A 57,671-nucleotide genomic window follows, 5' to 3' on the forward strand; every position below is an offset into this window, starting at 1 on the left:
AACGTGTATCTGTCAGTCATCAGCATGGAGCCGACGCTTTCATCAGCCTCCATTATGATGCAAATCCAGATACATCGATTACCGGATTCACGACGTATTACACACATTCCCATCAAAGATCGCTGGCTTCCTCAATCAATGATGGACTAGCGTCGACGATTTCACTTCGGAATCGCGGTACACAACCTGCCAATTTTCTAGTGTTGCGGGAAAATCGCCAGAATGCCGTGCTCATCGAATTAGGGTTTTTATCGAATCCTTCCGAGGAGAGGGTTTTGACGACTGAGATGTTCCGGGAACAGGCATCTCACGGGATTTATCAAGGCCTGCTCGAGCATTTCGACGGGAATTAATTACGGACACCATGGAATTTTGTGATTCCATGGTGTTTTTTTGTATTGAATGGATCCTTTGTGAATGATTGAGCCCTTGAGAGAATAATTGAGCCCTATCAAAAAAAAGACGCAACCCGTAGTTTATCTGGGCTGCGTTTTCATTATTTCGATTCGATTATAATCGTAACCGGACCATCGTTGACGAGGCTTACGTCCATCATGGCGCCGAATACGCCGGTTTCCACCTGTAAGCCTTGTTCACGGAGCGCTTTATTGAAGTAATTCCAAATAGGTTCAGCCGCTTCAGGTCTTGCTGCTTCAATGAAACTTGGGCGGCGCCCTTTTCTCACGTCTCCATACAGCGTAAATTGGGAAACGGAAAGGATCTCCCCGTCCACTTCATCGATGGACCGGTTCATCTTTCCTTCTTCATCTTCCCAAAGCCGCAGACCTGCAACCTTCTTTGCAATATAGTCTGCGTCCTGCTCCGTATCGCCATGTGTGATTCCGACGAGGAGAACATATCCTTTCCGGATGGAACCGGTCACTTCGCCATCGACCGTTACGGAAGCATTGCCGGACCTCTGTAACACGACCTTCATGCAAACACCTACTCTCCTGCTTAATGGATCACCCGCTGCACGGAATAGATGTCGCGTATTTGTTTAATGCGGTCGACAATCCGATGCAAGTGGGATATATTCGTAATTTTTATCGTCATGCTGATTTTCGCAAGTTTGTCCCGGTCCGCTTTCCCGCTCACTGCAACAATGGGGGTTTTTGAATCCGCTACCATCATCATCACTTCATTCAGGAGGCCTTGGCGGTCAAATGCAGAAATTTCGATATCCACTTGGAATTCCTTGCGTTCGTTGTTCATATCCACCGCCCACTCCACTTCAATAAGCCGGTCGGTGTCTTCATCGGTGAGGATGTTCGGACAGTCAGCGCGGTGTACGGAGACGCCGCGGCCTTTTGTGATGAAGCCGACAATCTCGTCACCCGGTATTGGATTGCAGCATTTCGACAGGCGGATGAGCAAATTCTCGAGGCCTCTGACGATAACACCCGATTCCGTTGTCCGGACAGGCTGCGGCGTTTTCATATCGAATACGATTTTATCGATCGCTTCCTGCTGATCACGTTCACGGCGGATTTTTTCCGCCAGTCTGTTGACGACTTGCTGTGCGGTGATGCCATTCGATCCTACCGCAGCATACATGTCCTCTTCCGAAGTAAAGCTGAATTTGTCTATCGCCCGCTGAATGTTTTCAGTAGTTAGAACAGCTTTCAGATCGAATTCCTGGAGCCTTATTTCCCGCTCGACAAGTTCAGACCCCTTCGTAATATTCTCTTCCCTCAATTGCTTTTTGAAATATTGACGTATTTTATTCCGCGCCTGTGATGTATTGGCTATTTTCAACCAATCGCGGCTCGGTCCGAATGATTGCTTTGATGTGAGGATTTCGACAATATCGCCTGTGAACAGCTCTGTATCCAACGGGACCATTTTTCCATTCACTTTTGCACCGATCGTCCGATTCCCCACTTCCGAATGGACCCGGTATGCAAAATCGATGGGAACGGAGCCTTGAGGAATTTCAATGACATCCCCGTCAGGCGTGAAAACATACACCATATCCGAAAATAGATCGAACTTCAATGATTCCATGAATTCCTCAGCATTGGAGGACTCATTTTGGAATTCTAGTATTTCGCGGAACCATTTCAGTTTTGAATCAATATTATCGGGTTTTTCCGTAACGGTTTTCCCCTCTTTATACGCCCAATGTGCCGCAACCCCGTACTCTGCAATCCTATGCATTTCCTCCGTCCGGATCTGGACTTCAAGCGGATCGCCGGCTGGTCCGACTACTGTTGTATGAATAGATTGATAAAGGTTCTGTTTAGGCATTGCGATATAATCTTTAAACCTTCCCGGCATCGGTTTCCACAACGTATGGATGATTCCAAGAACCGCATAACAATCCTTGATGCTTTTCACGATGATGCGAATGGCAAGAAGGTCATAGATTTCATTGAATTCCTTGTCTTGCAGGATCATTTTGCGGTAAATGGAATAGAGATGCTTTGGCCGACCATTAATCTCTGCTTCGATATTCATTTCGGCTATTTCCGTCCGTATCGTATCCATCACATTCATTAAATACTTTTCTCGTTCATCCCGTTTTTTCTTCATCATATTGACGATGCGGTAATATTGCTGAGGATTCAAATAACGAAGCGCAGTATCTTCCAGTTCCCACTTAATTGTAGAAATTCCGAGCCGATGTGCAAGCGGTGCGAAAATATCAAGAGTTTCAGCCGCAACTCTCCGCTGCTTTTCCTCCGGTACATGCTTCAAAGTCCGCATATTATGGAGACGGTCAGCGAGCTTGATAAGAATGACTCTGATATCCCTCGCCATCGCAATGAACATTTTGCGGTGGTTCTCTGCCTGTTTTTCCTCATTCGATTTGAATTTCAGCTTTTCCAATTTTGTAACGCCATCAACAAGCATTGCCACTTCTTCACCAAAGACGCGTATAATATCCTGGCGGCTCACATCGGTATCCTCCACGACATCGTGGAGGAAGCCTGCAGCAACTGTGGAAGGATCCATCTGCAATTCCGCTAAAATTCCTGCCACTTGGATTGGGTGGAGTATATATGGCTCACCCGAGCTCCTGAATTGCCCTTCATGAGCAGCCTTCGCTGCCTCATACGCCTTTTTGACGAACGCGACATGCTGTTCATTCATATATGAGGCAACGATTTCAAATATATCCTCTGCCGTCATGTCACGATTTTTCGCCATCATTCTACTCCTTTCGACTAATTCCGCAAAAAATTAAAGATAATTCTATTGTATGTATAAACAGATAAGAATGTAAAGCCCTACGGATAAAAAAACCTCCGCTCATCGCGGAGGGCCTTACATCAATAGGTCATAAGTGCTTGAATTTCATAGCCATTCAGTTTTTCACGGCCGTTCAAATACGACAGCTCGATCAGGAACGCGCATCCTGCGACTACTCCCCCGAGTTTCTCAACAAGTTCAACTGTGGCGCCGACTGTCCCGCCCGTTGCAAGCAGGTCGTCAACAATCAATACACGTTGACCAGGCTTAATGGCATCTTTATGAATTGTCAATGAATCCTTGCCATATTCAAGGTCGTATTCGACCGCTATCGTTTCACGCGGCAACTTCCCGGGTTTCCGGACCGGTGCGAAACCTACTTCCAATGCATACGCGACAGGGCATCCGATGATGAATCCCCTTGCTTCTGGGCCGACGATAATATCCGTACCCACCTGCTTGGCAAACTCGACAATCTGATCGGTCGCATATTTATAAGCTTCCCCGTTATCCATAATTGTCGTTATATCTTTAAAGCTAATGCCTTCTTTCGGATAGTCCGGGACGATTGTCACGAAACTTTTTAAATCCATAATTGTTCCTCCCTATTGACGGTTTCTTTGCAAATTTCATCGAACCACTTTTTCAAATCCATATATGGAGCATAGACAAGCATCTGTTCCAATTCAATCTGACGCTCTCTCTGTTTATAAGATGGAGCTTCGGAAAGATTTTTCTTCTCTGCATCTTCGATTACAATGGCAAGACCATTTTCTATCTTAACAAATCCTAGCTCGGAAAACACCTTTGTCATAAAATAAATTGTTTCGACCTTCCAACCTCTATGCTTCGATAACTCCTGAGCTTGCTTCCGCAAGTCAAACGAGCCACGCTTTTTTAAAAAGCTATAATACCAACCGAAGTGCTCACGACTCGGAATCCCTTCGAAATACAATGATTCATTGACGAAGAAATGAGCATAGACCCTTTTCGGATTTGTCCTTTCGATCAATTCTTTCATTTGCTCCGAACCTGAAGGCAAATCCAATACGATCACATGATCAGTTTCCGACAGTTCCGTTTGTCCGAATTGATGGATCTGTATGTTCTTCAAGATTGGTTGAAAAAAAGCGATTGACGTTTCTTGAAATGCAATGAATAGATTATTCTTTTCGGGGATGATCGATATCCAACGATTCGGTTCCCGGATGCCACGCAAGTCGAACAGCTGCCGTTCTTTCGACTGGATATCGTCGAGCAGCATTTGCGGTTTCTTACGCCCGTTCCATTCATTCACCTGTAAATCCCCAGTGACGGATAACTTGACGCCCGGGCTCATTTCGTCGGCGATCTCCCCATTCCCGAAACCGATAACATCGAGTGTATCCACACCATCGGACAATTCAAGTTTCAAATGATTTTTCGCTGCCCCTATCTTTCTAACGGATGACGCTGAAAGGTTCTCAATTAAAAAAACAGGCTTCTCGAACGACATGCCAAATGGCCGGAGCAGTTCCATCGATTCCAACACGTCTACATCGATTTCGCCGATTTCAAGCGGGACATCGATCTGCAATTGCGGTGTTAGCATTTCATCCGTCAAGCTCATTTTTCCTTGATCATTCAATCGGTTTCGGAGTTCTGCCACATCGTCAACTGATAGCGACATGCCCGCCGCCATTTCATGGCCGCCGAAATGAGGCAAGAGATCTGCAGTCTTCGAGAGCTCTTTAAATAAATCAAAACCGGCTATGCTTCGCCCTGAACCTTTTGCTATTCCCATCTCAAGGTCTACGGACAGCACAATTGAAGGTCTGTAATATTTTTCGGTTAAACGCGAAGCAACAATCCCGACCACACCTGGATTCCAGCCAACGCCAGCAATGACGATGACATAAGGAAGCATATCACCGTACATATCGATCAGAGCTTGCTCCGCTTCGTCAGCGATTTTTGTGACGAGCGCCTGTCTTTCTTTATTCAATGCATCCAATTGTTCGGCTATGCTCATCGCTTCCATCTTATCTTCCGTCTTCAACAGATGGACGGCAGGGTCAGCACTGCCCAGCCGACCCGGTGCATTCAAACGCGGTCCAATCATGAAACCGAGCGACTCCTCAGTAAGTGTTCGCTGTTCAGTCCCGCTCACTTTGACAAGCGCCTGGATTGCTGGCCGTTCAGTCATGCGCATTCGCCTGATTCCTTCCTTGACCAGGAATCTGTTCTCACCCTTCAGAGGAACGAGGTCAGCGACAGTGCCGATTGCAGCGATTTCGTACAGTTCTTCCGGGACTTCGCCTAATAAGGCACAAGCGAGTTTAAACGCAACGCCTACACCTGCCAGCTCCCCGAAAGGATAATCGCCTTCCGGATGCCGCGGATGGATGATGGCATCCGCAACCGGAAGCTCATCCCCGATTTCATGGTGATCCGTCACAATGATATCCATTCCGATGGATTTGGCATGGGCAACTGCATCCAAGCCTGAAATGCCGTTATCGACTGTGATGATCAGGGAAGTTCCCGTTTGATGTAGTTCATCGAACAGATCGATATTTGGTCCGTATCCATGTTCGAAACGGTTCGGAATGGTGAAGCCGACATTTGCACCGAGCTGTTCGAGGGCAGTCGTCAATACAGTGACGCTCGTGACGCCATCCGCATCATAATCACCGTAGATTGTAATTTTTTCACCTGTTTCGATTGCTTGATGAATCCGTTCCACCGCCTTCTCCATATCGAACAGTAGATACGGATCATGAAGGCAACTTTCTTCCATATGTAAAAAGGACCTAGCTTCCTCCACATTCGAAAAGCCTCTGGAGACAAGGATTTTTGCATGGATGGAAGGAATACTAAGCTCTTTTATAAATGTATTTACGATTGTTTCATCAGGACGATTGATCGTCCACGTTTTCATCGATTCTATCAAAATGGCTCACATCCTCTTATGCCCATTATATCGGAAGAGGGCGTACTCTTAAAGGGGTAAGCGAATCGTCGTCAAATTTCCGCATAAAAAAACACCCTTGCAAGGGTGCTTACATTTCTCCTTCAATTGTATCTAAATTTTGAGGAGGGTCTACAAGGTGTTGCAATGCTGCAATTTCATTTTGCTGAGTTGCGATTAATATCTCTTTTGCGGTCATTTCCTTTTTCAGTTCATTGATTTGCCGATTGGTATGAATGGATCTGAACATAGCCATGAAGCCGCTGATGGCTGCACCAAGCAACGCCGTAAAAAGAATGACGAGGATGAGTGGCAGATGCGCTTTTCCAAACAAGTAGTTTACTTGGACGGATTCAATATTAAGAATGGCAAACACGGCAATGATAATGGCGAAAAGAATACTGAGTATCAACGACCATTGCATCTTCATATCTTCCCACCTTCCCTTCACAAAATAACATCCAGCTTCGGGCGCTAGCAACTCGGGTCATAAGTCAATGTAGCAAAAAGCGCCACTTCGCATCTTCGCCTTATGCCTGAGGCCTGCAGGAAGCCGGTCATGCAGTCATTGCCGCAGGATGCGGGCACTTAGACTGCGGACTCATGCCGGGCAAGCGCCCTACGCTTTTGAAACAAAAAACAGGATATACGCTTAGGTATACCCTGTTCCTTAGAGGTTTAAAACGTTGTCGGAGACACGGTCATCAGACTACCGGCTCGTCAGAACCCCATTGTTTTTTCTCTTTTTCGACTTTCAACGTACCGGTTTTATCAAGTTCCTTCTTCTTCAGGTCAAACCAGATTTGAGCTGAGATGAAGATGGAAGAATATGTTCCTGCGAGCAATCCGATCAGCAAGGCGATCGAGAATGGACGGATCGCTTCCGCTCCGAGTGCAATTAATGCGACTACGACAAAGACGACTGTTAGGACGGTGTTCACTGAACGGCCCAATGTTTGTCGAAGTGATTTATTGACGATTTCCGCCAATTCATCCGCACTGTCGATTTTGCCTCGTTTATGAAGATTCTCGCGGATCCGGTCGAACGTTACAATCGTATCGTTAATTGAATACCCGACAATCGTCAATACCGCGGCGATGAACGTGATGTCCACTTCCAACCTCGATATGCTGAATACCGCAACCATGAAGAATGCATCATGGATCAACCCGATAATGGATGAAACCCCCATCCGCCATTCGAAACGGAATGCAACATAGATGATGATTCCAAGTGCAGCAACTAGTAATGCTTTCAATGCATTTTCCGCAAGTTCTTTACCCACTGTATTGGAAACTGTTGAAATATTCGGATCTGCACCGTAATGAGCCATTAGATCTTTTTTGAACTTGTTTACAGTTTCTTGCTTGAATTCTTCTTTATAACGCACGACGCCGATATTGTTCGTATCACCCGAAATCACAATATCAGATGCTGGATGGCCCAATTTCTCAAGAGTATTTGAGATTTCCTCAGTCGTAACAGGATTGTCCGATAAGATTTCAACACGAGTACCACCTGCAAAGTCAATCCCAAGGTTTAATTTGAAGATCCCGAGAACAATTATTCCGGCAATAATCAATGCCATTGAAACCACATAGAATTTTTTACGGGAACGAACAAAGTCAAAACGATCGAATTTAGTTGTAAGGTCAAGCGTATCCACATCTTCTTCAGGTGCGTGGACCCGACTTTTCGAAATCCCGAATAGGCCTGTCTTTCCATCAAGCATCCCGCTATTCACGAGAAGACCTAACAATAGACGCGAGCCCCAAACGGCTGTCAAGAAGCTGACGAGGATACTGATGATTAGCATTGTTGCAAAGCCTTTGACGGAACTTGTCCCGAAAATGAACAGGACGACAGCTGCAAGCAACGTTGTAATATTAGCATCCAAGATGGCGGTGAACGCGGATTTCGCACCTACCGAGAAAGCAGTCTTCACTGATTTCCCTACTCGCAGTTCTTCTCGAATCCTTTCGTACGTCAGGATATTCGCATCGACTGCCATACCGACCCCGAGCATCAGAGCTGCAATTCCCGGAAGTGTAAGAACTCCGTTAATGCCTGTGAATACAGTTAGGATCAAGTAAATATAGACGGAAAGTGTGATAACAGCCACAAATCCAGGTACACGATAATAGACCAGCATGAAGAGGAAGATTAACGATATCCCTACGATTCCAGCTAGAATCGTTTTATCCAATGCCTGTGCACCAAATTGAGCACCTACGGAAGTGGAGTAAATTTCTTCAAGGTGTACTGGGAGTGCGCCTGCATTCAAAATCCCAGCTAGATCCTTCGTTTCCTCGACTGTGAAGCTTCCATTAATTTCAACATTGGATGAATTGATGACTTCTTTTACAGATGGAGCGGAAATGAATTTAGGTTTTTCCTTCATTCTTTCCTCTTTGTATGAATCGACGCCTTCTTCAAAGTCCATCCAGATGACCATTACGTTTTCAGGAGCTTTTGCTTTAATTTCAGCTGTCACTTGCCCGAATTTATCCGGATCTTTCATTTCGAGTGTAACGACAGGGTTGCCATTTTGCCCGAAGTTGGCTTTCGCCTTGCCTTCTTTCAAGTCATCTCCATCTAACATCAGATTATCGTCTGCATCCCTGAATGTTAGATTTGCTTGTGTAGACAAGAGTTCACGTGCAGTTTCCTGATCTTCGACACCGGCCAATTGGACGCGGATCCTGTTATTGGATTCAACTTGGATGACCGGCTCGCTTACACCAAGGACGTCGACACGGTTACGTAGAGCACCTGCTGTATCGGATACGACATCCTCCGTGATTTTTTGGCCTTCCTTCCCTTTTAGCGGCTGGACCTCATATAGGACTTCGAAGCCCCCTTGCAGGTCAAGACCAAGACGTACATCTTTTATAATCGGTTTTACAGTAGCGCCTATTAAAGATCCCAACATGACAAGCAGTAATAGAAAAGCTACAATCCGGCTTCTTTTTTTCATAGATTAGTTCCCCCTCTGTACGTGGAGCGCTGAGAAGATTGCTAGGTACAGTTTTTAAGAAAATACAACACTCCAATTATGAAACAGAGATTAACATCTGTCAAATAGTTGGGCATCGTGTGAACTTCGGAAATTACTTGTTTTTAGTCGCAAGAAGCAACTGCAATTCATCGCTGTTCAAATCCGAAAACCAGTTTGATCCCCTTTGTTCCTCGATTTGGGTATAGGTCATGAATTCGGCAGGCGTCAATGCCAAAACGCCATTTACAAGCTCATGGATCCGCATCGTAGAAACATTTTTCTTTCGCCATTTTTTACGTATGCAGTATTTCCATATTTCTTCATTCGTCACTGTCGGATAGCCATAAAGGCGGAATTCATCCCTTTTGCTCTGTATGGCAGGCAAAGCATGTTTGAATATCTGTTCGAATTGTATCGTCACCTTCTCCATCCCTTTCCCGTTCAGTCGTAAATAGACAATCCTTTGCATAGATTTAGTGTAAACGAAATGACCGGAATTGAGAAGGAGTTGTTTTTATTGTCCACTTTCATCCGTGGAACTGCCATACTGATGGTTGCCGTTTTCATGACCAAGCTATTGGGATTCGTCTTTCGTATCCAATTCATGCGGGTGGCCGGCGAAGAGGCAGTAGGGATTTACATGACCGCCTATCCCGCTTTCATTTTCTTTCTTTCACTCGTCCAACTTGGAATTCCAATTGCGGTTGCGAAAGTGATTGCGGAGTTGAAAGTGAAGGGCGAAACAGCTAAACTACCCGCAGTAATGAGGACTGCGACATTCATCACGATTTTCACAGGGGCCATTTTCATCCCGCTGTCCATTTTATTCGTACCGTATTTGGCCGAAACGTTACTGGGCAATGCGGCTTCTTCCACAACTCTGTATGTAGCGATCGCCATCATTCCGATTGCCTCTGTATGCGGATTGATCAGAGGCTATTTTCAAGGAATTGTAAGAATAGAAGAAACTGCATGGTCCCAGATCATCGAACAGCTCTTCCGGATTGTCTTGATAACATGGCTGCTGCCAATTGCACTTGTGCCTGATAACAATCCGATGAACGCTGCATACGCAATGGGCATCACATTACTTGCGGAAGGGCTGTCAGCTGCTTATCTTTGGTTCAAATATCACCAGCACAAACGCCTAGATAAAAAGCCGGCTGCAAAAAAAGAGCGATATCCGATGGAGCCTCTCCTCTCCATAGCATTGCCTTCTTCGGGAAGCAGACTATTCGGCACATTCACGTGGTTCCTTGAGCCGATCATTTTTCTGCGCGCCCTTTCAATGGCAGGGGTCGGTGCAGTGGCCGCAACATCGCTCTACGGCATCATTTCGGGCGTTCTCATTCCTTTGCTGCTCTTCCCTTCATTCATCCCTTACGCGTTGTCTGTCGTTCTCGTGCCGGCTGTGAGCGGGGCTGCCGCTTCAAGCAACAAGAAAAGACTCCAGGAACGGATCCACTTAGCATTGCGACTTTCCGCTTTGACTGGCGCCTTTGCTGCAGCTGTATTTTACATTCACGGACAGGCGCTTGCCGAGAAGCTTTTCCACATTACCGAAGGCGCGACCTATATGTCATTGCTGGCACCGATTTTTTTCTTTTACTATATTCAAAGTCCATTGTATTCCATCTTGCAGGCGACCGGTGATGCAAAGGCAGGAATGATGAATTCGGTATATGGCGGCATTGCAAAATTGGGGGTCATGTTCATATTGGCCTCCCAGCCTGGACTGCAGGAAACAGGCGCCGTACTCGCCATCGGATTCGGGGTGCTCGTCACTTCCTTCCTCCATATCGCGACACTGAGGAAAAACAAAGCCGCTGCAGCCGGGTTTACAATGTTCGCCCTGCCCTACGTATCCTTCATCCTGACAGCAGTTGTTCGGCCAATCTTCATCCCGATCGGGCAGTTCGGATTGTTGATGGAATGTATCATCACAACGATATTCCTTCTTGTCATCTTATTGCTTTTCGGGCAAGTGAAGAAAAATGATGTCCTCATGCTGAAAAGGCTGACGAAGATTCACTGATAGCCTTTCTTCAATTGGAAGTGCAGTTCCCCTTCCTCGAATGAACAATAAAAGACTTGACGAACGTCGTTCACACCTTGCCCTTTCAACTCTTGAACAAGCCAATCTTCGGATTTCCCGACCATCCGGACGTGGCGGCTTTGAATGACGCCATCTGAAATGAGGGCAAGGACCGGCTGGGTATTTTCGTGTGTGAAAACCGACAAATTTCCTGAAGGCTCCAAATATGCATAGGAGACATCTTTGATAGATCCGATTTGCTGCTCGCGAAGCTGCTGAAACAAATCATCCAAGTTGTATCTTTGCTTTCTCATCTCCTCTTCTTGGATTACACCATCTTCTATGATCAGCGTGGGATCTCCATCGACGATATCCCTGAACTTTTTACTCTTTAAGGAAAGATAAGAAGTTAGCAGTTGGATGCAGAGTAGCAGGAGCACTGGCAATATGGAGTGAATTAGCTTGTTATCGGGAGATTCAATTGCTAGAGCTACAACTTCAGCCATGATGACAAAGACAACAACGTCGATAACGCTTAACTCGCCTACTTCCCTTTTTCCCATGATTCTGAGCACAATCAGGACGAACACATATAACAAAATTGTCCTGAATCCGATGACTATGAGATCGTTCATCATGTATCCCTCCTTTCTGGAAAGCATACCTTTTCCTGATCAGGAATATACCCAAATGAAAAAGAGGTGGTTTTACAGTTGAAACACTGTAGAACCACCTCTTTGAACATGAATACGATTATGATGCGCTTGCATCGACAACGCGACCGACAGCTTGTCTATCGAATTGCAATGTTGTGCCGTCTGCGACTTTCAAAAACACAGATGTATCGTCAACAGCATCAATCACGCCGTGTAGACCACCGATTGTAATGACTTTATCGCCACGCTTCAAACTCTCCTGCATAGACTTTGTCTGTTTTTGCCTTTTTTGTGCAGGTCGAATCAATAAGAACCACATGATTGCGAACATTGCAATAATCGGAAGTAACGTACCTAACATATCACCATTCATTTTATTCCCCCCTCTTCTCGGTTCATTATACAAGATTCAAAAGTTTTTTGCATTTGGTTTGTTAAATCCGTATTGTTCAAAAAATTCTTCACGGAAATCGCCGAGCCGGTCGTTGCGAATCGCTTCCCTGATCTGTTCCATCAAACGCAGAAGGAAGTAAAGGTTGTGATAGGATGTCAACCGGATGCCGAACGTTTCATTTGCACGGACCAAATGGCGGATATATGCCCTGCTATAGTTTTTACACGCATAGCAATCGCAATTCGGGTCCAATGGGCCGAAATCCCGCTCATATTTTGCATTTTTCACGACGAGACGGCCTTCGCTCGTCATCAACGTACCGTTCCTGGCAATTCGGGTCGGCAAAACACAGTCAAACATATCCACCCCGCGTATTGCCCCATCGATCAAGGAATCGGGCGAGCCGACACCCATCAAGTAGCGCGGCTTGTTTGCCGGCAATAATGGAGTCGTAAATTCAAGTGCGCGGTTCATGACATCTTTCGGTTCACCGACAGATAATCCTCCGATTGCATATCCAGGGAAGTCGAGCGATATCAGGTCTTTCGCACTCTGTTTGCGAAGCTCTTCGAATTCTCCTCCTTGGACGATTCCGAAAAGCCCTTGATCCTCTGGACGTGCATGCGCTTTTAGGCAGCGCTCCGCCCATCTTGAAGTCCTTTCCACACTCGCTTTCATATATTCGTATGTGGCAGGATAGGGAGGACATTCATCAAATGCCATCATGATGTCCGAACCGAGGTCATTTTGGATTTCCATCGCTTTTTCCGGGCTGAGGAATAGCTTGCTGCCGTTCAAATGATGACGGAAATGGACCCCTTCCTCTTCAATTTTCCGGAATTCACTTAGTGAAAACACTTGGAAACCACCTGAGTCCGTCAAAATCGGACGGTCCCAGTTCATGAATTTATGAAGGCCGCCCGCTTCTTTAATAATATCATGTCCCGGGCGGAGCCATAGGTGATACGTATTGCCGAGGATGATTCCGGCACCCATCTCCTTTAATTCCTCAGGAGACATCGTCTTCACCGTCGCCTGTGTCCCGACAGGCATGAATGCCGGTGTTTCGAATGAACCATGCGGTGTATGGACGATGCCGAGCCGGGCTCCTGTCTGCTTGCATGTTTTTATATGTTCGTATGTGATTGCTGCCATTTAGTACGTTCCTTTCCATTTTGGGATGTCACATCCCTTTACTTTGTTTAAGGCTTGATGAACATTGCATCCCCGAAACTGAAGAAGCGGTACTGCTCCTTTACAGCTTCCTTATAGGCATCCAGTACATGCTCGCGTGTCGCCATCGCTGAAATAAGCATGATCAATGTCGATTTTGGCAAGTGGAAGTTTGTCAGCATACCGTCCAGAATACTGAATCGATATCCTGGATAGATGAAAATCGAAGTCCAACCGCTAGCCGCAACTATTTTGCCGTCATTTTGCGAAGCGATCGTTTCAAGTGTGCGTGCAGAAGTCGTACCGATCGCAATGACGTTGCCGCCTCTTGCCTTTGCTTCGTTGATTGCTGTAGCAGCCTCTTCGGTCACTTGGTAATACTCCGAATGCATCGTATGCTCCTCAATTACATCTACACTGACCGGGCGGAATGTTCCTAAGCCGACATGTAGGGTGATAAATTCGACACCGACACCTTTGTTTTTGATTTCCTGTAGAATTTCTTCAGTGAAATGAAGACCTGCAGTTGGCGCTGCGGCCGAGCCCCGTTCTTTCGCAAAGACGGTCTGATAGCGTGATTGATCGTCGAGCGTCTCTGTAATGTATGGGGGTAGAGGCATCTGTCCGAGGGAGTCGAGTATTTCATAGAAAATACCTTCATAGCGGAATTTGAAGATCCTTCCGCCTTGCTCCAAGATCTCAGTGCATTCCGCTTCCAGCCTGCCATCCCCGAATGTGACGATAGTTCCTACCTTCACCCGCTTCGCAGGCTTAACGAGCGTCTCCCATTCGTTCGGGCCCTTCTCCTTCAACAGGAGCACTTCGATCGATGCGCCTGTATCTTCTTTTGTACCAATCAAGCGGGCAGGCAAGACGCGCGTGTCATTCAGGACAATGACGTCCCCTTCCTGCAGCTCGTCCACAATTTGACGGAACTGACGATGTTTTACGTCGCCCGTCACTTTATCCAAAACCATCAATCTGCTCGCAGTCCGGTCTGCGAGAGGCGTTTGGGCAATGAGGCTTTCCGGTAAATCAAAATCAAAATCATTAACATCCATAATGCGGGTGAACTCCTTTTAGTATCAAGTATTGAACAATTTACGTTAGCGTGTCAGGGACAGCGTAACCGAAGTGGTCATAGGCAAGACGCGTCGCAATTCTGCCTCGAGGTGTCCTTTGGATGAAGCCGATCTGCAGCAAGTAAGGTTCGTAGACGTCCTCGATTGTTATCGATTCTTCGCCGATGCTTGCGGCTATCGTGTCAATTCCGACCGGACCGCCTCGGAACCGCTCAATCATGCTGACGAGCAGTTTATGGTCGATGTGATCAAGGCCATGTGAATCGACTTGCAGCATTTCAAGCGCTTCTTTTGCAATATCCATTGTAATGCTGCCGTCTCCGCGTACTTGGGCATAATCCCGCACCCGGCGCAGGAGGCGATTTGCGATCCGGGGCGTCCCTCTCGACCGCCTTGCGATTTCAACCGCCGCATTTGCGTCAATGCTGACATCAAATAGGCTGGCGCTTCTGATGACGATTTCTTTCAACGGGCCTTCGCCGTAATATTCAAGGCGGAGCGGCACGCCAAAACGGTCACGGAGAGGAGCGGATAAAGAACCCGCCCTCGTTGTCGCCCCGATCAATGTGAAAGGCGGCAGGTCTAGACGTATCGATTTGGCAGAAGGACCTTTTCCGACAACGATGTCGAGACAAAAGTCTTCCATTGCGGGATAGAGCACTTCCTCGATTGATCGGTTCAACCGATGAATTTCATCTATGAACAGGACGTCGCCCGGTTCCAAAGATGAAACGACGGCAGCCAGATCTCCCGGCCTTTCAATTGCCGGACCGCTTGTCATCTTCACATTAACGCCCATCTCATTTGCGATGACGGTCGCCAATGTTGTTTTCCCTAGGCCAGGCGGACCGTATAACAGGACATGGTCCAGGCTTTCACTCCTGCCCTTTGCGGCTTGGATGAAAATGCCGAGATTATCCTTCACAGTCTCCTGTCCAATGTATTGCTGCAGCGTCTGTGGCCGCAAAGATTGTTCAAAACTGTCGTCATAATTGGATTGTTCACTTGAAATGACCCGTTCCATGACCGCCGCTCCTCCTTCCTTTGTGTATTGTTATTTATGTTTCAAAAGCAAACGCAATGCGAGCTTCATATAGCCTTCCGTATCCAAGTCTTCCTTCTGCATGTCCGTTTTCACTTTCGCCAATTCACGCTGCGAATAACCAAGCGCCTGCAATGCGAGGATCGCTTCATCCAATGCGCCATTTTCCGCCATGGAGAGAAGGGTCACATCCGTATCAGGCATTTCGATTTCCGTGAATAAATCTCCAAGCTTCCCTTTCAAATCCAGGATCATTTGACGGGCAGTCTTTTTTCCGACTCCCGGAAACTGTACGAGGAATGCTTCGTCCTCCCTTTCAATTGCGCCAATAACTTGGGAAGGGATGCCGCTTGCCAAAATGGCAAGTGCGCCTTTCGGGCCGATTCCGGAAACGGTGATGAGCTTCTTGAATAGTTCGCGCTGTTCAAGTGATTTGAAGCCGAGCAGCCATTGCACATCTTCACGGACGTGCAAATATGTGAACACTTGCTGGATTTCCTCCGTCTGATGGAAGGCATATGGATTGGGCGTCATGATCTGCCAGCCGATGCCGCCTTGTTCGAGCGTTATGTATTCGGGTGTCACCCGTGTAATGATTCCTTTAATATAATCGTACAAGACATTCTCCCCCTAAAGTATCGAAACTATTATAGCATACGAACGGGTTTTCTACCTATCGATGTGAATGTCACCATATCATTAAAAAAAGCCGCGGACGAGGCGGCTCATTCACTTACGTTATGATATATGTTTTGTACGTCATCATCATCTTCCAAGGCATCGATCATCTTTTCGAATTGCTCGGCATTTTCACCTTGCAATTCAGCATAGATCGTCGGAATCATTTCCACTTCCGCTGAAATGAATTCGATGCCATCAGCTTCCAAAGCTTCTTTTACTTCCATGAAGCTTGACGGTTCTGTAATGATTTCAAAGCCGTCTTCTGTCGACTCGATATCCTCAGCACCCGCTTCCAATGCCGCAAGCATGATCGCTTCTTCGTCGGATTCTACCGTACGCTCGACAAACAGGCGTCCTTTACGGTTGAATAGATAGGCGACTGAGCCGCTTTCACCCAAGCTCCCGCCGTTTTTATTGAAAGCTACACGGATATTCGGCGCTGTCCTGTTTCGATTCTCTGTCAGACATTGTACAAGAACCGCTACTCCTCCAGGTCCATATCCTTCATAGACGACTTCTTCATAGTTCTCATCCGCACCTGTGCCGGTCGCTTTATCGATTGCTCTCTTTATGACATCATTCGGGACATTGAAGCTTTTCGATTTCTCGATTGCTAAACGGAGTGCGGGATTCGTTTCCGGATCTCCACCACCTGATTTCGCAGCTACATATAGTTCCCTTGACATCTTTTGAAAGATTTTACCTCGTTTTGCGTCTTGCGCACCTTTACGGTTCTGGATATTTTTCCACTTTGAATGGCCAGCCATTATGCATCCTCCTACTTCATGTTCCGTTCTATATCATACCATAGCTTCGGCCATGAAGAGAGTGCATATTCCGTAAAGGGGATGAGCTTCTTCGCAAGACTTTCCCGCTTATCTGCGGGAACGCTCAACAAGTGCAGCCATTCCCTCAGTAGTTCATTCGGATAAAGCAGCATGGACATCGAACCAGCATCCAGACCGCTTAAAGACGACTGTTCCGCCAGAAGGAAATCCAGATTGTAGCACACATTCGGCAAAACACGGTGCATCCAAAGCGCCAACTCTGTTCCGGCGGGCCCTGAACATGCTAAATCGAAATCGATGAAGCGGATCAGCCCGTTGTCATCACGGAGGATGTTGTGATGGACGACATCCCCATGCAGGAGCGTGTACCCTGAAAGTTGACGATGATTCTTCTTTACTACGGGAAGGGCTTCCTCCCCGTACATGATAATTTCGTCAATCGCTTGTATCCGTATGAATTTCCCGAATGAATCGCGATGATCGATGAACCGATCCAATCTATCCCGCCATTTATCCAGAAGCTGATATCTGTGCAGATAAGGGGAGGCGTCCCAATCGATCTGCTCCTTCGTATTGTGCAGCGCTTGAAGTGCTGTTAATGAATCGGTCCGATCAATCCTGCGCCTGAAGTTTACGGGTTTTGTCCCTTCAATCCATGGCTGCATGATGAATAGCGGATCTTCGGTGGGAATGACCGGCATAATATGTGGAAATCGGATTGCTTGCAGCTGCCGATGTACATATTCGACTTTCACAGCTGTCGATCGGGACGAATACCTTTTCAGAGAATAGGCCGCTTCCCCTTCCACCATCTTCCAAACATTCTTTTTTACTTTCCGGATTTCCTTTTCCAGCGCCATACGCCGGTCAGCAACCGCACCCGTAATTGTCCATAGGGTTGATTGGCATTTGCATCGGATTCATCTGCATGGGGTTCATCTGCATGGGGTTCATAGGCGGTTGCATCATCGGCATCGGATTCATCTGCACCGGATACATTTGTGCCGGCTGCATTTGCATCGGGCTTACTTGCATCGGCATCATGTAATTCGGCTGCATCTCGCTTGGAGACATACCGTAGAACCCTTGCGAATGGCAGCTGCAACCACAATGATGCATTGGTTGATGCATTGGCGGACATGGATAACCGAATGCAAATGGCTGCTGTGGCGGTTGCATCATCCCATATGGATTCTGAAATTCAGGTGATACCATTTGAGGTACATATCCTTGTTCAGGCGGGCAATAAACCTCTTGTTCCGGAGATTCTTCCGTCATCATCGGTGACTCCATCATTTCTTCCGGCATCATCGGCGACTCCATCAATTCCCAACCAGTAATCGGATATGTCGGAGGAGCTCCAGCACCTCTTCCAGGATAAATCGGCGATTCATCGAACTCCTCAAGCTCTTCGGTCATCTCAATTGAAGGCGGCTTCACTCCGAGCCGTGCAGGCGGCATCGGCAATTCCTGAGACGGCATCACCTGTTGCGGCATAACGGGCGCCGCAGGAATTTGTTGTGTAAAGCTCGGGAAAGCCATTGGAGCACAATCCGCATCATAAATCGGCATCCATCCACAAGGCACAGGCATGCACGGTTGGAAAAATTGCGGCATCTGCATTGGCGGCATCGGGACAGGAGGCGGCATAGGCGGTAAAGATGGTACAGGCGGTAAAGGTTGCATCATCGGCGATTCAGCTGGTGGTGTCATCGCAGCAGGCGGCTTCTGAACAGGTGCGGTTGGCATAGGTTGCTTCGGCACGGACGGCGGCATAGGCATTTCAAATTCCGTTTTTTCCTTCGGCAATGGAATCTTTTCCTCCGGCTTGCTCGGTTTCTCATGCGGTTGCGTTGGAGCTTGATGATGTTGTTTCACTTTTTCGTGCATCTTTTCTTTGCCTTTCTCAGTCGGCATATGCCCTGCCTTCTTCTTCGGCAGGAAAATCTTCATGCCCGGAACGATATAATCCGGATTTGCCAGATGGGCATTCACCCTTTTCAATTCATCAAAAGAGATACCGTACTGTCGTGCAATTTTCCACAACGTATCCCCTTTTACAACAATATGGACATCCACTAACAAAATCCCCCTTCCATCAATCCATCGTATGAACGAACGCCCGTCTTTGTGACGCAAATTTGACAGAGGCGCCCTGTCTCTTAGTATGTATATTGTAGAAGCGGCTTGTTTATTCATTCGAAAAACCAATGTACGGCCTGCTGTTTACATGCAAAAACCTTCACACTGAAATTAGTGTGAAGGTTTTTGTTCATAACTGAAATACGTACCGAAAGACCGTACAGTGACGTTGAGCGCGGCTAACTCTTCAAGCGCGCCTTTCATCATCGGATGTTCTTCGCTTTCCATTACATCAATGATGAAAAAATAATTTCCAAGCCCAGTTTTCATCGGTCTGGATTCAATTTTGCTTAAATTCAGCTTCCGCCATGCAAAAACCGATAGTATTTGATGGAGCACACCTGAACGGTCGTCCTCCGGCAACTTGACCATGAAAGTCGTTTTCGGCATTTCCGAATGGCCGTACTGCTCCAACTGACCTTTCCGCAATGACAAGACGACGAACCTGGTGTGGTTGAAATGAAAATCATGGATATTTTCTTCTGCGATATGTAAGCCGTATTTTTCAGCAGCCAAGCTATTTCCGATTGCAGCAATGCAATGATCCGGAGTTTCGGAAATATACTTTGCTGCAGCCGCAGTCGATGTTGTCTGGATCAGCGGTGTACGGCGGTAATGGTACTGCAGATATTTATGGCATTGTGCAAGCGCGTGCGGATGGGAGCGGACTGATTCAAGCTGTTCCAGTGCATCCTTCCATTTTTCATTGACCATTAGATGCTGTTCAATAGGTATTGAAATTTCCGCGTTGATGAACAGGTCACTTCCGTGGAATAAATAATCGATCGTCATCGGCACTGAACCTTCCAATGCATTTTCAAGCGGCACAATTGCATACGCGACATGTCCTTCTGTAACAGCTTCAATACAATCAGGTATTGTCGGTTGCGGAACGAGACCATCAGTACCAAAAAGGTGAGTTGCCGCTACATGTGTAAATGATGCTTCCGGTCCTAAATATGCGATCGTAGGCTTGTATTCTTTTTCGCTCATCCCAGTCCCTCCATCTTCTTGCTCTCTGTTGGCACTACTTAAAGAGCTCCCGAGCTAATCAAATGGACGGAATCGATGAAATTCGGGGCTTTCAATCTTTGCATGAATTCCTCCATTTTGATCTCCATCTCGGTAACATCGAGTGATAATGTAATATTTGCGCGGCCTTGCACTGGAATCGTCTGGTGGATCGTCAGCACATTGCATTTCGCTTCCGAAACAATCCGAAGAATCGTTGCAAGCGAGCCCTTCCGATCCTCCAATTGAATGAAAATCGTCAAAACACGTTCCCGGGCGATCGACTCGAACGGGAAGACGGTGTCCTTATATTTGTAGTATGCACTGCGGGACAATCCGACCCGCTTTGTCGCTTCCTGGATTGTCCTTTCCTCTCCGCTTGCCAGAAGTCTTTTCGCCTCGAGCATCTTCAACATCGATTCAGTCAGCACATCTTCCCTTACAAGATAAAACTGCCCTTCCCCCAATGGCTTCATTGAATGCCTCCTTGCAACAATTCATTAACCGACAGCTTCTGTCAACTATTCAAGGAATTCGAATTCAAAGTCGAGGATCCTCACCGTGTCCCCGTCCTTCGCCCCACGTTCACGGAGTGCATCATCAATTCCCATTCCACGCATTTGACGCGCAAATTTACGGACGGACTGATCGAAATTGAAGTCTGTCATCTTAAATAGACGTTCCAGCGTATAACCCGATAGGACAAATGCTCCGTCATCATCACGGGTAATCTTGAAGTCTTCAGCTTCGGCTTCATGCTTATACAATACAGAACGATTTTCATCTTGATCCTCGATTTCATGCATCGGGAACTCAGGCGTCGTTTCGAGCAAGTCTGCAACAGCAAACAGCAGCTGATCCAAGCCTTCTCTTGTAATTGCAGAAATCGGGAAAACAAGCGCTTCTTCATCATTGAGCTTATCTTTGAACAGCTTAAGGTTCTCTTCCGCTTCCGGCATGTCCATTTTATTGGCAACGATGATTTGAGGACGCTCCATTAAACGGAGATTGTACCTCTCAAGCTCCTCGTTGATTGTAATGAAATCATCGTATGGATCTCGTCCTTCCATCCCGGACATATCTACGACGTGGATGATGACCCTTGTCCGTTCGATATGGCGCAGGAATTGATGTCCGAGTCCGACGCCTTCATGCGCCCCTTCGATAAGTCCCGGCAGATCGGCGAGAACGAACGTCGTGCCGGCCTCCAGCTCGACCATGCCAAGATTCGGTACAAGCGTCGTGAAATGGTAATCGGCGATTTTCGGCTTTGCGGCTGAGACGACAGATAGCAATGTCGATTTTCCGACGCTCGGGAAACCTACTAGACCTGCATCAGCGAGCACTTTCAATTCAAGTGTGATTTCACGCTCGACACCTGGCTCACCTTTTTCCGAAAGCTCAGGCGCTGGGTTTTGAGGGGTTGCAAAACGCGAATTTCCGCGACCTCCCCGTCCGCCTTTAGCAATGACCGCCGTCTGTCCGTGCTCAACAAGGTCAGCGATGATCGTATCCGTTTCGGCATCTTTCACAATTGTACCCGGCGGAACTTTGACGACCATGTCCTGGCCGCCTTTGCCGTGCTGGTTTTTACTGCCGCCGTGCTCTCCGCGCGGGGCTTTGAAATGGCGTTGGTAACGGAAATCCATTAGGGTCCGCAAGCCTTCGTCAACGATGAAAACGACATCGCCGCCTTTTCCGCCATCCCCTCCGGCAGGGCCACCGTATGCAATATACTTCTCGCGGCGGAATGCAACCATCCCATCACCGCCGTTGCCGCCTTTTACATATACTTTAACGTGATCGACAAACATGTTTTTTCCTCCTATTGTCCACTTATTGTGAACGTCCATTCCTTGTCCTGCAGAACTCCACTCGCTTCAAACCCGCCATCCGTCTGTGGCAATACGATCGTTCCGGCGAGGGCTCCTTCAACTGTCATTTGAATCATCCATTGCTTTTCAGTAGCATGTACCGCTATACGAATGAAATATTCATCCATCGGGTCAATCCCTGACTCAACAATGACGATCAACTGTTCCAAATAATCGGCGACCGCCTCGTCGTTTGCGCTTCGATCCCCGGCAATGATTTCGCTGTGCAACTTCTTTGAAAACGCAGTATGTCTCCATTCGAATGTGTTAAGCCACATTTCCGTCTTTGGCAGGCGGAGTTTTTCCAGCATGGAGAGATGACGCATTCGCTCCGTCGCTTCTAACAGCGTCCTTCGAGCATCGGGCATTTTCCCGAGATCCATATATAATAACATTAATTGCAGTTCATTTAAAAAATCATGGCGTGCAAACTTCAGCGCTTTCCCAACCGTCAGGTCTTCCGATCCCATTTTCTCACCGCCAACTGTTCATATACTACAGTATAGCATCCCTTTCACAAAATTCGCCAAAAATAAAAAGGACTGCACGGTAAAATGCAGTCCTTTCAATGTTAGTAATAACATTAAGCTTCTTGAGCTACAGGGTACACGCTCACTTTTTTCTTGTCGCGGCCAAAGCGTTCGAAACGAACTACGCCGTCAACTTTCGCGAAAAGTGTATCGTCCCCGCCGCGGCCGACGTTTTCACCTGGGTGAATTTTTGTTCCGCGTTGGCGATAAAGGATAGAGCCGCCTGATACGAATTGTCCATCAGCGCGCTTTGCGCCAAGACGTTTCGAATGAGAGTCACGACCGTTCTTTGTAGAACCTACCCCTTTTTTCGATGCGAAAAACTGGAGATCCAAACGTAACATTAGTGCCACCTCCTATCGGTTGAAAATAAGTTTTATATGTTGCCCATAATCTTGTTCAATCGTCTGTAATGAAACAATCATCGCCTTCACGATCAATTGGATTTCATCATCTTTCTCCGTTTCCGGAAAAACCACTTTCAAATAACCTCCGTCCGATCCTTGCTGGATATGAGGGGTTATGCCAGTGAGTGCAATGACGGCATTGACAGCTCCGAATGAAACCGCGGATGCGCCCGCACAGACGAGGTCTTTTCCATGTTCTGCGAAATCGGCATGGCCTTTCATCTCAAAAGAGCTGATGCGGCCGGATTGTTCATCAATAATGATTTTGATCATGCCGGCTTACAGATTGATGCCTTCGATGACAACTTTTGTGTATGGCTGACGATGACCTTGCTTTTTGTGGTAGTTCTTTTTCGGCTTGTATTTGAAAACCGTGATTTTCTTGCCGCGGCCATGCTTAACGATTTTACCAGTAACCGTTGCACCTTCCACGAATGGAGCGCCGACTTTCACGTCTTCTCCACCAACGAATAGAACTTTGTCGAATGTTACAGTTTCCTCAGCTTCGCCGACTACTTTCTCGATGTAGACTTCTTGGCCTTGTTCGACTTTGATTTGTTTTCCACCAGTTTCAATGATTGCGTACATACTTGCACCTCCTCAATAGACTCAGACTCGCCTTCATAGGTGATCCTAACGGACACTTGTACCTTATCAGTGCGGTTGTAGCACGGGTGCGCTACAAACAATAACATTAAAATATTACCACGCGCAGGTCATGACGTCAACTGTTTTCTTTTTAATTGCTCATAGGCTTGTTCGTATTTCCGGAACTTGAAAGCAGAAATGTTTTGGATCAATAAAAAGAGTGCTAATGCAACAAAAAGTACGGTTTCAGGAAGTCCCAAGAGAAGCAGAAGGATGACAGCCACTAAAACGGTTATGGAATAAATGAGAAATGCGGATCTCATCTTATATTTCTTCTCTTCCTTTTCAAGCAGGACGCTGACGGCCTGTCCACCGTCAAGCGGCAGAATAGGCAATAGGTTCAGCGCCAGGATCACTAGTTGGATGCGCATGAACTGTTCATCTCCGGGAAAGTCAAAAAGCATCGATAGCAGGAGAAGAATTGCTGTCGCAGCAGGCCCGCCGATAGCAACTGACACTCTTTGCCTTTTCCCGTAAGCATAACGGTCAGGTATTCGCAGTTCTCCTCCATAAGGCATGATCGTGCATGACCTGACTTTCATGCCCGATAATTTCGCAGCGAAAATATGGCCTGCCTCATGGAAGAGCAGAGAGATGAAGACGAGAGCGTAAAACGCCAATCCACCCGTTACCATCAGCACGAGGAAAAATGGTACCAAAATGGGATGAAGGCGAAACTTCATTTCGTCTCTTCCGAGAAATAAGTAGCCAAAACCGCCGCTTCCAACACGACTCCTTCCCGCTTCACTTTTAAGTAGATCGCTTCTTCATTCATGAGGGCAAGCGTGTCCCCCTTTTTCACAGTCGAATAGGGAAGCTTCGAAATTGATCCAACAAATCCGTACGTCACTTCGTCCCCGTCATCGTACAATACGGTGATCGTCTTTCCTGACTGCCGGGTAAAGCCGGTGAAAACGATGAGCCCGTCCCCTTGGGCTATAATCGGCATCGGATGTGCATACGAAGCGATCACGCCATCTTTATAGGGCTGCATCGATTCGTAGGCAGCGAAAGGCATCTCCTCTATCGTATCGGCAGAAACTGTGATCGTCTCTTCATCTGGATCACCGATTATTGAAGCGACCCACTTTTTCATCATGATGAAATCTTTGCCTGTCGTTATATATTGAGTAACAGGCTTGTTGATGACTCCCGCCTCTTCCAATTTGGCAAAGCTGAATACACCAATTGTAAGAATGATTGCAATGAACCATTTTGTTTTCCATTTCACCCCGCCACACCACCTTTTTCCTCAGTATATGACGGGTGTACTCTGAATATTATGGGCAAATGTCCAAGTATCCTCTTTATTATCTGTACAGTACAATTGTCAAAAATAAATTTTCCAAATCAAATGTCGGGGTGATGTGAACTCCACGTTCCTATCATTTAGTTTTTACTTTTAAAAGTTGATTTGCGCTTCAGGCGGACGCTTTCCAATCGAACAGCGTAGGGTTCGATTTGCCGTATTTCTGCGCACTTTACAGAAATTAAGGCAGCCTGCTCCCTTGGGGTCGCAGATAACATTGCTTGTAACGCTGCGCTTTCGCTAGAGTCGCCACCTTCTGCTCATTCATAACTTATTTTCATCACTTTTAAATAAGAAAAAGATAAAAAAAAGAACCCTTGAGAAAAAGGGTTCTGGTTATTTTGCGAATAGTGTTTTCAGTTTTCCGAAGAAGCCTGGCTTGCCTTCGTCCAGTGACATGAGCGGCACGGATTCGCCTAATATACGGCGGGCGATGTTCCGGTAGCCGATTGCTGCCGGGTTCGAAGGATCCATGACGACTGGCTCTCCTTTATTTGAAGAGGAGATGACTTTTTCATCGTCCAGGACGATGCCGAGCAGATCGATGGATAAATGGGTCGTGATTTCATTGACGTCCAAAGCGTCGCCGCTATTGACGAGACGGCTTTTGATTCGGTTGATGATCAGTTTAGGAGGCTCGATATCCTCCTGCTCCAACAGTCCGATAATACGGTCCGCGTCCCGAACCGCTGAAATTTCCGGCGTCGTGACGACGATGGCACGATCCGCTCCTGCAACGGCATTCTTATACCCTTGCTCGATGCCTGCAGGGCAATCGATCAAGATATAATCATACTCCCGTTTCAATTCAGTGATCAGTTCTTTCATTTGTTCCGGTTCGACTGCGTTTTTGTCTGTCGTCTGCGCAGCCGGCAACAAGAAAAGTCCATCTTCGAAACGCTTGTCTTTGACGAGCGCTTGATGGATTTTGCATCGTCCCGCTATCACATCGACGAGATCGTAGATGATACGGTTTTCAAGACCGAGGATGACGTCCAGATTACGAAGCCCGATATCCGTATCAACAAGACATACCTTTTTACCTTGTAGAGCCAATGCTGTCCCAAGATTTGCAGATGTCGTCGTTTTACCGACTCCACCTTTTCCTGACGTTATTACGATTGCTTCTCCCACACTAGCTCCCTCCTTTGAATGTTGACAGATTTGGCCGCAGAATCCGTAGCTCCTGTAAACGGTCGATGGCAATGAAACCGTTTGGATGTATGTATGCGCATTCCATCTCCGGCTGCTCTGACAAAATCGTCAGTTCATCAGTCATCGTTTCCAACTTATCCGCTATCATCAAATGCGTCGCTTCTAGCCAAGAAGCCGCTATGACCGCCTCTTCATTGCCAGTTGCACCTGCATGTGCAATTCCTTTTAACCTGCCTAATATATAAATGCTGCCGGCAGCAACTACACGACCGTTCGGATTAACATCACCGACAACGACGAGATCGCCGTCAGCCTTGACAACTTGTCCGGAGCGGACGATGCCGATATAGGTCTCCGATTGTTTCTCAAGTACTTTCCGATTGCATTCTTCGATTGTAATGACCTCGCTCTGAATCTTTGAAACCCGTAAATGTGGTGATTCATGCACGACATTCATGATTTCCTTCAGCTCCTCTTCATTACAAAAGCGGTTCCCTGTATGGACTTTCACTTCAGCAAGCCCATCCAGACTGTTTTCGCTGACTTTATTGCGGAGTTCTGCAATCATGTCCGAATAAGCGCATTTGTCGTCAAGTCGGAGGACAAGCCCGTCTTTTGTCCCTTTTATTGTTACATAGTGCTGTTTCGTCATTTGCGTCCCTCACAGTTTCCTTAATTATATTCCGGCTTTTTGCAGCCCCACTTCGTCGATCAGCCGTTTGAACAGATAGCCGAACATTCCCACAAAGATCGAATTGGCGCCCATCGTCGGCATAAGCCTAAGTACGATGAACTCTTCAAAACCAATTGAAGTCAATGCAATCAGGCTCGCGAAAAAGTATGACAGCAATTCAAGCAGCGCAACCATCGCCATCGATAAAAGCATGACAGTGATGATATGGCGATGGATTTGCCTGATGATCAAGGCGGCAAAGTAGCAGATCACCGGATATAAAAAGGTATATACTCCAATAATATCAATGTGATACATATCATACAAGAGTCCAAGTACGATTCCGTATTGGATTGCACGCCTGCGGCCATAGTAGGCTGTGATGAATATAAGATAAACGATAACAAAGCGGGGAACGAGCGTGTAGGATACATCTGCGATTGATATGGGTGAAAAAAGACTGAATACCGGTTCGAGAAAGAATAATATGACAGCAATAAGAGGGATAATGAACCTGATCACGATCCATCCTCCCCCTCTTCTTCCTCGCCGGCGACTATGCCGTCCGTTCCGCTAGTAATCCGGGAAGACCTTTTCACAACCATCACATGATCCAACATGGAGAATTCCGCAGCGGGACGGATATACGCCAATTTCGTCAATCCGAAATCATCCGTAGATACCTCAGTCACTTCCCCGATCAGCAAACCTTTCGGAAAAATGCCGCCTAATCCGGATGATTCGACCTTCTGTCCTTCTTTGACTTCAAAATTTGAATCGATCCTCTTCATTATTAATTCGCCACGCGCCGAATCATATCCTTCAATCAACCCGAAAATAGACTTATCACCCGGAATGACCGCAGCCACCCGGAAGTCGCGGTTTTCAGTCGACAGCAATTCGACAGTCGATTTGAAGGGAGTGACGAGCACCACTTTTCCGATCAGTCCTGAAGCAGTGATGACAGCCATATTAAGCTCCACGCCTTCCACGCTGCCTCGATCGATGATGATTTTCTCTTCCCATTGATCGGGATTCCTCGAAATGACTGTCGCCTGGATAGGCTCGTAATCACGCAGGCTATCTTTCTTGTCTACGATTTCACGGAGCTCTTTATTGTCCGCTTTCACATCTGCCAACTCCGCTTGATTTGCGGCATATTCTTTTAATCGTGCTTTCAAATGCTTGTTTTCTTCATATGTATTCAAAATACCATCGATTTTATCCAATGTGCCTGTAATATAATGTGCCGGTTTCGAGAAGATCGATTGGCCGAAACCGACAACATCTTTTACAATTTGCTCAGGAAGGGTGGCGTTCTGCCTGTCTTTTAAGGAGAATGAAATCAATGCCACTAGGACGATGACGCCTACAAGCAATAAAATCAACCGTTTATTCGAAAAAAATCGCGGCATTGCCAAAATCCTCCCTCATTACCTAACTTGCATCTTTTTGATCACTTCGAAATTATCGAGCGCTTTACCCGTACCGATTGCCACGCAATCTAGTGGATCTTCTGCAATGAAGACAGGCATATTCGTTTCATCCGAGATGACCTTGTCCAAGTTTTCAAGCAATGCTCCCCCGCCAGTCAAGACGATTCCACGTTCCATGACGTCTGCGGACAGTTCCGGAGGAGTCGCTTCCAATGTTTTTCTAACGCCTTCAATAATTTGTGTAATGGATTCACGAAGCGCCTCAACGATTTCATCAGATGAAATTTCCAATGTTTTCGGTAGACCGGTCAAGAGATCTCGGCCTCTGATATCCATCTTTTCAGGTTTAGCAGAAACTCTTGCCGAACCAATTTCAATTTTAATAGCTTCCGCTGTACGTTCACCGATTGTCATATTATACGTTTTACGGATATAACCGATGATTGCACCGTCCATCGAGTCTCCGCCGACACGGATCGATTCGCTTGTTACGATGCCGCCAAGGGAAATGACTGCAACTTCAGTCGTACCGCCACCTATATCGACGACCATGCTGCCCGTAGGTTCCCAAACTGGTAAATTAGCACCGATAGCTGCAGCAAATGGCTCTTCTATCGTAAACGCATCTTTAGCGCCAGCTTGCCTTGCTGCATCAATGACCGCCCGCTGTTCAACAGAAGTGATGCCGAAAGGAACACAAACCATGACGTTCGGCTTCTTCCAAGCGCTTCCTGCAGCTTTTGTCGCCTCTTTCAAATAATGTTCGATCATCGCTGTCGTAATTTCAAAATCTGCAATGACGCCGTCTTTCATCGGCCGCGTCGCAACGATGGAACCAGGTGTACGCCCAATCATATTTTTAGCCGAAGATCCGACTGCTACGATTTCATTCGTTACTGTATTTTTCGCAACGACGGATGGCTCCCTAAGAACAATCCCTTTTCCTTTAATGAAAACTAATGTATTTGCTGTGCCGAGGTCAATCCCGACATCTCTTGATCCAAATCCAAACAAGTCTGTTCTTCCTTTCTATTCGACCGCATAATTATGGTCTTCTTGAAATCATACACCACATTATAACGGATTGGAGAACAAATTCACAGTGTCAATAGCAATAGACTGGATTTTGATGCTATCGCCTTCCTTCTCCACGCAACTTCAAGAAGCGCCTTAACCCCTTCATACTGTGGGGTCAGGCGCCTCTTGCCACTACTGATTTTACACAGAACCATTTCCAATTTAGGAGTTTATTGCTAACTCATATATCCTTTTTCCTTAAGACTAATGAATCGATGATCACCGATTATTAGATGGTCGAGCAGCTCGATTCCGATAATCGAACCTGCTTCGACAAGTCTTTTCGTCACCTCAATGTCCTCCGGCGAAGGAGAGGGATTTCCGGAAGGATGGTTATGCGCGCAAATTATAGAGGCGGCAGAGCGTTTAACCGCTTCACGGAAAATCTCCCTTGGATGAACGATGGAAGAATTCAAGCTGCCGATGAAGATTGTCTGCTTGTGCAGCACTTCGTTTTTTACGTTCAGGAACAGGACGACAAAATGTTCCTGCATGAGGGAAGACATATCCGTCATCAAATAAGCTGCTGCATCTTCCGGCGATTTAATGACATAGCGGCCATCCGAATGCTTGCGGGCGATTCTCTTGCCGATTTCGACAGCGGCAAGTATTTGGACGGCCTTCGCTTGTCCTACGCCTTTAACAGACATCATTTCTTCTACGTTCGCATCCTTCAGGTCCTGGATTTTATCGAATGATTTCAAAATTCTATTGGCAAGCATCAGAACCGACTCCTCCTTCGTGCCTGTCCGCAACAGGATGGCAATAAGCTCCTGGTTGGACAGACTGCCTGCCCCTTGATGGATAAGCCTTTCACGGGGTCTATCCGCGATATGTACATCCCGGATCATCATCTGATTCTTCACATCGGTTGTCAATGGATCATTCAGCCTCCTTCAACTGAACGATGCCTTCTTCACGCAATATCTCCACCAGCTTCGATAAAGGCAATCCGACGACATTGAGATAATCCCCCTCAATTTTTTCGACAAGGAGCGCCCCCGCGGTTTGAATGCCATATCCGCCCGCCTTATCCATAGGATCGCCGGAGTTCACATATGACTTGATAAGAGGATCGTCCAGTTCTTTGAACGTCACTTTCGTCTCGGCTGAAAACACTTTCGATAATCCGTTTCCGAGAATGCTGATACCGGTGAAAACTGAATGGGTCTTTCCTGAAAACGTTCTTAGGAAGCTCTCTGCCTGCTCTTTCGTTGATGGTTTCGGATAAACCTCTCCGCCAAAAACGACAATTGTATCCGCCGCTATAATTACTGCATCCAATTGCCTTTCCGCCACCGCAGTTGCTTTTTTGACTGCAAGCTTCTGCACATAATCCGCGAAGTCTTGATCCACCAACTCCATCACTTCTTCGACATCGCTTGGCATTGTATCGAACTGGATGCCAAGGCTTCCGAGTAGCTCCTGCCTTCTCGGGGAGCCGGATGCCAGGATAATCGGGCTTTTTGCAATGAATTCCATATAAGCAACCTCCTTTTTCTTAATCATACTTGAGAAGGAGCGTAATGGAAATTTTCATAACTCGGCAATAACGCGGATTTGCCCCGTTTTCCCGGGTTAAAAATTGATTTTCACACAACCGTTCTTATGTGTATAATGACCAAGCAACTGAAGACGCACAATCCGCAAATCCGAAGTGAACGTAGTAACGGCAACTACAATCTTGCGGAACTCGGCAAGCTTTTCATCCTCGGCTTCCCCTTCCCCGACAGTTGTCAAAACTTTTATTTTCGATAATTCCGTTTCCGATAGAGCGTTTCTTAATTTTCCAGCACCGACAGTGGAACACGACGATGTATCGGCAAAAAACGGCTTCCTGAACGTCATTTCATCTGCACTTACATCAATTTCATCTTCCTGGATGCCGACAGCGCTCCACACATAGAACTGCCCCCCGATATCTAAAACCGCAGCCTTCGCAAGACTTGCATCCAGTGCCACAAATTCCTGGGCAGATTGTAATGTAGAAAACACGCCATGCTGTTTAGCAAACAGCTGAAGCGGCGCTTCCTCAGGCGAAATTGCAGGACCGGATGTAGGAGTTGTTTCTCCGGATTTTGGCGTATCGGTCGCCACAGTTTCCTCTTCACCCGCCTTTTCCTTCCCTTGTCCATTCGTGCCGACGATAATGAAACCTACGATTGCTACGGCTGCAATGCCAATGATGACGCCGTGCAGCATCGCCATTGCGACTGTCACTTTCGAATACTTCTTCTTGAAGTTCATTCCAGACCACCCCGTTTTTAGTAACCGTATCAAATCGGACATGAAAAAGAACAAGACGTATGTCGTCTTGTCCCAATAAATTTATCGACTTAAATGAATAATTGCTGATACCATTCGACAAAGGCCATTCCGTAAAAATACGAAATGACGGCTGCCGCTGCAATGGAAGGTCCGAATGGAACAGGCGTCTTCCTGCCTTTTCCGGTTTTCTTCAGTACATATATACCGACGATTGAACCGATCACTGAAGCGAGGAACAACGTCAGTAGTGTGTTCACCGTTCCGAGCACCAACCCGATGACGAAGAACAATTTTATATCTCCTCCGCCCATTCCACCTTTCGACACGACGGCAATGAGATACAGTACGGCAAAGCCTACTGCAGCCCCTAGAAGGCTATCCCACCACGGCGTTGTAGGAATTGGCCACCGAAGGATCAAGAGCGCGATGGCGAACGGCAAAAGCACTTTATCGGGAATCAGCATATACGCGTAGTCGGAAACTGTAATGATGACTAGCAATGAAACGAACAGCAACGCAATGATCAATTCATATGTAAAACCGATATGGTAATACGAAAATGCAAATAAAACACCCGTTATGAATTCCATAAAAGGATACATCGGGCTTATTTTCTGCCCACATCCCCTGCATTTTCCCCGCAGAGCAACATAGGAGAGTACCGGAATCAAATCAAGCAGACGCAGCCTCCGATCGCATTTTGTGCAATGGGATGGCGGCGAGACAATCGATTCCTTTTTCGCCACACGGAGGCCTACGACGTTGAAGAAGGAGCCGAAAATAATTCCATACACGAAGAATAAAAGTATCCAAACAATGTTCATTCACGATCACCTAGTCCAGGAATTTTGTTGATCGGCGTCGGATCCTGTTTACCGGCCGGCAACGGCGCATCCACTTTCGGCGCTTCATCTTCAAGATTCCCTAAATCCGGCCGGAAAAACGCATGGAAAGTGACAATTAATTCCATCGGAGCGTCCTCTTGTTCCACCGCACTCACTTCTTCGGGGGCAGCGAACTCCACACGGTCCATGATGAAAACACGCTCCATCGATTCGATTTCTTCAATGAACCGGTCGATTTGCTTGTATGCATCTGCCGCCATATGCACTTCCGCAATGACAGCCTGTACATTTTGAACTTGTTCGGGCGCATTTTCAATGATTGGTTCTTCCAAGGAAAAGTTCACTTCATGGACGAAGGCATCCGATTTCACTTCCGCCTTCTGAATTTGCAAGAGGATCAGATCCTCTAGCGGCTTAACTGGAAGCTTCTCCTGCAATGGCCGCGAGTTGGATGTCCCTGTATTACTTTGCTGCGCCTCCTGACGCTGCAATGCAAACAGGATATCCCGTTCATTCGCCAACGTCTGTGCCGCGCGTTCATTTGATTCTTTCGCCGGGGCGAAGACTCGAAAGTACGAATAAGCGGCAAGCGCAAGCAGAAATACAATCGCCAATACAAGGAGCCCCATCTCCTTCTGACGTTTGGAAATATTACTCATCGGAGTCGACCCCCTGCTCATCAGTGTTGCCACTTTCAGGCACTTCTTCTGTTCCTTCAACCTCGACAACACCGCTTCGTTCATCCACGTATTCAATACGATACGTCGCTACGAAACGCGGAATTGACTCCAAATCACTATCTTCTTCAAGACTTTCAGCCACCAACGACTCTACTGTCGCTGACGACACGACTGTAGACGATTTCATCCTCGTCAAATAGTAGGCGGCGTCCGATTTGTCATCAAACTGGACAACGACCGTCGATTCATGAGGGGCTGTAAATTCGAACGAAACAAAAAACCCCCGCTCCGGCAACAAAGCGATCAGCTCACGCAATATAGGCAATGTATCGAACTGATTCGCTTCCGCCCATTCAACGGTTGCCGCGAGTAATTCCCGGTCGCCTGCATGTGAGGAGGGCTGGAGGTTTTCCCGTATCGTCTCCTGGCTTGCATGCAAGGAAGCGATCTGCATTTCCGCTCGAGCCGTCTCTTTTGATAAGGAAAGGGATAAGACAAAAAGAGTCGCCCAAAAAAGAAGAGCTGCACCTAAAACAGCGAGTGCAGCAATAAGGAGCGTCGAACGCTCCCTCTCCTTTTCAGGCAATAGATTAATATCAACGAGCATGACTACACCTCTTTCAATGCCAACCCGATCGTACGGTTGAAGGTTGCGGGCAATTGTTGTCCATCTTGAAGTTCCAAAGGTCTTTTCAGCAAACGGTCCGCTTCGATTGAAAATCTCTCCCTTATAGCCAACAATAATTTTTCCATATCATCGTATTCGCCATTGACGAGCAGATGTGTAATGGAAGCACTTCCGTTATGTAAATTATACCGATAGAAGTTTATCAGCTTTTCAAGCTCCAACACAATGGTCGTAGGCGTGATGGATTGGGGATCTACTTGAGATTCCGCAACTATCGACAGATCGGCGGATTGCGATAGATCGACAGGACGCATGAAAAGCGGGTAATGCTTATGAAAAATCGATACGGTGAGCACACCATCATGCATATCGGCGATCAACACATGCTCATCACCCGAAAATTGATACATCTTATAAGCAAGGCGATAAAGGGCTAGCGGTCCGATATCCGCAATAACGGGATTGAGTTTGACAGCTTTTAAGACATCTTCGTATTGATCCAAAATACTTTCTTTCGAGGCAATTAAAATCGCTTCTTTCGTCCCTTCATTCAAACTGCAAGGGACAACATCAAAAACAGGATCATCAAACGGCAAATAAATCGTCGAACCGATTTCAATGAAGAAATGCCCTTTCAATTCATCCGGCTCAATGTCTTCCGGATAAGGCACCTTCCGAATCATCACATATGTATCTGGAGCAAGAAACTGGACATCGCGCTTCGTGATGCCCCATTCCTTCAAGTATCCTTCCAAAATGACCACCAGCGCTTCCGCATCGACAATCTTCCCCTCGACGACCGTGTTCGGAGGAAGCTTCACTTCCTCCGCGCAGTCAATAACGATCGGATCCTGCGACTTCAACCGGACAAAACGGACGGCATCATCTTCAATTGTAAGAGTTGCCGGCTGTTTGCGGCGGTTGAATAATTGCATTTTGTCAACTCCTATTTCTTGAAAGTAGTCTCTGCGAGAACTAAGGCAAATGGAAAGATATATCGGTCATCCAAATAAATGAGCAATATTAATTCGCGTCTGATGATACTGCTATTTATTTCGGTATTTTTTTAGTTGTATTGTCATCGCTACCTTTTTGATTATCATTATTAATTTGTTCTAGTGTAGCATTAAAACTGACTGTTTTATTATCTGTGTAATTAATTTTTGCTGTACCTGTAGAGAATACTTTTGGGCTAGCATTTGAGATAGTATCACCATCATTTAACTTCCCTTTGTTTTCAAGATATTTCCCATCTACCAGCTGCTTTACAGTAACAGTCGAAGTAGATGTAGCAGATGAATCATCTATAAAGTAAAGATTAGCTGCATTTATAGCATTCAAGGCATCTGCTTTAACAGCATTATACTTAGAATTTTGAATAACTCCACCAATTGCAGGCACCGCTATCGCCGCAATAATCCCCAAAATGACAATAACCGCCAAGAGCTCGACTAGCGTTAACCCTTTTTCGTTTTTCAAACGTTTCTGTAAAAGTTTTTTCATCATTATTCCTCCCTATTCTACCTTATTTTCAATTTCCAATTAAGAATACCAAACTACTAGTGAAAATGAAACTATCAAACTATATTTATATATAAATATTTATTTTACAACAAAAATCATTACATATTATCTATTTCCGTGAATAAACTAAACATCGGCAACAGAATCGATAGCACTATCGTCCCTACCAAACCCGCTAGCATGACGATCATAAGCGGTTCGATCAATGCTTTTAGACGATCTGTAGAGGCGTCGACTTCCTTTTCATAGAAATCCGCGACTTTTCCGAGCATCGCATCAAGCGATCCGGTCTGTTCTCCGATTGCAATCATATGCGGAATTAACGGTGGAAACGCCCAATGGCCCGCCATCGGCTCTGTCAAAGAACCGCCTCGTTCCAATGATTGTCTTGATTCGCCAACAACGCGAGAAATGACTTGGTTTTCAACAATCTTTTCCGTCATTGACAACGCCTGCAAAATCGGGACGGAACTCGCAAATAAGGAACTAAGCGTTCTCGTCAATGTGGCTAGCGATGATTTCTTCATAAGATCGCCGAAGATTGGAAGCCGTAACAGGAAGGAGTCCAACAAATACTTCCCTTCCTTGCTGGTTCGCATCATGAATATGCCAACAACTACTGCAGCTCCAGCTAGTAGGACGAGATACCAATAAGCGACCATGAAATTACTTGCCTTCAAAACGAATTTTGTCAGCAATGGAAGTTCGCCACCGACACTTGCGAAAAGATCGACGAACATTGGGACGACGAAAGACAACAAGAAAATGACGACGCCGATTGCAACGATCCCAACAACAATCGGATAAGACATTGCAGATATGACTTTCTGCTTTGTCATATGCGCTTTTTCATAATGCTCCGCAAGCCTGTCCAGCGAATCATCGACTGTACCTGACATTTCCCCCGCTTTGATCATGTTAATGACTAATGGCTCAAACGCTTTCGGGTGCTTCATTAACGCATCGGATAACGAACCGCCTCCCCGCAGATCATCCCCGACAGAAACTAAAATCTTTTGGAAGGGCTTCGATTCGACTTGCAAAGAAAGAATGCGAATCGACTCCACAATTGTGACTCCTGCACGGAGTAATGTTGAAAATTGTCGGAGGAACATGATGAATTGGGTACGTTTGATCGGTTTTCCTAGATGGATCTCTTTCGTTAAAACCGTTTCAGCCTGCTCGGTTAGATTCGTTACCCGAATTCCTTGGTTCTTCAATTTCAATGCAGCTTCCCGTTTATTCGCAGCAACAATAACGCCTGATCTTTTCGAATTTGCATCGCGGCCGTCATATTTGAACCGAGCCATCAATCATCACCTTCAATATACGGCACTGCCACTTCATATGAAATGAGCCCGCGGTCAAGAAGCTGCCTGACTGACGTGTCCATCATATGCATTCCCATAGACCGGTTTGTTTGAATGACATTCGGGATTTGATGGACTTTTTCAGAACGGATCAAATTAGAGATCGCGGAATTGTTGATCATCAATTCCGTTGCGACTCTCCTCCCTTTCCGGTCGACTGTCTGAAATAGACGCTGCGACAACACAGCTGTTAAAACACCAGCCAACTGAACACGGATCTGGGATTGCTGTCCATGCGGAAAGACGTCTATGATTCTGTCAATCGTTGAAGCAGCACTCCAAGTATGAAGCGTCGCCAGAACAAGATGCCCTGTTTCAGCCGCAGTGATGGCTGTGGAAATCGTCTCAAGATCCCGCATCTCTCCTACGAGGATTACATCAGGATCCTGCCGTAAGGACGCACGCAACCCATCAGCAAAAGTGCTTGTGTCAAAGCCGACTTCCCGTTGATCGATGATGGAAGATTGATGCGAATGAACATACTCAATCGGATCTTCGAGAGTAATAATATGTTTGCGGGACGTTTCATTCAAATAACGGATCATCGCTGCAAGTGTCGTCGATTTCCCTGAACCTGTAGGGCCGGTAACCAAAATGAGACCTTGAGGAGTTTCAGCCAGTGACTTAAGTATCCCGGGAACTTGCAATTCATCGATTGATGGAATTATTGTCGGGATTGTCCGAAAGGCCAGCGAAATTGAACCTCGCTGTTGAAATGCATTGACCCGGAAACGAGCGATTCCCTTCAAATCATAGGAATAGTCGATTTGGCCCTTCTCAAGAAATTCCCCAACTATTTTTTCCGGGATAGTCGACTTAGCAGCTGCCTCAGTAAAAGCATCATCTATAGACACTTCTCCGTAGCGCTTTAACTCTCCATGGATCCTGAAAACAGGGGGCACGCCGACTGTTAAATGGATGTCGGATGCTTTCAATTCATATGCTTTTTTTAATATTTCATCTATTGTTTCATTCATATATATACCCCTATTCAATAAGTGAAACACGTAATACTTCTTCAGTTGTCGTGATTCCCTGCTTCACTTTGTCCAATCCATCATCAATCAAAAACACAGTGCTGTTCCGCATCGCGATTTCCCTCAACATTGCAGGTGTCCCATGGTTATTGATCACTTCGCGCATTTCATCGTTAATAACTAACACTTCGTGAATGGCGACCCTGCCCCGGTATCCGGTCATATTGCAAGCCGCGCAGCCTGGCCCACGGACAATCGTTTCAATTTCCATGCTCCGTTTTGCAAAAATCTCTTTTTCCCGGTTCGATGCGGGCATTTCCTGTCCGCAATCCCGACAAACCCGACGTATAAGCCGTTGAGCAATGATTGCATTCACGGACGCAGTCACAAGAAACGGCTCGACGCCCATATCGATCAATCGCGTAATGGAGGCGATGGAATCATTCGTATGGATCGTGCTAAGGACAAGATGACCTGTCAATGATGCACGAATTGCAATTTCCACCGTTTCACGGTCGCGGATTTCACCGACCATGACAACATCGGGGTCCTGCCGCAAGATCGATCGAAGACCGTTTGCGAATGTGAGACCAACCGTGGGATTCACTTGGATTTGATTGATGCCTTCGAGTTGGTATTCAACAGGATCTTCAACAGTGATGATATTCACTTCTTCTTTGTTCAATTTATTCAACGCAGCATAAAGAGTGGATGATTTACCCGACCCGGTCGGCCCGGAAATGAGCACGATACCATTCGGGCGTTCAATTTCCTTCAGGAACCGCTCCATATTGACTTGGCTGAAACCCAATTTCTTCAAATCATTCAGCGAGCTGCTCAAATCCAGAATCCGCATAACAACTTTTTCGCCAAATACGGTAGGCAATGTAGAAACCCGCAGATCTATCGGTCGGAAATCGATTGTCGCTTTGATCCGCCCATCTTGCGGCACTCGATGCTCCGTAATATCAAGGCTCGACATGATTTTAATACGGGCAGTGAGCATTGCTTGCATATGCTTCGGCAAATATCGTTCCGTCTTCAGCATTCCATCAATCCGGTATCGGATGACGACTTGATGTTCTTGCGGATCAATATGGATGTCACTCGCCTTCTGCGTAATGGCAGAGGACAATAGCTGATTGACGAGGCGGACGATCGGAGAATCAAGATCGGTCAGCTCATCTTGCTGTTCTCTCGTCTCTTCCGGCTGCTCGATGAAAAAGTCTTCAAGCAATTCATCTTCGTAATACTTTGAGATTGTCCGTAGGATATCATCCTTGGAAGCGATTGCTGTTTCAATATGAAAGCCAGTCGACAAACGCAGATCATCAACAGATATATAATCCATCGGGTCAGACATTGCTACAAATAGCCTATCTCCGTCAGCCTTCAACGGAACAATTAAATTCCGCTTCGCAAACTCTTTCGGAACAACATTGAACAGCTTTGGGTCAAATGGGTATCTGAAAAGATTGACGTGGGGAATCCCTAACTGAAATTCGAGTACTTCAATTAGTTGTTGTTCGGTTATATAACCTCTTTGAAGAAGTGCGTCCCCGAGTTTTTGATCTCTAGGCTTTTCCTCCAATGCAGTTTGAAGCTGGGCGTCAGTAATGAGTCCAGATTCAACAAGCAAATCGCCCAGTCGTTTTCGTGTTATCGCCATTTACATCCCTCTTTCACTTCTCTGCCTTGATCACTTTCCTGATATCGGCAGCCCGCTTTTATCGTAGATGACTTCCTCATCGGCCGATTCGTTGGTGCTGTTTTCATCAACAGTATGGGTTTTATTTGATCCCACTTCTCCTTGAATTGATGGTTCACTATCCGGACTTGTTTGTGTCCCATCATTTTGCGGAAGTTCCGCTTCGTCGTAAGTAGTATTATCTGTCTCTGATGTATTCTCTGCTGCCGAAGTATTCTCTTTAGCCAGTGGATGAATTTCAATTCGATGGATAGGCGCATAGAAGTCTTTTGAAATGTCCTCAGAATGTATAACTTCTCCGTCGACTGACAATGTCCTTGTCACAATCGCTTCTACCCCATCAATGCCGTCCTGTGAAACAACGACTTGTTCATCATCGATAAATGCACTGTATTGCCGGACAGTCCTCGGTTTATATGTGTCTGATTTAGAAACACTAGGTTCATAAGTGTAATAGAACGGCCTGCCTTCAATCGAAACGTGTATCCTGCCAGATGTCCAGGCCGCCCGGATGGTGAAATCTGTTTTGTTCGGGTTCGTAAACTTTAGGTCGAGACCTAATGTCTGGTTCATCGCCGCTTCAAAACCGGGTTGAATAGTTGAAGGGATAACCGAACCGATATTCCGCTCATCGACTTGGAAATTTGTTTGGAGAATTGCGCTATATAAAACGGATGAAAGCAATGTCATTTCCTCATCAGTAAGCGGTCCGATTTCAGGACTTGTCAATACTTCCGACATGGAAAACGATTCAAATGGTCCGATCACTGATTGGTCCAGTGCATGAACCGCTTTTGACAAAGCAGGCGAGATACTGTCAATGCTGTAATCAAATGATGCTAGTACCTCATTTTGTATTTCATCGACTCCAAGATAATCCGTTATATGGACATATCTAGGCATGATGCCTGTTTGCAGTTCTTCTTCAATACCTATCGAAATCGAATTAATTGCGCTCTCCGAGAAATTATTCTTAGGAAGCTCCTGGCTGAGTACGGTTTGCAAACCTTCAGGAGAAACAATTGCAATAATCGGATTGTCCTCTCCGGAATTCGCGTTTGCAAGTGTCATGTCAATATCGAATGTGATTGTTTCAGGGGGAAGTGCGAATTGGGTGTCCTGGTAGACTAGATTCACATCCATTTTCGTTTGAAGTTCTGATAGATTTGATGCTAATTTCGATCTTGCTTGTTTCGTTTTACTATTAGAAATGTTGAAAGGGCCGACGTAGGTATGGTCTGCAAATTGCTTGCCAAATCGAAAGTCTGAAGCCAAAGCAACACTTGACATTAAAATTAAAACAATCATGGACGAAATACTTATCGTTACTATATTTTTGTTCATTAGGAACACCATCCTCCATCGTCCACCCGCGTATTTCTTATTAGAACACAAGATTATTCATAGCTTACATCTTCTAGAGTAGGTTTTGGCCAAACCAGCTTATTATTGCTTCCTAACTTACATTTCTCCCAGAGTTCATTTACACTGTTTACTTTTATCAATTCACCAGCACCTTTTTTACCTTTGGAGAAATCGCCCATATACACTACTTTACTGCCCATTCCAATTGTCAAGTTCTTACCGACAGAAAGTGAACCTACGCAAACTAATGAATTTCCGCTAACCGTCAACTGACCCTTAAAATCCGCATTCCCTAAAGCTAATATAGTTGACTCTTGTACTACTTTAACATTGCTGTTAATGATTAAATTTTTATACAAGTTTAATGTTGATTTCTCGATATCATTCATATTGGCAACCTCAAATGTTTCTTTGCTAAAAAAAACTGAGTTATATACTTGAAAGTTTCCGTTGGTAACCTTAAATCCATTCGGAAAATAGACTTTTGAATTCTTCACATTTTTATACCCGCCATACTGTGACCCTTTACAAGTCTTGGAGTCCAACTTATCTCCTGGACAAGCGGGTGCAGTTATATTATCGGGATAAATCTTTAATAGATTAGAAGGAGAAACCAAAGTCCCGCCCGAATTGGAAGTCGTGCTGTAATCAGGTATCAAAAAGGATTGTTTAAAATTAATTCTCTTAGTTAATACTTTCGATTCTTTATTATCTCTTTTCCCTTCAATAGTACCGCTGAAAATGATTTCCCTCGGATTTACACTACCTGAAAAAGAATATGTGATAAGTTTATAATTATATGGCTTCGTAAATTCTACATAGTCAGTAATATATTTTTCTTGTCCAATTCTAGTTTTCAAATACCCATCTAGCTTATCTCTGACTTCCTTATGAATTGCGGCATAATTCATTTTCTCATTCTTTTTTTCATTAGCTAAAATATCAAGCTCTTCTGTTCTCTCGAAATATTCGTTGATTAACAATTGTTTTGTATAATCTACTCCCGCCTCAGCCGTCATAACCGTAAGATGGGACTCATCAATACGATGTTCTTGCATTGCATTACTAATTGAACCACGCATAAAAATGGCGGAAATACTTAAAATGAATACAATCATAAAGAGAACAATTAAAAGGGCATATCCTTTTTCATTATCTGATTTGCTCATTTTGTACTCCCCCCGGATTCAATGTAATTTATACCTTGAGATAATTGTTGTAATTTCTACTTTTAATCTGTCATTTTCCAAATCAGTAATGACTAAAGTAAAGGGAATCGAAGCATCTTTCTTTTTCGCATCTATTTTATCTTTAATGTAAGTGGTCCCATTGAAATTATATCCCCTGCTAATCGCTCGATCACTTATCGGCCCGTCACAATTCACCAAGGTAATTTCACCTTCACTGACGTTCAGCTCATATTGGTTGCATTGCCGATGAATCCTTTGTACTTCAGTTATGATATAGTTTGCTTCTTCTTGCAAACGAAGCTTTTTTGTCTCGGTAACATTGTATTTAATTGCAGTCATTACGGTTGTCCAAATTAAAAGAATCACCAGGGAAGTCAAGACAAGAACTGCAAGGACTTCCACTAATGTCATGCCGTTCTGTTTTTTCAGCACCCTGCTTCCTCCCCTTTACTTCAGAACCTCAATGTAACCAAATGTCTTACTTTTCACTTTGTTATTATTAATAATAAGAATCTCAACGAAATGGAGATTACTCTGTTCGATTTTAGTTCCGGCTTCCAACGAAGGTGCTTGTTGGATTCTGTATTCTATTTTTTCATTTACAGTTTTCCCAACCATTGTTTTGATCCACATACCATTACTCTCTGTATAACCATTACCTTCAAATTCATCAAGAGTATAAAGGGTTTTGAACTCATGCAATAAATTCCTTGCTTCATTCATTGTTTCGAGTTTCGTTCCAGTCTTCTCATTAAAATTAGTCATCTGCGGAAAAATCGTCATGAAACCAACAAAGACGATGCCCAATATGACAAGCGCAGCCAGGATTTCGACAAGGGTCATCCCTTTTTCATTTACCTTATGGCTTCTCATTGGATATCGCCTACCTTTTTATGGTTCTCTGACTTACAGCATACAAAATATGTCGAAACTTATCAACTAGTCAATGAAAATAGTAAAAAATCATAGAAAAAGACCGGCATGCACCGGTCCTCAACTTACTACATTCTCTTTTTCTTCTATATAAATCCCTACCCGGTTGCGCCCGGCCTGCTTTCCGCCGATATAAAGCGCCCTATCCGCATTTCGCAGCAATTCCTTTCCATCTTTTGCGTCCATCGGCATCGTAGCGACTCCGACGCTCACTGTCATGTTGACGATGGTCGGTTCACGGTCCTCGGATAAATCCGGGATAATTTTGAAATTGGTCTCTTCCACTTCTTTTCGAATCATTTCAGCAAGACCTACGGCTTCGTCTTTTTCATAATCCGGCAATATCATTACGAACTCTTCTCCGCCATATCTGGCTAATGTCATTTCGGATGTTTGGTAGCTTCTTAAGAGTGCCGCAAATGTGCAAAGCAGATCATTTCCGCTTTGGTGGCCGTACGTGTCGTTGATGGACTTGAAGTGATCGATGTCGAGAATGATTGTGGACAAGGTGGCAATTTCATCAGTGTGGTAACGGATTACTTCCTCATCCAGCTTTGATTCTAAATACCGGAAATTGTAGAGGCCGGTCAATCCGCATCTTACGCTCTGTTCCACCGTCCGCTCATAATATCTTGCTTTTTCTACAGCGGTAGCAAAATATCCGGTTAGGAGATCCACTATTTTCACATGCATTTCTTCAAATGCATACCGTTGATTGGACGTCAGGATCAGGAAGGCTTCCGTCTTCTGATTCCTCTTAATCGGGGCTGTCATAACACATTCGACGGATGGGTCAAATGTATACCCTATGAACGAGCCTAGACTCTTTTTATTCAGAAACAGCTTGGTCACTTCCACGTCCAAGCCATCACCTTCGGACTTCTTTTGTGGATATGAAAATTTATTCGTCTCACCGCTCTGGATTTCGCCTTCTTTATGCGCTAGCATTACGAGGTTTTCACCCATTCTTAAATCAACGACATAGGCGCTCTCGTACGGGATTACATCTTTAATTTTATCAATGAATGTGTGGAATACATCCTCTACGCGTAATCTATCCGCCAGCTGATGGCCGATTACCGTGGATGAGGATAAGACTTCATTCAACTTGTTTGACTTCATATAGTTGCTTGCCACGAGCAGGACAATTAAAAATGGAACGCCTATCAGCAAAAATGCTTTACTACCAAATTGCTGCATGAGAAGACAGAAGGTAATAGCAAACGGCAATAAAAGGATCGTTGAAACATAATCCCACCAGATGACCTTTTTCATCACGGATGTGCCAGCTTTCACCCATTTGAAAATAACAAAAAGGACGGCACTATTAAGCAATGAATAGATGGTGGCAAATATGAAGCCTGCAAGTAAAAATGAACCTAGCGACATTTGCTCAAGCGAACCGCCTAAGGCATAAAAGATTGCCGCGCTTATTAGCGATACAATGACAGCTTCGATGGAATTCACCGCGAATCTGAACGCTTTCGGCGTCGATGATTTATGGCTAAAAAGCAGGAATAAGGTAGCGATTTGCATAAAAATCATTTCAGCAACAATGCCGTATTGGAAAAACAACGAGAAAATGACCCATCTTTCCAATGTGATACTAAAATTGTCCATAGAAATCGTTGTCATCAATGTAGCAAGGAGGATGGCCATATAAATGGCCAGGTTCATATAATTGTATGGAGCCGACGGGTAATAATTGAGGGCTATGTAAAACGTCATAGGAACAATAAGGAGCCACAGAATATAGATCGTTCTTTTTTGGTGAGCTGTCACTATCAATTCCTATCCCCTCCTCTGTTATTTTACGTATTCAGCCACACGGTCTCTTCCCGCTTGCTTCGCACCGATGTATAAAGCTCGATCTGCATTGCGCAATAAATTCATCGCTTCATCCGTATCTGTTGGTGCATTCGCGACTCCGACACTGGATGTGATGGTCACTTTCACCGGATACTTGTCCTCGCCCAAATCGGGAATGATTGTAAACACATGCTGTCTGATGAGCAATCGTAAACGTTCAGCAAAATCGACTGCTTCCACTTTGGAGAAGTCCGGCAATAAATAGACAAACTCCTCACCTCCGTACCTTCCGATCGTCCCATGGTCCGGCAGTGCTTTCTCTAGAATTCTAGCCAGACCATACAGGATATCGTTTCCGCTCTGGTGGCCGAAAGTATCATTCACTTTTTTAAAATGATCGATATCCAGCATGACGACAGATAAGTCCTCGATATCCCCCATGCTCATCCGATTCATTTCAAAGTGAAGCCTTTCTTCCAAATACCGATAGTTATATAGTTTCGTCAATGCGCATCTTTCACTCCGCTGCAATGCCTCTTGCACATATCTCGCCTTTTCGAGAGCCACTATATAATACGACCCGAGCAAGTCTAAAATCTTCAATTGATGATCACCGAATGCGCCTTTCCGATTGGAACCTAATAGAAGAATCCCTTTCGTTTCATTGTTATGGACCAATGGGATGCAAAGGACGCTTTCCATGTCATCAGGAGCCGATACCGTTGCGTGTTGTTCCCAGTCTTTACGCTTCGAGTAGATGACTGCCTCCTTTGTCTCCAATATCTTCCCTGCAATCCCTTCTCCGATCCGGATCGTTTGGTATGAACTGTCTACAAAACGCTTTTTCTCATACCATTTTTCCAGCTCCAGCCATTGATCATGATTCGTGAAGAGAAAGACATAATCGGCCCTGAATAACTCACTCGTATTCTTGATGAATTGGGTTGTAACTGATTCTTCATCCGTCATGACGGAAAGGTCGCTTCCAATTTTACCTGCTGTTTTTATATACTCATTGATACTTTCAAATCGGCTATGAAGACGAATAATAGCAATTGTCATAAAATAAGGAAATCCTAAAAGTAAGAAAGAAGCGATACCGACCATATTAAGTGTCAAATAGAAAGTTAGAGCCAGGGGCAAAATGATAATAAGTGTGGCGTACTCGAAAATAACGTCTTTCATTGTGTACGTCCTTTTCGCTGCTCTTGCTTCGAAATATATATTTAATAAGCCGAAATTCGCAGTCGTATGCACCAACCTATATACAGCAACACCAATTAGAAGCGGCCAGAAGTCCAGTGAGCCGGGTTGCACGCCGACAACATAGAAGGCGGCAGCAGCTACAAGGGATAAAATGAACATCATTATGGAGTTCAGGAAAAAACGGTGTGATTGCTTTTGATATCTCTTAGACACAAAAAGTGTAGCAATAATAGAAATCTGCATAACAATCATTTCAATGGCGATTCCGTACATGAGGAAAGCAGGCAATGTAGCCCACATGACTAACGTGATCGGTTTTCCATCCCGCTTAATTGGGAAAAGTGCAGTCAGCACTCCAAATAGAATAAAGAGCATCAAGTAGACCATGTTAATGGTTTCAGGCATTTGAGTAATTAGAAAATAACTGATTCCTGGGGGCACGATGAGCAACCAAATAGTAAACAAGCTGATAGTAGACCACTTTTTTTCAGACACCCTTCTTGCCCCCTTTTAAAAATCTACATGTACTATATACGAAATGAGTTCGAGTTGTCCAAATAAATGCAAGCTTTTCCCGAAATGTTACTAGTTCAAAAGACCGCTGATTAAATACAGCGAGCCTGCGACTATTAGCTTCCTATTATTTCTCTTAGTTAGTATTATAGTATCATCTAATTGTTTTGTCACCCTTTTTCTATTATACTGACAACTGGACATTAATTCTTCCGCTGTGGCGGCTTGTGGATGCGGAAAAGTGATGAAAGTGAAGGAAGCGGCGACGGGTATCAATTCCTCCAGCGTTTTTTTAATGTCTTTCGTTTTTAGCATGCCGATGACGAAGTCGACTTTTTCACCGGGGAATTCGGACTTGATCGTCTCAGCAAGCATTTTAGCGGCTGCCGGGTTATGCGCACCGTCGATAAAGACACCATCATCGATTTCCTGAAATCGGTAAGGCAATGACGCACTGGCGACACCTTTTGCAACTGATTTTTCACTTAAAGATATCTTCGCTTGCAGCAATGCTTCAATTGCTATTGCCGCGTTTACAGCTTGATGAGGGCCTTTCATCCTCCGTTCCTTAATTGACACACGGAATGATCCTCCAATGAACTCGCCTTGTAACTGGTTGAAGTCCTCCCCGTAGATTAGCAATTCGCTTTTCGTCTCCAGGACTTTCGACCGAATCACTTCCATTGCCTCATTTGGCATCGATCCGACAACTACCGGCGTATCCTCTTTAATGATCCCCGCCTTATGACCTGCAACTTCCTCAATCGTCTCTCCGAGAAATCCAACGTGATCCAATGCGATCGAAGGTATGACGGAAACGAGCGGGAAAACGACATTCGTACTGTCCAAACTGCCTCCCATTCCGCATTCAAGCAGGACAAAATCCGGCGCTACCCGTTCAAATGTGAGGAAGGCCGCAACGGTCAGCAATTCAAAATCCGTCAACATGCCGCTGAGCCCGGCTCTCTTCATCACCATAAACGTCTTGTCCATTTCATCCGGGGTGATCGGCTTGCCGTTAGTACGGATTTGGTCATGCACATCTACCAACGCCGGAGATGAAAAGACGCCTGTCGAAAATTCATGCTCTTTCAATATGGATTCCATGAAAGCGATGGTGGAACCTTTGCCGTTCGTACCCGCCACATGAATGATCCGCAACCCCTTTTCCGGATTCCCTACTTTCCGGAGGGCAGCGCGGATGCTAGCGAGCCCCGGCTTTATTTCATCGTCACTTGCTATAGAAAACCGCTCTTTATATTCATCTAATTTAGGAATCAAAACACTCGCCCCTTATGGTAAAATCAGCATAGGATTAGTATATCATGGCCGGAGGGAACGAAATGAAAAAATGTTGGGTCATCTATAATGGAAGTTTGACGAGCAATAAATTCCGAGATCAGGCGGAGCTATTAAGAGACGCCGCTATTCGGGCAGGTGTCGAGGGAACACTCAAGAAAAATTATGAAGTGCAGATGGCCTTGAATGAACAGCTAGAAGAGCGTCCTGACTTTGTCGTCTTCCTGGACAAGGATATCCTGCTTGCGACTTTTTTGAAAAATGCAGGCATTCCCGTCTTCAATGACCCCGAAGTGATCGAGACTTGTGATAATAAAGCGAAACAATACATACAACTTGCAAAGAGCAATATTGCGATGCCGGAAACGATCATCGCACCGAAAGTGTATCCGAATTTCACGATTGAAGGATCGGGTTATTATGAAAAGGTGCTTGAAAAACTGGGGTTGCCGATGATTATTAAAGAAGGCCATGGCTCTTTCGGGATGAAAGTGTATTTAATTGAAACGGAAGACGATTTCTTTGCGAAAGTGGATGAATTGCGAGGCGTCGATTACGTGTTCCAGCAGTTTATTGCAACGAGCAGAGGACGTGATATCCGTGTGAATATCGTTGGCGGTGAAGTTGTAGCAGCAATGCATCGTTTTTCCGAGACGGATTTCCGGGCAAATATTACGAACGGAGGCGTGGCTAGTGTCATTGAATTGAGTAAGGAGCAAGAGGAATTGGCGATTCGGGCAGCCGAAGCGGTCAGTGCCGAGTTTGCAGGTGTGGATCTCTTGTTCGGCGAAAATGAAGCGCCTCTCGTCTGTGAAGTGAATGCAGCGGCTCATATCCGTAATATTTATAATGTGACGGGTATAAACGTTGCAGACAGGATGATCAGCTATATATTAGGTAAATTGAGTTGAAGGGGCATCTTTATTATTCTTCAACTGAGGCGGAACGTAATCGGGGATTTATCAATGATTTGATGAAGCATGCAGCCGCAACGGATAGTTCGTTGACGCTGCTTGTTGACGAGGAAGAACCTTTGGAAGACGCGGATTTCATTTTATTCCGCGATCGCAATCCATTGCTTGCGAAAAGGTGGGAATCAGCGGGATTCAGGGTGATCAACCGGTCAGAAGTGAACAGGATTGCCAATGATAAATTGAAGACATTCGAGCTCGCCGCTCTGTTAGGCGTTTCAGTCATTCCTACGACAAAGGCCAGGTCAATACAGGATCTTCCTCCCCTACCAGCTGTATTGAAAACAACTGACGGACATGGCGGAAGTGAAGTATTCCTATGTCAAACGGAGGATGAAGCAAAGGAGGTTTTCTCACGGTTTGAAGGCAGAGTATTGATTGCCCAGCCGTACATCGAGTCCGAAGCAACAGACATCCGAGTTTTCATGCTCGGAGAGGAAGTGCTGGGTGCAGTTAAACGGACTGGAAGCGATTCCTTCAAATCGAATTATACGCTTGGCGGTTCAGTGAAAAAGTATTCACTTTCGCCTTGGCAGGAAATTGAGGTCCGTAAAATCGCAAAAGCATTGAAAAGCGATTATATTGGCATTGATTTTCTTTTATTGCCGAATGGAGAATGGCTGTTGAATGAAATTGAAGACCCGGTCGGCGCCCGATCACTTTATGCGACGCATGATTTTTCGGTTGCTGAGAAATTGATGGCGTATATATTGAAGAAAGTAGACGGTTTATGAGCGATTTTTCACGTTTATGCGCTTGTGGGCGAATTTATGAGCCCTTAACGAAATTTATGAGCGTCTGCGTGATTTTATGAGCGCTTAATAGGATTTATGAGCGTTTAAGAAGATTTATGAGCGTCTACTCGAGTTTATGAGCGCTCCCAATTTAATTAACACAAAAAGAGTTGGTCAACTCCACTTTCTGGAGGACCAACTCTTTTCATCTTGCAATTAAATCTCTTTCAATTCTTCAATCCGGCGTTCGACTGCGGATTTCTTCTCCAAGTAATCCTTCTCTTTAGCCCGTTCTTCTTCTACTACTGCTTCAGGCGCTTTCGAGATGAATCGCTCGTTGGAAAGTTTTCCTTGGACGCGTTTCACTTCGCCTTCCCATTTCGCCAATTCTTTTTTCAATCGCTCGATCTCTTCGTCGATATTGAGCAATCCTTCAAGCGGAAGGAATAGTTCTGCTCCTGTAATGACCGCTGACATCGATTTGCCCGGCGCCGAAATGCCGACTCCGATTTCAAGTGTTTCCGGATTACAGAAGCGTTCGATATAGCTGCGATTCGCTTCAAGAACGGAAACAGTCGCTTCGTCTTTCGCTGCTATATAAAGCGGCACTTTTTTGCTCATCGGCGTATTCACTTCAGCACGGATATTGCGGACTGCGTGAATGAGGTCGACGAGCAACTTCATATCAGACGCTTTTTCCTTATCCGTCAATGCAGGGTCAGCTACCGGCCAAGCTGCGACCGTAATCGACTCCCCTTCGTGCGGAAGGTTCTGCCAGATTTCCTCAGTGATGAACGGCATCAATGGATGCAAGAGGCGCATCGTGTTGTCAAGAACGTAAGCGAGAACCGAACGTGTCGTTTTCTTCGCCGCTTCATCTTCTCCGTACAACGGCAATTTCGCCATTTCGATATACCAGTCGCAGAAGTCATCCCAGATGAAGTTGTAGAGCGCTCGGCCGACTTCACCGAATTCATATCTCTCTGCAAGCTTCGTCACTTGTTCAATCGTTTCATTCAACCGTGTAAGAATCCAAGCATCCGCAACGGATTTTTCACCCGTGAGATCGATTTCATCATACGTCATGCCATCCATATTCATTAAAGCGAATCGGGAGGCATTCCAGATTTTATTCGCAAAGTTCCAGATCGCTTCAACTTTTTCCGTGGAGTAACGAAGATCCTGACCTGGCGAGGAACCAGTAGATAAGAAATAGCGCAATGCATCTGCCCCGTATTTGTCGATCACTTCCATAGGGTCGATTCCGTTGCCTAGGGATTTCGACATTTTGCGGCCATCCTCCGCTCGGACTAGACCATGGATAAGCACATCTTTAAATGGCCGCTGATCCGTGAATTCGATTCCTTGGAAAATCATCCGGGATACCCAGAAGAAAATAATGTCGTAACCAGTTACGAGCGCATCCGTCGGATAGTAGCGTTTGAACTCTTCATTATCGAGATCAGGCCAGCCCATCGTTGAGAACGGCCATAATGCAGAGGAGAACCATGTATCGAGGACATCTTCCTCTTGGTTCCAGTTTTCGATGTCTTGAGGCGCTTCATGGCCGACAAAGATTTCGCCCGTCTCTTTATGGTACCAGGCTGGAATACGGTGCCCCCACCAGAGCTGGCGTGAAATGCACCAGTCATGGATATTTTCCATCCAGTTCAAATACGTCTTTTCAAACCGTTCCGGAACGAAGTTGACTTTTCCTTCGGTTTGCTGAAGTTTAATCGCTTCTTCTGCAAGCGGCGCCATTTTAACGAACCATTGCGTTGACAAATACGGTTCGACAACCGCCCCGCTGCGCTCTGAATGACCTACGGAGTGCAAGTGGTCCTCGATTTTGAATAAAATACCAAGTTCCTGCAAATCCTTGACGATTGCTTTCCGGCATTCGAAGCGGTCCATCCCTTCGTACTTACCTGCCAGTTGGTTCATGCTGCCGTCTTCATTCATGACAAGCACGCGAGGCAAGTCGTGGCGATTCCCGATTTCAAAGTCATTCGGATCATGCGCCGGAGTGATCTTCACCGCACCGCTACCGAATTCCATATCGACATAATCATCTGCGATAATCGGAATTTCTCGTCCGACAATCGGCAACTTCACTGTTTTTCCGATTAGATGCTTGTAGCGTTCGTCTTCAGGGTGAACGGCTACAGCAGTGTCGCCCAGCATCGTTTCAGGACGTGTCGTAGCAATTTCGATGCTGCCCGTTCCGTCTGCCAGTGGATAGCGCATATGATAGAATGCACCCTGAACATCCTTATGGATTACTTCAATGTCCGAAAGCGCCGTTTTCGTTGCCGGATCCCAGTTGATAATATATTCGCCGCGGTAAATATAGCCTTTTTCATAGAGCTTGACGAATACTTCACGAACCGCTTTAGACAGTCCTTCATCCAATGTAAATCGTTCCCTGGAATAATCGAGTGCTAGACCTAGCTTCGCCCATTGCGCACGAATATGGCCAGCGTATTCTTCTTTCCACTTCCACGTTTCCTGAAGGAATTTTTCACGGCCAAGATCATAGCGGGACTTTCCTTCTTCCCGAAGCTTCTCTTCAACTCTCGCCTGCGTCGCAATGCCTGCATGGTCCATCCCTGGCAGCCACAAAGCGTCAAAGCCTTGCATCCGCTTCATCCGGATAAGAATATCTTGCAGCGTCGTATCCCACGCATGGCCTAAATGGAGCTTGCCTGTTACGTTCGGCGGCGGAATGACGATCGTATACGGCTCTTTCCCGCTTTCCGGCTGTGCTTCGAAGTACTTCCCTTTCAGCCACCATTCATAACGGCCTGCTTCAATCGACTGCGGCTCATACTTTGTAGGCATTGATAAATTCTCTGATGACATTTGAACTCCTCCTCTTTAGTTGCAAAAACAGCTACATGAATAAAAGTGAATACAAAAAAACTCCGTTCGTCAAAAAGGACGAAGGAGTTATCCGTGGTACCACCTTTATTCGCGCAAACTAAAAAGCGTTTGCGCCTCAATAATAAATAACGGTTTCAAACCGGCTTCCGCTACTCGAAATTCACGGAAACTGCTCCCGGGTGACTTTCCGCAAGTTCATTCATAGGCCCTCCCACCGATGGCGCCCTCTCTTGGATAAATGAAAATCGCGTACTCTCCCGATCAATGCATCATTATATAGTTATAACCATTGTATGCGATTGGAAGAGACTACGTCAAGTAAATTAGGAAAGGAAGGTAGTATGAGAAAGGGATATAATCCTTATTTATTGCCCCCGTGGTTACGGAAGACAAGGTTTTATTGCAAAGGCATCATCATCCCGATTGCCATTTTTCAGTTGATCAGGCTTTTGATCGTCCCTACGACCGGTGATTTCCTCTTATTATGCGCTCTCGGAGGATTAGCTTTCCTCCTTTACAAAGATATCATTTGAGCGGAATCTCGTCGTCGTCCACTCATCCGGCAACGTTGCAATGTATGACAGTATATCATCTTGGACACTCCAAATACTGCTGTCATGCGTTGCAGCTGCTTGCGGTTCATGGACAGGCGCCGCAACTATCCGGTTTTGTGAACCTGAAGATTGCCGGGTTTCAGTCGCTTGTGCTGCTTGTGCTTGCTCCTTCACTGCGGCAACGGTCTTTTCTTTTGGCGCATCTTGAACTGCAGCTGTTTCAGACTTCTCTTCAGCGGTTTCAGTTTGCTTTTTCGCTTCTGTATCCACTGTATTTTGACTGACTGGTTCTTTACTGACGGATTCCTGTTTGGCGGGTTCTTTCTCGACAGATTGTTTGGCAGTTCCATTGCCGGCAGTTTCGTTGCTTGCAACTTCCTTGGCAGTTTCCTGCCCATACGTGCAGTTTACATTCCAAGTGACCGTAAAGGAACCTTGTCCGTCAAATTTGGATTTGACGTCTGTCGCTTCGATATGCAACGGGTGGTCTACTTCCGGCGGCAGGTCGATGTAAAGCGGCACAGCGTATTCGAAGTAACCTGTTTCCCCTTCAAGCTCTACATCATCTACGAAGATTGCATCTGTAGGAATCGACTCACTACGCTGCCCCTCTGTGAAGTCGACTTTGGCGGCAATGTGATAGATGCCGGAAAGCCGGACTGCATCTTCGGATCGCTTCTCTGTGAATCCAGCTTTCACTTTAACGAGGCGTGCTTCTTTCGGGACACCGACATTCTCCGGGAAATAAAATACTTCTTCCATATTCCATTGTAACTTTTTCATTCCGTTTTCCCTCCCCTTGTTCCATTCACTTGCCATTATATGCAGCGAACAGGAGTGGTAGAAGAAAGTGAAGCCCGTATTATGGGAAGGCTCCATTATTTGGACAAGGGTTCATTTAACCTGATGCAATAAAAAAGCCGCCCGTTGTCGAGATCCGACAACGGACAGCAAAATTAATTATCGTGCCAACTGGGCGAATACCTTGTGGAATGCTTGGACGGTCTGTTCGATATGCTCTTCCGTATGGGAAGAGGATAGGAACATGCCTTCGAACTGGGATGGCGGCAGGAAGATGCCTTCTTCCGCCATCAAGCGGAAGTATTCCGCGAACAGTTCCAAGTCGGACGTCTTCGCTTGGTCGTAATTGGTCACTTTTTCATTCGTGAAGAAGAAACCGATCATGGAGCCTGCACGGTTTACAGTATGCGGGATATTGTATTTCGTCGCCGCCTCGCGGAATCCGGCTTCCAGCTGATCGCCAAGTTTCTTGAAATAATCATATGAAGCCGGCGTCAATTTTTTCAAGGTCTCGATGCCCGCTGTCATTGCCATCGGATTTCCGGACAATGTGCCCGCTTGGTAGACAGTTCCTGCTGGTGCGACTTTTTCCATAATTTCACGCTTACCGCCATATGCTCCGACAGGAAGTCCTCCGCCGATCACTTTTCCGAGGCAAGTGAGATCCGGAGTAATTCCGAAATAGCCTTGCGCGCAAGTATAATCGACGCGGAAGCCAGTCATCACTTCATCGAAAATGAGCAAAGCGCCGTTCTTTTCAGTGATCTCGCGCAATCCTTCAAGGAAACCTGGCTCCGGCGGGACAACTCCCATATTTCCGGCAACTGGCTCGACAATGACGCCTGCAATGTCATCTCCGAATTGATCGAATGCAGCACGGACGCCATCCATGTCATTGTACGCCACTGTAATCGTGTTCTTAGCGATGCCTTCAGGAACACCCGGACTATCCGGAAGACCAAGTGTAGCGACGCCAGATCCCGCTTTAATAAGCAACGAATCACCGTGGCCATGGTAGCAGCCTTCAAATTTCAGGATCTTGTTGCGTCCAGTAAAGCCGCGAGCCAAACGCAATGCGCTCATTGTCGCTTCTGTTCCCGAGGAAACCATCCGGACAACCTCGATAGACGGGACCCGGTCAATGACGATTTTGGCGAGTTCATTTTCAAGCAAAGTCGGTGCTCCGAAGCTTGTACCTGTTTCGGCCACTTTCTTAATGCCTTCTACGACATCAGGATCGGCATGTCCTAAAATCAACGGTCCCCATGAAAGGACATAGTCGATATATTCATTGCCATCAATATCCTTGATGATCGGTCCCTTTCCGCTTTCCATGAAAATCGGATCCATATTGACCGATTTGAATGCACGGACAGGAGAGTTCACGCCGCCTGGCATCAACTTCACTGCTTCCGCAAATGCTTGCTTTGATTTTTCGTAGCTTTTACCCATTCATTTTCCCTCCAGCCAACGCGCTGCGTCTTTTGCATGGTATGTCATGATGAGATCCGCACCTGCGCGTTTCATACTTGTCAACGTTTCCAATACGATTTCTTTTTCATTGATCCAGCCGTTTTGTGCCGCCGCTTTCACCATCGAATATTCACCGCTCACATTATAAGCGACGACAGGAAGGAGGACATTGTTCTTCACATCGCGCATGATGTCCAAGTACGACAAAGCCGGCTTGACAATGAGGAAATCGGCGCCTTCCATGACATCCGACTCTGCCTCGCGAAGTGCTTCCATCCGATTGGCAGGATCCATTTGATACGTTTTCCGATCGCCGAACTGCGGTGCCGATTCGGCAGCATCGCGGAACGGTCCGTAATACGCGGAAGAATATTTGACCGCGTAGGACATGATCGGAACATTTTCAAAGCCTTCTTCATCAAGCGCTTGTCTTATGGCCACTACAAAGCCGTCCATCATGTTTGATGGTGCGATGATGTCAGCGCCCGCTTTCGCTTGACTGACCGCTGTTTTCGCCAGCAATTCCAGTGAAGGGTCGTTCAATATGTCGGATCCATGGACGACACCGCAATGGCCATGGTCGGTATATTCGCATAAGCAAGTGTCCGCGATGACAACGAGGTCCGGGTACTTCTCTTTGATTAAACGGGTAGCACGCTGGACAATCCCTTCGTCGTCAAAGGCTCCTGTGCCCGTTGCATCTTTCTCTGCAGGAATCCCAAAGAGGATGACGGAAGGGATGCCTAATGAAACGACTTCTTCCACTTCCTCCAACAAACGATCAAGTGACAATTGATAAATGCCCGGCATCGAACTGATTTCATTTTTCACATTTTCCCCTTCAATGATGAAGAGCGGATAAATGAAATCTTCTTTCCGCAGGATTGTTTCCCTTACCATCGAGCGTATTGTCGCCGAGTTGCGTAGACGGCGATTACGTCTGAATTGTAGTTGAGTCATTGGATTTCTTCCTTTCGCCTCGCCAATGCATTGACGAGTTCCTTAAGAGTATAAATTTCAGGCTTTACGTCCACCTCGGCGCCCGCCTCGATCAACGCCTTTTCGGTGACATGTCCGATTGCACCGATTGTATAGCCATCCCAACCGACGGCAGGGATGGCATCTTGCGCAAATACACGGACGGCAGATGGGCTGGCGAATAAAACAGTTGTACTCCCTCCTGTTTTCAGCAGCTCAATAATTGATGATACTGAATCAGGCTGGGGACCCGTTTCATAAATCGTCCATTCCTCCACTTGAAACGGCAGTTCCTCACGGATGAGGCTGCCGGCTAGATTCCCCCTCAGGAACAGGACACGAAGCTTCCGGTCATCCGTTGGTTTGAATTGCTTAACAAACACGTCGGCGCTGAAAACGGACGGGATGAATTCCACAGTGAAACCGATCTTCTCCAACGCTGCAGCGGTCTGTGTACCGACAGCAGCTATTTTAGAAGGGATTTCGAGAGTTGTCATTTTGAAACGTTCCATTTTCATCTGGAATGATCTTACGGCGGTTTGGCTCGTGAATATTAACCAATCAAATTCTGCACAACGCTTCAATTCATTCTCATCGGCGGGATCCACGATTTCATTCACCTGGATGAGCGGCATCGAGTAGGGGATGCCACCGTACTGTTTGACGAGATCAAAAACTTCAAGCGATTTCGGCGTCCCCGTAAAAATGACGGTTTCCCCTTTCAATGGACCTAATTTAGGCATCCATTTCCGCCTTCACTTTCTCGATCACTTCTGAAGCTCCTTCTGCACGTAAAGTGGATGCTACAGATTTGCCGACAGCAACAGGATCAGAGCCGCGTACCGTCTTCTTGAACACCTGCTTCGCGTCCGGGGATGCGACGAATCCTGTAAACTCGATCTCTTTGCCGTCATATTCGGCAATTCCTGCGATCGGCACTTGGCAGGAGCCATCCATTTCTGCAAGGAATGTGCGCTCCGCTTCGACTTCCAGCCACGTCTTCTCATCGGAGACTTTTTTCAGTTCAGCGAGCAGTTCTGCATCATCAGTTCTGCATTCGATTGCAAGCGCTCCTTGGCCGATAGCCGGGATGCAGTCGTCGATTGACATATACTCAGTTACCACATCATCGCTCCAGCCCATCCGCTTCAATCCTGCGGCAGCTAAAAGGATTGCATCGTATTCCCCATCCTGCATCTTCTGCAACCGCGTATCGATATTGCCGCGAATCCATTTAATTTCAATATCAGGACGGAGCATGATCAACTGGGAGCTGCGGCGTAAACTTGAAGTACCAACGACAGCACCGACCGGAAGATCCATGAACTTCACATGCCCTTTGGAGATGAATGCGTCACGGGCATCAACGCGTGGCGGCATACAGCCGATTGTAAGCCCTTCAGGTAAAACTGCCGGCATATCTTTCATGCTATGGACAGCGAAGTCAATTTCCTTATCAAAAAGAGCTTGTTGGATTTCTTTGACGAATAATCCTTTGCCTCCCACCTTCGAAAGCATCACGTCGAGGATTTTGTCACCTTTCGTCACAATTTCCTTTACTTCAAATTCAAAAGGCGCGCCCGCAGCCTTCATTTGGTCGATAAACCAATTCGTCTGTGTTAATGCGAGCTTGCTCCTTCTTGATCCTACAACGATTTTTCTCAATACGATCTTCCTCCCATTTTTATTGCCTTAACGTCAAATC

General features: G+C 46.0%; 59 protein-coding genes and 2 other annotated features (2 of these 61 cut by a window edge). Of the genes, 4 read left to right on the forward strand and 55 right to left on the reverse strand.

Annotation, left to right across the window (positions count from 1 at the left end; all coding sequences use genetic code 11):
- Positions 1 to 353, forward strand: partial view of an N-acetylmuramoyl-L-alanine amidase gene (locus M3193_RS04775; protein ID WP_251624693.1) — the final stretch only. It extends 1,186 nt beyond the left edge of the window; only the last 353 of its 1,539 coding nucleotides appear in the window; its start codon lies beyond the left edge, outside the window; it ends in the stop codon at positions 351 to 353.
- A gap of 143 nt (positions 354 to 496) precedes the next feature.
- Here the strand turns inward: M3193_RS04775 and dtd are convergent, their stop codons facing one another.
- The 7 genes from dtd to M3193_RS04810 all read right to left on the reverse strand — a co-directional run bounded on the left by dtd (position 497) and on the right by M3193_RS04810 (position 9,565).
- Entirely contained in the window at positions 497 to 937 is a 441-nt protein-coding gene (gene dtd, locus M3193_RS04780; RefSeq protein WP_251624695.1) for a D-aminoacyl-tRNA deacylase, read from the reverse strand.
- Between the two features lie 20 nt (positions 938 to 957).
- Positions 958 to 3,153 carry a RelA/SpoT family protein gene (locus M3193_RS04785; protein ID WP_251624697.1) on the reverse strand — a complete coding sequence of 732 codons (2,196 nt, stop codon included), beginning with the start codon at positions 3,151 to 3,153 and terminating at the stop codon, positions 958 to 960.
- A 122-nt stretch (positions 3,154 to 3,275) separates the two neighbouring features.
- Entirely contained in the window at positions 3,276 to 3,788 is a 513-nt protein-coding gene (locus tag M3193_RS04790) for an adenine phosphoribosyltransferase (protein WP_251624699.1), read from the reverse strand.
- Complete coding sequence (gene recJ / locus M3193_RS04795; protein WP_251624700.1) at positions 3,779 to 6,127, reverse strand: single-stranded-DNA-specific exonuclease RecJ; 2,349 nt, start codon at positions 6,125 to 6,127, stop codon at positions 3,779 to 3,781. Before recJ ends, M3193_RS04790 begins: the two co-directional genes overlap by 10 nt.
- Before the next feature lie 109 nt (positions 6,128 to 6,236).
- Entirely contained in the window at positions 6,237 to 6,575 is a 339-nt protein-coding gene (locus M3193_RS04800; RefSeq protein WP_251624702.1) for a LapA family protein, read from the reverse strand.
- A 274-nt stretch (positions 6,576 to 6,849) separates the two neighbouring features.
- The gene (gene secDF / locus M3193_RS04805) at positions 6,850 to 9,123 is read right to left on the reverse strand and encodes a protein translocase subunit SecDF (protein ID WP_251624704.1); all 2,274 of its coding nucleotides are present in this window, start codon (positions 9,121 to 9,123) and stop codon (positions 6,850 to 6,852) included.
- A gap of 133 nt (positions 9,124 to 9,256) precedes the next feature.
- Positions 9,257 to 9,565: a post-transcriptional regulator gene (locus tag M3193_RS04810; protein WP_251624706.1), complete on the reverse strand. Its 309-nt coding sequence runs from the start codon at positions 9,563 to 9,565 to the stop codon at positions 9,257 to 9,259.
- Between the two features lie 96 nt (positions 9,566 to 9,661).
- Between M3193_RS04810 and M3193_RS04815 the strand changes: the two genes are divergently transcribed.
- On the forward strand, positions 9,662 to 11,179 hold the full coding sequence (locus tag M3193_RS04815) for a putative polysaccharide biosynthesis protein (protein ID WP_251624708.1): 1,518 nt from the start codon (positions 9,662 to 9,664) through the stop codon (positions 11,177 to 11,179).
- Here the strand turns inward: M3193_RS04815 and M3193_RS04820 are convergent.
- The 41 genes from M3193_RS04820 to M3193_RS05020 all read right to left on the reverse strand — a co-directional run bounded on the left by M3193_RS04820 (position 11,173) and on the right by M3193_RS05020 (position 47,554).
- Entirely contained in the window at positions 11,173 to 11,814 is a 642-nt protein-coding gene (locus M3193_RS04820; protein WP_251624710.1) for a DUF421 domain-containing protein, read from the reverse strand. The two genes, M3193_RS04815 and M3193_RS04820, sit on opposite strands and share 7 nt — an antisense overlap.
- Before the next feature lie 118 nt (positions 11,815 to 11,932).
- Positions 11,933 to 12,208 (reverse strand): preprotein translocase subunit YajC, encoded by a 276-nt coding sequence (gene yajC / locus M3193_RS04825; protein ID WP_251624712.1) that lies wholly within the window; start codon positions 12,206 to 12,208, stop codon positions 11,933 to 11,935.
- A gap of 36 nt (positions 12,209 to 12,244) precedes the next feature.
- Positions 12,245 to 13,384 carry a tRNA guanosine(34) transglycosylase Tgt gene (gene tgt / locus M3193_RS04830; RefSeq protein ID WP_251624715.1) on the reverse strand — a complete coding sequence of 380 codons (1,140 nt, stop codon included), beginning with the start codon at positions 13,382 to 13,384 and terminating at the stop codon, positions 12,245 to 12,247.
- A gap of 47 nt (positions 13,385 to 13,431) precedes the next feature.
- Positions 13,432 to 14,463 (reverse strand): tRNA preQ1(34) S-adenosylmethionine ribosyltransferase-isomerase QueA, encoded by a 1,032-nt coding sequence (gene queA, locus M3193_RS04835; protein WP_251624717.1) that lies wholly within the window; start codon positions 14,461 to 14,463, stop codon positions 13,432 to 13,434.
- Between the two features lie 40 nt (positions 14,464 to 14,503).
- On the reverse strand, positions 14,504 to 15,508 hold the full coding sequence (gene ruvB, locus M3193_RS04840; protein ID WP_251624719.1) for a Holliday junction branch migration DNA helicase RuvB: 1,005 nt from the start codon (positions 15,506 to 15,508) through the stop codon (positions 14,504 to 14,506).
- A gap of 30 nt (positions 15,509 to 15,538) precedes the next feature.
- The gene (gene ruvA / locus M3193_RS04845; protein WP_251624721.1) at positions 15,539 to 16,144 is read right to left on the reverse strand and encodes a Holliday junction branch migration protein RuvA; all 606 of its coding nucleotides are present in this window, start codon (positions 16,142 to 16,144) and stop codon (positions 15,539 to 15,541) included.
- Positions 16,145 to 16,251: 107 nt separating this feature from the next.
- Positions 16,252 to 16,974 carry a YebC/PmpR family DNA-binding transcriptional regulator gene (locus M3193_RS04850; protein WP_251624723.1) on the reverse strand — a complete coding sequence of 241 codons (723 nt, stop codon included), beginning with the start codon at positions 16,972 to 16,974 and terminating at the stop codon, positions 16,252 to 16,254.
- 11 nt (positions 16,975 to 16,985) lie between these two features.
- Entirely contained in the window at positions 16,986 to 17,855 is an 870-nt protein-coding gene (locus M3193_RS04855) for an aminoglycoside phosphotransferase family protein (protein WP_251624724.1), read from the reverse strand.
- A 7-nt stretch (positions 17,856 to 17,862) separates the two neighbouring features.
- A complete protein-coding gene (locus M3193_RS04860; protein WP_251624726.1) occupies positions 17,863 to 19,074 on the reverse strand; it encodes a LysM peptidoglycan-binding domain-containing protein in 1,212 nt (403 codons plus the stop codon).
- A gap of 174 nt (positions 19,075 to 19,248) precedes the next feature.
- Positions 19,249 to 20,130: a prephenate dehydratase gene (gene pheA / locus M3193_RS04865; protein WP_251624728.1), complete on the reverse strand. Its 882-nt coding sequence runs from the start codon at positions 20,128 to 20,130 to the stop codon at positions 19,249 to 19,251.
- Positions 20,131 to 20,168: 38 nt separating this feature from the next.
- A complete protein-coding gene (locus tag M3193_RS04870) occupies positions 20,169 to 20,624 on the reverse strand; it encodes an ACT domain-containing protein (RefSeq protein WP_251624730.1) in 456 nt (151 codons plus the stop codon).
- 45 nt (positions 20,625 to 20,669) lie between these two features.
- Positions 20,670 to 21,962, reverse strand: a complete 1,293-nt coding sequence (obgE, locus tag M3193_RS04875; protein WP_251624732.1) for a GTPase ObgE — start codon at positions 21,960 to 21,962, stop codon at positions 20,670 to 20,672.
- Positions 21,963 to 21,973: 11 nt separating this feature from the next.
- On the reverse strand, positions 21,974 to 22,492 hold the full coding sequence (locus tag M3193_RS04880) for a Spo0B domain-containing protein (protein ID WP_251624733.1): 519 nt from the start codon (positions 22,490 to 22,492) through the stop codon (positions 21,974 to 21,976).
- A gap of 113 nt (positions 22,493 to 22,605) precedes the next feature.
- Positions 22,606 to 22,896, reverse strand: a complete 291-nt coding sequence (gene rpmA / locus M3193_RS04885) for a 50S ribosomal protein L27 (RefSeq protein WP_251624735.1) — start codon at positions 22,894 to 22,896, stop codon at positions 22,606 to 22,608.
- 12 nt (positions 22,897 to 22,908) lie between these two features.
- On the reverse strand, positions 22,909 to 23,232 hold the full coding sequence (locus tag M3193_RS04890) for a ribosomal-processing cysteine protease Prp (RefSeq protein WP_251624737.1): 324 nt from the start codon (positions 23,230 to 23,232) through the stop codon (positions 22,909 to 22,911).
- 6 nt (positions 23,233 to 23,238) lie between these two features.
- On the reverse strand, positions 23,239 to 23,547 hold the full coding sequence (gene rplU, locus M3193_RS04895) for a 50S ribosomal protein L21 (RefSeq protein ID WP_184210394.1): 309 nt from the start codon (positions 23,545 to 23,547) through the stop codon (positions 23,239 to 23,241).
- Positions 23,548 to 23,560: 13 nt separating this feature from the next.
- Positions 23,561 to 23,634: a sequence feature (ribosomal protein L21 leader region), on the reverse strand.
- 41 nt (positions 23,635 to 23,675) lie between these two features.
- Positions 23,676 to 24,290: a metalloprotease gene (locus M3193_RS04900; protein ID WP_251624739.1), complete on the reverse strand. Its 615-nt coding sequence runs from the start codon at positions 24,288 to 24,290 to the stop codon at positions 23,676 to 23,678.
- Positions 24,287 to 24,838, reverse strand: coding sequence for a peptidoglycan DD-metalloendopeptidase family protein (locus tag M3193_RS04905; protein WP_251624741.1), 552 nt, complete (start codon positions 24,836 to 24,838; stop codon positions 24,287 to 24,289). Before M3193_RS04905 ends, M3193_RS04900 begins: the two co-directional genes overlap by 4 nt.
- A 414-nt stretch (positions 24,839 to 25,252) precedes the next feature.
- Positions 25,253 to 26,050 carry a septum site-determining protein MinD gene (gene minD / locus M3193_RS04910; RefSeq protein ID WP_251624743.1) on the reverse strand — a complete coding sequence of 266 codons (798 nt, stop codon included), beginning with the start codon at positions 26,048 to 26,050 and terminating at the stop codon, positions 25,253 to 25,255.
- A gap of 1 nt (position 26,051) precedes the next feature.
- Positions 26,052 to 26,723 (reverse strand): septum site-determining protein MinC, encoded by a 672-nt coding sequence (minC, locus tag M3193_RS04915; protein ID WP_251624745.1) that lies wholly within the window; start codon positions 26,721 to 26,723, stop codon positions 26,052 to 26,054.
- Positions 26,724 to 26,747: 24 nt separating this feature from the next.
- Positions 26,748 to 27,266, reverse strand: coding sequence for a rod shape-determining protein MreD (gene mreD, locus M3193_RS04920; RefSeq protein ID WP_251624747.1), 519 nt, complete (start codon positions 27,264 to 27,266; stop codon positions 26,748 to 26,750).
- Positions 27,263 to 28,159 (reverse strand): rod shape-determining protein MreC, encoded by an 897-nt coding sequence (mreC, locus tag M3193_RS04925; protein ID WP_251624749.1) that lies wholly within the window; start codon positions 28,157 to 28,159, stop codon positions 27,263 to 27,265. Before mreC ends, mreD begins: the two co-directional genes overlap by 4 nt.
- A gap of 18 nt (positions 28,160 to 28,177) precedes the next feature.
- The gene (locus M3193_RS04930; protein ID WP_251624751.1) at positions 28,178 to 29,194 is read right to left on the reverse strand and encodes a rod shape-determining protein; all 1,017 of its coding nucleotides are present in this window, start codon (positions 29,192 to 29,194) and stop codon (positions 28,178 to 28,180) included.
- 239 nt (positions 29,195 to 29,433) lie between these two features.
- On the reverse strand, positions 29,434 to 30,111 hold the full coding sequence (gene radC / locus M3193_RS04935) for a RadC family protein (protein WP_251627215.1): 678 nt from the start codon (positions 30,109 to 30,111) through the stop codon (positions 29,434 to 29,436).
- A 28-nt stretch (positions 30,112 to 30,139) separates the two neighbouring features.
- Entirely contained in the window at positions 30,140 to 30,739 is a 600-nt protein-coding gene (locus tag M3193_RS04940; RefSeq protein WP_251624753.1) for a Maf family protein, read from the reverse strand.
- 96 nt (positions 30,740 to 30,835) lie between these two features.
- On the reverse strand, positions 30,836 to 31,504 hold the full coding sequence (locus tag M3193_RS04945; protein WP_251624755.1) for a hypothetical protein: 669 nt from the start codon (positions 31,502 to 31,504) through the stop codon (positions 30,836 to 30,838).
- Between the two features lie 89 nt (positions 31,505 to 31,593).
- On the reverse strand, positions 31,594 to 32,349 hold the full coding sequence (locus M3193_RS04950; RefSeq protein ID WP_251624757.1) for a prepilin peptidase: 756 nt from the start codon (positions 32,347 to 32,349) through the stop codon (positions 31,594 to 31,596).
- Positions 32,346 to 33,029: a pilus assembly protein PilO gene (locus tag M3193_RS04955; RefSeq protein ID WP_251624758.1), complete on the reverse strand. Its 684-nt coding sequence runs from the start codon at positions 33,027 to 33,029 to the stop codon at positions 32,346 to 32,348. The genes M3193_RS04950 and M3193_RS04955 overlap by 4 nt, the downstream gene beginning before the upstream one ends.
- The gene (locus M3193_RS04960) at positions 33,022 to 33,657 is read right to left on the reverse strand and encodes a fimbrial assembly protein (RefSeq protein WP_251624760.1); all 636 of its coding nucleotides are present in this window, start codon (positions 33,655 to 33,657) and stop codon (positions 33,022 to 33,024) included. The genes M3193_RS04955 and M3193_RS04960 overlap by 8 nt, the downstream gene beginning before the upstream one ends.
- A 2-nt stretch (positions 33,658 to 33,659) precedes the next feature.
- Entirely contained in the window at positions 33,660 to 34,613 is a 954-nt protein-coding gene (gene pilM / locus M3193_RS04965) for a type IV pilus biogenesis protein PilM (RefSeq protein WP_251624762.1), read from the reverse strand.
- Positions 34,614 to 34,728: 115 nt separating this feature from the next.
- Complete coding sequence (locus M3193_RS04970) at positions 34,729 to 35,181, reverse strand: type II secretion system protein (RefSeq protein WP_251624764.1); 453 nt, start codon at positions 35,179 to 35,181, stop codon at positions 34,729 to 34,731.
- A 119-nt stretch (positions 35,182 to 35,300) separates the two neighbouring features.
- Entirely contained in the window at positions 35,301 to 36,512 is a 1,212-nt protein-coding gene (locus M3193_RS04975; protein WP_251624766.1) for a type II secretion system F family protein, read from the reverse strand.
- A complete protein-coding gene (locus M3193_RS04980) occupies positions 36,512 to 37,549 on the reverse strand; it encodes a type IV pilus twitching motility protein PilT (RefSeq protein WP_251624768.1) in 1,038 nt (345 codons plus the stop codon). The genes M3193_RS04975 and M3193_RS04980 overlap by 1 nt, the downstream gene beginning before the upstream one ends.
- Positions 37,550 to 37,559: 10 nt before the next feature.
- Complete coding sequence (locus M3193_RS04985; protein WP_251624770.1) at positions 37,560 to 39,218, reverse strand: GspE/PulE family protein; 1,659 nt, start codon at positions 39,216 to 39,218, stop codon at positions 37,560 to 37,562.
- Between the two features lie 30 nt (positions 39,219 to 39,248).
- Complete coding sequence (locus M3193_RS04990; protein ID WP_251624772.1) at positions 39,249 to 40,601, reverse strand: VanW family protein; 1,353 nt, start codon at positions 40,599 to 40,601, stop codon at positions 39,249 to 39,251.
- Positions 40,602 to 40,654: 53 nt separating this feature from the next.
- On the reverse strand, positions 40,655 to 41,791 hold the full coding sequence (locus M3193_RS04995) for a hypothetical protein (RefSeq protein WP_251624774.1): 1,137 nt from the start codon (positions 41,789 to 41,791) through the stop codon (positions 40,655 to 40,657).
- A gap of 18 nt (positions 41,792 to 41,809) precedes the next feature.
- The gene (locus M3193_RS05000; protein WP_251624776.1) at positions 41,810 to 42,244 is read right to left on the reverse strand and encodes a prepilin-type N-terminal cleavage/methylation domain-containing protein; all 435 of its coding nucleotides are present in this window, start codon (positions 42,242 to 42,244) and stop codon (positions 41,810 to 41,812) included.
- Between the two features lie 15 nt (positions 42,245 to 42,259).
- Positions 42,260 to 42,685: a PulJ/GspJ family protein gene (locus M3193_RS05005; RefSeq protein WP_251624777.1), complete on the reverse strand. Its 426-nt coding sequence runs from the start codon at positions 42,683 to 42,685 to the stop codon at positions 42,260 to 42,262.
- 120 nt (positions 42,686 to 42,805) lie between these two features.
- Positions 42,806 to 44,527 carry a diguanylate cyclase gene (locus tag M3193_RS05010; RefSeq protein WP_251627216.1) on the reverse strand — a complete coding sequence of 574 codons (1,722 nt, stop codon included), beginning with the start codon at positions 44,525 to 44,527 and terminating at the stop codon, positions 42,806 to 42,808.
- A gap of 24 nt (positions 44,528 to 44,551) precedes the next feature.
- The gene (locus tag M3193_RS16805) at positions 44,552 to 46,255 is read right to left on the reverse strand and encodes a sensor domain-containing diguanylate cyclase (protein ID WP_251624779.1); all 1,704 of its coding nucleotides are present in this window, start codon (positions 46,253 to 46,255) and stop codon (positions 44,552 to 44,554) included.
- Positions 46,256 to 46,345: 90 nt separating this feature from the next.
- Entirely contained in the window at positions 46,346 to 47,554 is a 1,209-nt protein-coding gene (locus M3193_RS05020; RefSeq protein ID WP_251624781.1) for a bifunctional folylpolyglutamate synthase/dihydrofolate synthase, read from the reverse strand.
- A gap of 62 nt (positions 47,555 to 47,616) precedes the next feature.
- Here M3193_RS05020 and M3193_RS05025 point away from each other — a divergent pair, with 62 nt between their 5' ends.
- On the forward strand, positions 47,617 to 48,483 hold the full coding sequence (locus M3193_RS05025; protein WP_251624783.1) for an ATP-grasp domain-containing protein: 867 nt from the start codon (positions 47,617 to 47,619) through the stop codon (positions 48,481 to 48,483).
- A gap of 62 nt (positions 48,484 to 48,545) precedes the next feature.
- Complete coding sequence (locus tag M3193_RS05030) at positions 48,546 to 49,277, forward strand: ATP-grasp domain-containing protein (protein ID WP_251627217.1); 732 nt, start codon at positions 48,546 to 48,548, stop codon at positions 49,275 to 49,277.
- A 216-nt stretch (positions 49,278 to 49,493) separates the two neighbouring features.
- On the opposite strand, the gene M3193_RS05035 is transcribed toward M3193_RS05030, so the two are convergent.
- From M3193_RS05035 to M3193_RS05070, 7 genes are all read right to left on the reverse strand, one after another.
- A complete protein-coding gene (locus M3193_RS05035) occupies positions 49,494 to 52,139 on the reverse strand; it encodes a valine--tRNA ligase (RefSeq protein ID WP_251624785.1) in 2,646 nt (881 codons plus the stop codon).
- Between the two features lie 71 nt (positions 52,140 to 52,210).
- Positions 52,211 to 52,434 (reverse strand) — a binding site (T-box leader).
- A 226-nt stretch (positions 52,435 to 52,660) separates the two neighbouring features.
- A complete protein-coding gene (locus tag M3193_RS05045; protein WP_251624789.1) occupies positions 52,661 to 53,497 on the reverse strand; it encodes a hypothetical protein in 837 nt (278 codons plus the stop codon).
- 177 nt (positions 53,498 to 53,674) lie between these two features.
- Positions 53,675 to 54,967, reverse strand: a complete 1,293-nt coding sequence (gene hemL, locus M3193_RS05050; RefSeq protein WP_251624790.1) for a glutamate-1-semialdehyde 2,1-aminomutase — start codon at positions 54,965 to 54,967, stop codon at positions 53,675 to 53,677.
- Positions 54,968 to 55,948 carry a porphobilinogen synthase gene (gene hemB, locus M3193_RS05055; RefSeq protein WP_251624792.1) on the reverse strand — a complete coding sequence of 327 codons (981 nt, stop codon included), beginning with the start codon at positions 55,946 to 55,948 and terminating at the stop codon, positions 54,968 to 54,970.
- Complete coding sequence (locus M3193_RS05060; RefSeq protein WP_251624794.1) at positions 55,945 to 56,709, reverse strand: uroporphyrinogen-III synthase; 765 nt, start codon at positions 56,707 to 56,709, stop codon at positions 55,945 to 55,947. Before M3193_RS05060 ends, hemB begins: the two co-directional genes overlap by 4 nt.
- Positions 56,702 to 57,631 carry a hydroxymethylbilane synthase gene (gene hemC / locus M3193_RS05065; protein WP_251624796.1) on the reverse strand — a complete coding sequence of 310 codons (930 nt, stop codon included), beginning with the start codon at positions 57,629 to 57,631 and terminating at the stop codon, positions 56,702 to 56,704. The genes M3193_RS05060 and hemC overlap by 8 nt, the downstream gene beginning before the upstream one ends.
- A 33-nt stretch (positions 57,632 to 57,664) precedes the next feature.
- Positions 57,665 to 57,671, reverse strand: partial view of a cytochrome c biogenesis protein gene (locus tag M3193_RS05070; RefSeq protein ID WP_251624798.1) — the end only. 824 nt of this gene lie beyond the right edge of the window; 7 of the gene's 831 nt are visible here — the last part of the coding sequence; the start codon falls outside the window, past its right edge — the gene reads right to left on this strand; its stop codon occupies positions 57,665 to 57,667.

This window comes from Sporosarcina luteola (assembly GCF_023715585.1).
Taxonomy (GTDB): Bacteria; Bacillota; Bacilli; order Bacillales_A; family Planococcaceae; genus Sporosarcina; species Sporosarcina luteola_D.

Bases quoted from the DNA above. Each gene is read 5' to 3' on its own strand.
- dtd (WP_251624695.1), bottom strand. From the start codon at position 937: ATGAAGGTCGTGTTACAGAGGTCCGGCAATGCTTCCGTAACGGTCGAT.
- M3193_RS04785 (WP_251624697.1), bottom strand. From the start codon at position 3,153: ATGGCGAAAAATCGTGACATGACGGCAGAGGATATATTTGAAATCGTT.
- M3193_RS04790 (WP_251624699.1), bottom strand. From the start codon at position 3,788: ATGGATTTAAAAAGTTTCGTGACAATCGTCCCGGACTATCCGAAAGAA.
- M3193_RS04800 (WP_251624702.1), bottom strand. From the start codon at position 6,575: ATGAAGATGCAATGGTCGTTGATACTCAGTATTCTTTTCGCCATTATC.
- secDF (WP_251624704.1), bottom strand. From the start codon at position 9,123: ATGAAAAAAAGAAGCCGGATTGTAGCTTTTCTATTACTGCTTGTCATG.
- M3193_RS04820 (WP_251624710.1), bottom strand. From the start codon at position 11,814: ATGAACGATCTCATAGTCATCGGATTCAGGACAATTTTGTTATATGTG.
- yajC (WP_251624712.1), bottom strand. From the start codon at position 12,208: ATGAATGGTGATATGTTAGGTACGTTACTTCCGATTATTGCAATGTTC.
- tgt (WP_251624715.1), bottom strand. From the start codon at position 13,384: ATGGCAGCAATCACATACGAACATATAAAAACATGCAAGCAGACAGGA.
- queA (WP_251624717.1), bottom strand. From the start codon at position 14,463: ATGGATGTTAATGATTTTGATTTTGATTTACCGGAAAGCCTCATTGCC.
- ruvB (WP_251624719.1), bottom strand. From the start codon at position 15,508: ATGGAACGGGTCATTTCAAGTGAACAATCCAATTATGACGACAGTTTT.
- M3193_RS04850 (WP_251624723.1), bottom strand. From the start codon at position 16,974: ATGGCTGGCCATTCAAAGTGGAAAAATATCCAGAACCGTAAAGGTGCG.
- M3193_RS04855 (WP_251624724.1), bottom strand. From the start codon at position 17,855: ATGGCGCTGGAAAAGGAAATCCGGAAAGTAAAAAAGAATGTTTGGAAG.
- pheA (WP_251624728.1), bottom strand. From the start codon at position 20,130: ATGAGCGAAAAAGAATACAAGCCTACGATCGCATATTTAGGACCGGAA.
- M3193_RS04870 (WP_251624730.1), bottom strand. From the start codon at position 20,624: ATGAAGCCATTGGGGGAAGGGCAGTTTTATCTTGTAAGGGAAGATGTG.
- obgE (WP_251624732.1), bottom strand. From the start codon at position 21,962: ATGTTTGTCGATCACGTTAAAGTATATGTAAAAGGCGGCAACGGCGGT.
- M3193_RS04880 (WP_251624733.1), bottom strand. From the start codon at position 22,492: ATGGGATCGGAAGACCTGACGGTTGGGAAAGCGCTGAAGTTTGCACGC.
- rpmA (WP_251624735.1), bottom strand. From the start codon at position 22,896: ATGTTACGTTTGGATCTCCAGTTTTTCGCATCGAAAAAAGGGGTAGGT.
- M3193_RS04890 (WP_251624737.1), bottom strand. From the start codon at position 23,232: ATGATCAAAATCATTATTGATGAACAATCCGGCCGCATCAGCTCTTTT.
- rplU (WP_184210394.1), bottom strand. From the start codon at position 23,547: ATGTACGCAATCATTGAAACTGGTGGAAAACAAATCAAAGTCGAACAA.
- M3193_RS04900 (WP_251624739.1), bottom strand. From the start codon at position 24,290: ATGAAGTTTCGCCTTCATCCCATTTTGGTACCATTTTTCCTCGTGCTG.
- minC (WP_251624745.1), bottom strand. From the start codon at position 26,723: ATGACGAAACAGCACTATGTAACAATAAAAGGGACAAAAGACGGGCTT.
- mreC (WP_251624749.1), bottom strand. From the start codon at position 28,159: ATGCCGCGATTTTTTTCGAATAAACGGTTGATTTTATTGCTTGTAGGC.
- radC (WP_251627215.1), bottom strand. From the start codon at position 30,111: ATGATGATCCGGGATGTACATATCGCGGATAGACCCCGTGAAAGGCTT.
- M3193_RS04940 (WP_251624753.1), bottom strand. From the start codon at position 30,739: ATGGAATTCATTGCAAAAAGCCCGATTATCCTGGCATCCGGCTCCCCG.
- M3193_RS04945 (WP_251624755.1), bottom strand. From the start codon at position 31,504: ATGAACTTCAAGAAGAAGTATTCGAAAGTGACAGTCGCAATGGCGATG.
- M3193_RS04950 (WP_251624757.1), bottom strand. From the start codon at position 32,349: ATGAACATTGTTTGGATACTTTTATTCTTCGTGTATGGAATTATTTTC.
- M3193_RS04955 (WP_251624758.1), bottom strand. From the start codon at position 33,029: ATGAGTAATATTTCCAAACGTCAGAAGGAGATGGGGCTCCTTGTATTG.
- M3193_RS04960 (WP_251624760.1), bottom strand. From the start codon at position 33,657: ATGCTCGTTGATATTAATCTATTGCCTGAAAAGGAGAGGGAGCGTTCG.
- pilM (WP_251624762.1), bottom strand. From the start codon at position 34,613: ATGCAATTATTCAACCGCCGCAAACAGCCGGCAACTCTTACAATTGAA.
- M3193_RS04970 (WP_251624764.1), bottom strand. From the start codon at position 35,181: ATGAAAAAACTTTTACAGAAACGTTTGAAAAACGAAAAAGGGTTAACG.
- M3193_RS04975 (WP_251624766.1), bottom strand. From the start codon at position 36,512: ATGGCTCGGTTCAAATATGACGGCCGCGATGCAAATTCGAAAAGATCA.
- M3193_RS04980 (WP_251624768.1), bottom strand. From the start codon at position 37,549: ATGAATGAAACAATAGATGAAATATTAAAAAAAGCATATGAATTGAAA.
- M3193_RS04985 (WP_251624770.1), bottom strand. From the start codon at position 39,218: ATGGCGATAACACGAAAACGACTGGGCGATTTGCTTGTTGAATCTGGA.
- M3193_RS04990 (WP_251624772.1), bottom strand. From the start codon at position 40,601: ATGAACAAAAATATAGTAACGATAAGTATTTCGTCCATGATTGTTTTA.
- M3193_RS04995 (WP_251624774.1), bottom strand. From the start codon at position 41,791: ATGAGCAAATCAGATAATGAAAAAGGATATGCCCTTTTAATTGTTCTC.
- M3193_RS05005 (WP_251624777.1), bottom strand. From the start codon at position 42,685: ATGAGAAGCCATAAGGTAAATGAAAAAGGGATGACCCTTGTCGAAATC.
- M3193_RS05025 (WP_251624783.1), top strand. From the start codon at position 47,617: ATGAAAAAATGTTGGGTCATCTATAATGGAAGTTTGACGAGCAATAAA.
- M3193_RS05030 (WP_251627217.1), top strand. From the start codon at position 48,546: ATGAAGCATGCAGCCGCAACGGATAGTTCGTTGACGCTGCTTGTTGAC.
- M3193_RS05035 (WP_251624785.1), bottom strand. From the start codon at position 52,139: ATGTCATCAGAGAATTTATCAATGCCTACAAAGTATGAGCCGCAGTCG.
- M3193_RS05045 (WP_251624789.1), bottom strand. From the start codon at position 53,497: ATGAAAAAGTTACAATGGAATATGGAAGAAGTATTTTATTTCCCGGAG.
- hemL (WP_251624790.1), bottom strand. From the start codon at position 54,967: ATGGGTAAAAGCTACGAAAAATCAAAGCAAGCATTTGCGGAAGCAGTG.
- hemB (WP_251624792.1), bottom strand. From the start codon at position 55,948: ATGACTCAACTACAATTCAGACGTAATCGCCGTCTACGCAACTCGGCG.
- M3193_RS05060 (WP_251624794.1), bottom strand. From the start codon at position 56,709: ATGCCTAAATTAGGTCCATTGAAAGGGGAAACCGTCATTTTTACGGGG.